We start from the raw sequence: 57671 nt of genomic DNA, 5'->3' as shown, positions 1-57671 counted from the left end.
ATTATTGCATTTTTCAATCTCTTTACGGATATGGGAATATCGCCTGCTATCGTACAACATAAATCATTGACTAAAGAAGAACTATCGGACATCTTCTCATTCACCGTATGGACAGGCATCGGAATCAGCATACTCTTTTTTGCCGCTTCCTGGCTGATCGCCGATTACTACGAAAGTGGGATCTTACGGACGTTGTGCCAGCTCCTGTCCGTCAACCTGTTCTTCGCCTCTGCCAACATCGTGCCGGGAGCCTTGTTCTACCGCAACAAAGAGTTCAAGTTCATTGCTATCCGAAGCTTTATCATCCAGATAGCCGGAGGTGCCGGAGCAATAACTGCCGCGCTTTGCGGAGCCGGTTTATATGCGCTGATCATCAATCCTATACTTTCCAGCATACTGATATTCGTTATTTCCTATCAACGCTATCCGCAACGGCTGCGTTTCACGTTAGGACTGAAAGTACTCCGAAAGATATTCTCCTATTCGGCCTATCAATTCTTGTTTAACGTGATTAACTACTTCAGCCGCAATCTGGATAAACTGCTGATTGGTAAATATATGAGCTTGTCAGCACTAGGATACTATGAAAAGTCCTACCGCTTGATGATGCTCCCTCTGCAGAATATTACGCAAGTCATCACACCGGTAATGCACCCCATCTTCAGCGATTTCCAGAATGACAAGGAAAAGCTGGCAACATCCTACGAACGCATTGTCCGTTTTCTGTCATTCATCGGTCTGCCACTCAGCGTACTGCTTTTCTTTACGGCAGAAGAAGTGACATTGATTATTTTTGGTGATCAATGGCTGCCTTCGGTTCCTGTATTCCGGATACTGTCACTTTCGGTCGGTATTCAGATCATACTCTCCTCTTCAGGCTCTATTTTTCAGGCAGCAGGTGATACAAGGAGCCTTTTTGTCTGCGGACTCTTTTCGTCCATACTTAATGTGACCGGAATGCTGGCAGGGATATTCTATTTCGGCACACTGACAGCTGTAGCAATATGTATCGTGATAACTTTTACTATCAATTTCGTACAATGCTATTGGATGATGTATCGAGTTACTTTTCAAAGAAACGCATGGATATTTATCAGACAACTTCTTTCTCCACTCCTTGTCAGCCTACTAATAACGGCATTCCTCACGCCTATATATTATATGATGGAAAATATGAATATTTTCGTAACACTTATTGCAAAAAGTTTCGTAAGTTTTATTATCTTTGGAACATATATGCAAGTAACACACACCTATGATATCACAGGCAAAGTGAAGACTCTTGTAAGAAAATAGAAAGTTGGTACAAAAGAACAAACAATGAAAGGATTATTCCTCATATTCCATGGTTTCGAAGCATTCAACGGAATCAGTAAAAAGATACGTTATCAAGTAAAAGCCCTCAAAGAATGCGGACTAGAAATGCATACGTGTTGGCTAGACGATACGGACAACCATAAACGCCGTATGGTAGATGAATCGATAATTGCCGACTATGGTTTCGGGATCAAAGGAAAAATCCTAAAAAGAATCGAATTTGACAGTATCGTACATTATGTACAGAAAGAAAACATAGACTTTATCTATGTACGCTATGTCCATAATGCCAGCCCTTTCAGCATACGGCTGATGAAACTACTAAAAAAGACCGGAGCACGTATAGTGATGGAAATCCCGACATATCCATACGACCAAGAATATAAGGGACTCCCATTCGTATACCAACGAATCCTATTTATAGACAAATGTTTCCGACAGCATCTGGCACGCTATGTTGACAAGATCGTCACTTTTTCGGACTATGACATTATTTGGAATCGCCCCACCATCCGCATCTCAAATGGAATTGATTTCAGCGAAATCCCTTTAAGAGGTCCAAAGAATGATACCGCACATTCTCTACAACTGATTGCCGTAGCGACAATGCACCCATGGCATGGTTTCGACAGAGTTATAGCCGGCATGGCAAATTACTATCGTACACATACCGACACTCATGATTATAAAGTATATCTCAATATCGTAGGCTTCGGGGTTCCCGAACTGGTGGACAGCTATAAAAAAGATGTAGCCAAACATCAGTTAGAGAAATATATCATCTTTCATAGTGCCTTATACGGCAAAGAACTGGATGCCGTGTTCGAGCAGTCGGACATGGGAATAGGCAGTCTGGCTCGCCATCGTAGCGGTATTGACAAAATTAAGACCTTAAAAAACCGTGAATATGCAGCAAGAGGCATTCCTTTTGTTTATTCAGAAACGGATGATGACTTTGAGCATCAACCATACATACTTAAGGCAGCACCGGACGATTCGCCCCTTGACATCGAAAAAGTAATTCGCTTTTATCAATCATTGAAAACAACGCCGCTCCAAATACGGATGTCTATAGAGCAATCACTTTCATGGAAAGCCCAGATGCAAATTGTTATTAATGAAACCTTTGAATAAAACTATATCACTATGAATATACAGCCACTGATCAATGCTATCCGCTATAAATTGCGTTATGGCATTACTGTAGAATGGTACAATTTCTGGTACATGGCTCTCAGATGCCATCAGAAAATAACTCCGCAGGTAGCTTCCATTGATGAGACCATTCGGATAATCGTAGAAGACCAATGTTCCGTGAGCCGTTTCGGCGATGGTGAGATGCTGCTTACCAACCCGGACAAGGAAATAGGATTCCAAAAAGGAAATGTACTCTTGGCTCAGCGTCTCAAGGAAGTATTGACAAGCCATGAAGAAGGACATTTGGTTTGTATCTCCGATACTTTCGAAAACATTTATCGCTATAACCGCAAAGCACGCCGATTCTGGAGAACTCACTTCTTTCTGTATGGCAGTTGGTGGGACCGCTTGCTGTTGCCCGACAGGCTATACTACAATACATTCATCACCCGTCCCTACATGGACTTCGCTTCCAAAGAAGACTGCCCACGGTGGTTTCACCAGATGAAAGCTATCTGGAAAGACAGGGATGTCGTATTCATTGAAGGCGAAAAAAGCCGTTTGGGGGTAGGCAACGACCTCTTTGACAATGTAAAAAGCATCAGACGTATTCTTTGTCCGCCCCGTGACGCATTTGACCGCTACGAAGAAATACTGAATGAAGCGCAAAAACTCGAGAAAACCGCTCTCTTCCTGATTGCTTTAGGACCTACGGCTACTGTACTGGCTTACGATTTATTCAAGTCCGGTTATCAGGCAATTGACGCAGGGCACGTGGACGTAGAATATGAATGGTGGCGAATGGGAGCCAAACGGAAAGTAAAGCTGGAACGAAAATATGTAAACGAAGCCGCCAACGGAAAACAAGTGTCCGACGCCGGAGAATTTTATCGGAAACAAATCATTGCTAAAATCTATTAAATCATGAAGATAGCCTATTACCTGCCCTCACTACAGGCACCTGGCGGAATAGAACGGATAGTTACATTCAAAGCCAATTATTTTGCAGAACATTTTGAAGGATACGACATCACCATCATTACATCCGAACAAATGGGTAAAGCACCACACTTTCCATTATCCCCCAAAGTAAAGCATATCGACTTAGGAGTATCTTTCGACCTGCCCTACTCTCAATCCATAGTAAGTAAAGTGCTGAAGTATCCGTTCCGCTACTATCGGTTTAAACAACGACTATCGAATCTATTGAACGAACTGAAACCGGACATTACTATCTCAACCATGCGCCGGGAACTGAACTTTATCACTAAATTGAAAGACGGTAGCCTGAAAATCGGAGAGTTTCACGTCAGCCGCTACGCCTATGGCGCAGAAGCACTGAAACGTAAAAGCCCGATTGTCAACATGATAAAGAAAAGATGGGCAAACAGATTTGTCAAAAACCTGTCTAAACTGTCCAGAGTGATTATACTTACAAGTGAAGGAGCTAAAGACTGGCCGGAACTGACTAATATCAGCATCATCCCTAATCCTATTTCTACTCCTGTAGAAGGAAAACAAACAGATATTCTGTCACATAATGCTATTGCTGTAGGGCGATATGCGCCCCAAAAAGGATTTGATATGCTAATCCCCGCCTGGAGCATTGTCGCCCAAAGACATCCGGACTGGAAACTACATATTTATGGAGAAGGCGACCTGAAAGAGAAGTTCACCAAACTAATAGATGAACTACAACTAAATAATAATTGTCTGCTTCATCACACTGTATCGAATATAGCCGAAAAATACTGTATGAGTTCGATATTTGTCTTATCAAGCCGATACGAAGGTTTTGGACTCGTTTTGGCAGAAGCAATGTCATGTGGTATACCCTGTGTCTCATTTGACTGTCCGCATGGTCCTTCGGATATTATAAAAGACCATGAAGACGGTCTACTAGTGGAGAAAGAAAATATCAAGGAACTTGCAGACAAAATCTGCTATCTGATTGAGAATGAAAATGTACGCATCAAGATGGGACACAAAGCCAGGGAAAACGTAAAACGCTTTCTGCCGGAAAATGTGATGCCACAATGGAAAAACTTATTCGAATCATTAACTTATTCTTCTAAATAACAGAACAACATATGGTAAAGTGGTATAAAACTTATCTGGAAGTATACGGGAAATCTTTTGATGAGATTTCTGACGATAGTATCCGCAAAGTCAAAAGACAACTCAAAGAACGTCAAAACGATTCTCCACTGGTATCGGTTGTACTCATTGCACACAATGAGGAACGTCATCTGATAAGTTGTATCTGGTCACTCTCCGAGAATCATTGCCATTTCCCCATTGAAATAATAGCCGTTAACAACAATTCAACGGATAAAACGGAAGAAGTATTAAAATCATTGGGAGTTACCTATTATAACGAAACGAAGAAAGGTCCGGGATACGCCCGCCAATGCGGATTGGACCATGCAAAAGGAAAATATCATATTTGTATTGATGCAGATACTTTATATCCACCGCATTACATTGAAACGCATGTAAAATATCTAATGAATCCGAAGGTTGCATGTACATTCAGTTTATGGAGTTTTATGGTTGACGAAAGACATTCCCGATTCGGACTATGGTGCTACGAAGGCCTGCGCGATATATACCTCCGCTTACAAGCCATCCAGCGTCCTGAACTCTGTGTGCGAGGTATGGCTTTCAGTTTTAATACGGAAATAGGACGTCGGTTTGGATTTCGTACAGATATTATCCGCGGAGAAGACGGTTCGTTAGCATTAGCTATGAAACCGTATGGAAAAATCGTATTTATTACAAGTCGCAAAGCACGAGTGCTTACAAGTAATGGAACCCTAAATTCTGAAGGATCACTGATTGATAATATATGGATACGGGTAATCAAAGCACTGAAAGAAATCACCGGACTCTTTATCAAAAAGACGGCATACAAAGATAAAGACTCTAATCTCATCAAATAAGGTCTCATCAAAATCATTATGGATATGGCAAAATATATAGTAAATATCATCTTAGTAACAGCTTGTCTTTTCACCTATACTTCCTGTGTAAGAAAAATGAATCTATATGATGAGAATAGAAATACAGGCCAAGACAATAACGAAAAAGATACAGATTCTACTCCCATCTATACGTATCCTTTCGACAAAGAAACAACAAACGTTACAGCAGAAATCATTATTCACACAAAAAAAGAAATACAGACCAAAGATATTAATGTCGAAATCCCTCATTTAAAATACAATAAGACATGGATGTTGATGCTAACACAAGACGACTGCATGCAGGCTGCTTTTTGCCGTACATGGGCTGCAATAAACGGTAAACCGATCTCAAGTTCAATACCTTATCCTACTCCAACTCCCACTGATCAGAATATGAAACATCAATTATATTTTGACATCAAACATTTGCAAAAAGGGGATCTTCCCCCTACTATTATTTCCGCCAACCAATCTTTGGGATGTACAGACGGAGCAGGAAATGAAGTTCGGTTTGCTATTACTACCACTCTTGCCCCTGAAGAAAAATGGATGGATGCTGAAACAAACGTACTGCCGGGGTTTACTGCAAACTATTATCGTTTTTATATGAAATCCGGACTTATATGGGATAACATACGAGAGATGTTGAACTATGGAACAGGCATTGCCCTCCATGATGTAATGACAAAAGATGCTAATGATCCAATACAAATATTGGAACATTTTGATATTGCCCAAAACATTATTGTAGAGAAACTCACAGGAAGGGGATGTAAATTTCTTGCTGAACCCAATGGAAATAAAACATACGTAACTGCTGCTCTTCAATGTCCGGAAATTCAAACGATGACCGCACAAGCAGGAGCAATTACCCTATATCCGTATCAAGTGTCTGAAACTTTACAAAAATCTCTGATAGAACGGGAGTTTAACGATTCACCAGCATATTTTAAACAACAGATTACTGACCTGCTAAAATTACCCAAAGAAGAACGTAAAGCAATCTGCATAGGTGTTCATGGTACGGACAACAATTGGATCGACTTTTTATTATGGTTAAATAGTAATTATGGTAAAGATGGGGATGATTCGTTATGGTTTCCAAGCCAGGAAGAATATTATGAATATAACTATTATCGTTTAAACAGCCATATTAGTATAGCACAAATAGACGCAAGTTCTTTCAAATTAACAGTAAATTTACCGGGAGAAAAGTTCTTCTACTATCCTTCTACCACTATCAATTTGCCGGGAATTAGCATGTATGACATTGTTTCTATCGAAGGAAATGATGCATTGACCGGACTATCTTATGCTGACTACAAAGACGGTATCATGCTCAATATCGACTGTCGGAAATACCTGTTTGAACACGCCGAGAATTTCGTAAAACGATACGAGGCCAATCCTTCCGATGCTTCCAACAAAGCAGACGCCCTCTACTTTGTAAACATGCTGAAAGAATCGGCTAAAAAAGAGGCACTGAAAAAACGACTTCAATAAGTAAATCAACAAACATCTATTAAACGAGAATACAGCTATGAACGAAACTCTCATCCTCGAAATCATCTTCTGGTTCGCCCTGTTCATGGTGTTCTACACCTATCTGGGCTACGGCATCGTCCTCTACGCCCTCGTCAAGCTGAAAGAGCTTTTCGTGAAACCCGTGAAACGGGTGCTGCCACCGGACAGTGATCTGCCGGAAGTAACCCTCTTCATCACCGCCTTCAACGAAGAAGACGTGGTGGACGAAAAGATGGAGAACAGCCTCGCCCTGGACTACCCTGCGGACAAACTCCGCATCGTCTGGGTGACGGACGGAAGCGATGACGGCACAAACGACCGTCTCCAAACCCACTGGAACGGAAAAGTAACCGTCTACTTCCAGCCGAAACGGCAGGGAAAGACAGCCGCCATGACACGAGGAATGACACTCGTCCGGACCCCGCTTGTCGTCTTTACGGACGCCAACACGATGGTCAACAGCGAGGCAATCCGTGAAATCGTACTGGCTTTTCAAAACCCGAAAGTAGGCTGCGTGGCAGGAGAAAAACGCATAGCCGTACAGACGAAAAACGGAGCAGCCGCCGGAGGCGAAGGCATCTACTGGAAATACGAATCGACACTGAAAGCGCTCGACTTCCGCCTCTACTCGGCTGTAGGCGCTGCCGGAGAACTGTTTGCCGTCCGCCGCGAACTCTTCGAACCGATGGAACCGGATACGCTGCTCGACGACTTCATCCTCTCTCTCCGCATCGCCATGAAAGGATACACCATCGCCTACTGCACCAATGCCTACGCCATCGAAAGCGGATCGGCAGATATGGGTGAAGAGGAAAAACGAAAAGTGCGCATCGCTGCCGGAGGATTACAGTCGATCTGGCGTCTGCTCCCGTTGCTGAATCCTTTCCGTTACGGAATCCTGAGTTTTCAGTACACGTCGCACCGGGTATTGCGCTGGTCTGTCACTCCATTCCTGCTGTTTGCGCTGTTGCCACTGAATATAGTCGTTTTGCTATTGGGCGAATCTCCCCTGTTTTATGGCACCCTGCTGGGGTTACAGATTCTTTTCTACGGAATGGGATACTGGGGATATTACCTCTCTACCAGACAAATAAAGAATAAAGTACTGTTTATTCCCTATTATTTCTTATTCATGAACGTGAATGTGCTCAAAGGAATCGGCTATCTGAAAAGAAAAAAAGGAAGCGGTGCCTGGGAAAAAGCAAAACGTGCCGAAAAATAAGAACAGAGAATCAAATCTTTTTGTATCTTTGCATGAAACAGAATCTTATAAATCTAATCGGACAAGCATGAACAGAACATTACATGAGGCAGATAATGCGCAGAGAATACTGAAGTTGACCGCCGACACCATGCTATTAGTCGATAGAAATGGCATTTGCATTGATATTGATATTCATAGCAATTTATGGTTTTTACAAGAAGAGAGGCTCTTAGGAAAAAATATATTCGAACGGATGCCCGAGCACACCCGTGAGAAGGTTTACAGCACCTTCCAGACCGTGCTTCGGGAACAGCGAAGCATCAGCAAGAACTACAAGCTGGAACTGGAGGATAATACCTATTATTTCAAGTGTATCATGTATCCTTACGATGACATGGTGCTCTGCCAATATCGGGACATCACCCAGCGAAGCAACGTGAAACGCCAGCTGGAACAGGTGAACCGAAATCTGAGGGAGATACAGAAAGTGGCTCAGATCGGACAGTGGATGTACAACACCCGCGACAATGTCTTCTATTACATGGGCTACACCGGAGTATTGTGCGAGGAATCTTCCAGAAGCATCTCTCTGGAGAAATATCAGGAATTTATCGTCGAAGAAGACCGCATGAGTTTCACCAACTGGTGCCGGAAAAATGAGGAAGGACTCAACGAAGAAAGTATCAGCTATCGGGTCCGTGTCGCCGGAGAGATTTACTATATGCGCCTTCAGGCTTATCTGCGAGACGAACTACCGAACGGCAGCTGCAACATCGAAGGTTACATCCAGAACATCACCGACATACAGCGTCGCAGAAACGACATCAACACGCTGACGCACGCCATCAACAACGCAAAGGAGAGCATCTTCGCCGCCAAAGAGGACGGTACGCTGATCTTCGCCAACCGCCAGTTCCTCCACAACCACGGCATCCCGGAAAGTGAGGAGATCGGCAAACTGAAAATCTATGAAATCGCCGGCGATATGAACACGCAGAAAGACTGGCATGAACGCTGCAAGGATATCCTGCACGGAGGAAGCAGAAGTTTCGTCGCCCATCATCCTTCGAAGGTCAGCAAGAATATATTGGCTTACGAGGGAATCATGTACAACGTCACCAATGACTCCGGTGAAGAAAGTTACTGGTCATTCTCCCACGACATATCCGAACGACTGCACTACGAAGCGCAAATCAAACGGCTCAATCTGATCATGGATACTACCATCGACAACCTCCCCGCCGGAATTGTCGTCAAGGAGATCAACAACGATTTCCGATATATCTACCGCAACCGGGAATCGTACAACCGGAATCTGTGCATCGGCGAATCTATCGGCAAGAATGACTTCGACTACTATCCTCCCGAAGTGGCAGAAAAGAAAAGGGAGGAAGATACACTAGTTGCCACCACCGGACAGGGACTGCACTGGACAACCGAAGGGAAAGACAAAAACGGAAACGAGATCATCCTCGACAAACGGAAAATACGGGTGGACGGAGACGAACTTTCCTCCCCCATCATCGTCAGCATCGAATGGGACATCACGGAGCTGGAAAAAATCAAACGGGAACTTCAGACATCCAAAGAGAAAGCCGAAATGTCGGACAAACTGAAGTCTGCTTTCCTCGCCAACATGAGTCATGAAATACGCACACCTCTGAATGCCATCGTCGGCTTCTCACATCTGATAGCCGAAAGTGAAAATAAGGAAGAACGTAAAACATTTTATGAGATCGTCGAAGCCAACAACGAACGTCTGCTGCAACTGATCAACGAAATTCTTGATCTTTCGAAGATCGAATCGGGCATTATCGAGTTCACCAGCGCACCGGTAAATATCCATAGCCTGTGTAAAGAGGTGCATGACGCCCACGTATTCCGCACGCCGCAAGGGGTACAACTGATCTATGAGCCATCCGAAAACGGACTGGTGATAGAGACTGACAAGAACCGGGTGTTCCAGGTGTTCTCGAATCTGATAGGTAACGCATTCAAATTCACGAAGGCAGGCAGCATCAGTTACGGATATAAACTGGTGGGCAATCAGATCGTTTTCCACGTGACTGATACCGGTACGGGCATCGAACCGGAGAAGATAGGACGTGTGTTCGAACGTTTCGCCAAGTTGAACAACTATGCGCAGGGGACGGGACTCGGACTGTCTATCTGTAAAACAATTGTCGAACGATTGGGAGGTGAAATCTCCGTTTCTTCGGTGGTAGGTCAAGGGACGACTTTCACGTTCACCCTGCCTTACGAGTCGGAACAATCGACCGGCACGGGTTCTATAAAGATTGACATGGCTTCTACGGAGACGTCAGTAGAAACGTCTGTCAAGGAGGATTCTGAAAAGACTTCCGGAAATACGGACGATAATAGTTCCGATAGTATTTCCGCCAATGCCTCTCCAAGCCAGCGGACTATTCTGATAGCGGAAGATGAGGACAGTAACTTCGATTTGCTGAAAGCTATTCTTGGAAGAAAGTACAGGCTTATACGTGCACGGGACGGTATGGAGGCCGTTACCTCATACGATGAAGCGAAGCCGGACCTTATTCTGATGGATATCAAAATGCCTAATCTCGACGGTCTGGAGGCTACGAAGATCATTCGTGAGCTCTCTCCTACTGTGCCCATTATCGCACAAAGTGCTTATGCTTATCAACAGGATCAGATCGCTGCAACGGATGCCGGATGCAGCGACTTCATCGCCAAACCGATCTCGCAAGCGAAGCTCAAGGATATGATTAATAAATGGTTACCATAAAATGAAAGCCTTATATAGATTACTTTACTACCTGTCTATCCTGCTGACGAGTATTCTGGCAGGTTTCACATTAGCCGGAGCCTTCGCCGGAGATGCTTCGCCGGACGGCTTTAAGCTGATGCCCTTTATCGGATTGGTTCTGCCGATACTTTTGCTAGCTAATGTCGTCTCTGCCATCTATTGGATGGTTCGCTGGCGATGCTGGGTTTTCATTCCTTTAATCGCCATACTGGGAAATTGGGGGTATCTGACCCGTGTCCTCCAGTTCCCGCTTTTTGATTCGGCTTCCCAACCGAATACTGAATCTTCGTTTCTGAAGAAAAACGAAAGGGACACCGAATCAGCACTGACTATTGCCACCTATAACGTTAACAGCTTTAATCACGAGCACACAGGTTTCTCATGCAAGCAAATCGCTGCTTGCATGAAGGAGCTCGGTGTAGATATCTTCTGTTTTCAAGAGTTTGGGATCAATCATGAATTTGGTATTGACAGTCTTCGCACCGTTCTTTCCGAATGGCCGTATTACTATGTACCTTCTTCTACTGCCGGGGAGAGTCTTTTGCAACTGGCTGTGTTCAGCCGTTATCCCATCAAGGAGAAGCAGCTCGTCACCTACCCAAATTCCAACAACTGCAGCCTGTGGTGTGATATCGACATTAACGACCAAACAATCCGTCTGTTCAACAATCATCTGCAGACTACGGAAGTCAGCCGCAACAAGCGCAAACTGGAAAAAGAACTTCGTGCGGATGATACCGACCGTGCGGAACGTGCCGCTCTCACCCTTGCCGATGGTCTGCACGAGAACTTCAAGAAACGTGCCGCACAAGCTGAACATATCAATCAATTGATTTCCGCTTCTCCCTATCCCACCCTGGTATGTGGTGACTTCAACTCTCTCCCTTCTTCATATGTATATCAAACGGTAAAAGGAGAAAAACTGAATGATGGTTTTCAGACCTGCGGACATGGGTATATGTACACTTTCCGATATTTCAAGCATCTGCTGAGAATCGACTATATCCTCCATTCGTCTGAGTTTCAAGGGGTAGATTACTTCTCTCCGGATTTGGAGTATAGTGATCATAATCCGGTGGTGATGAGAATGAGGTTATAAACCTTACGCTGTATATCACTATATAGAAAGGCTACAAAAAAGCCAGTTAACTCATTATGAATTAACTGGCTTCCCATTAAAATAAAATCCTTCTTTTTAACTTTAAAACTTGTATTAGAAAGTAACTTTTACTCCTAATTGCATAGACCATGCACTACCAATGGTATTGGTATATTGCCATGATGATCTTTCTTTAAAAGCTTCACGTGAATTAGCATTTATCTGGTAAGTCAAGGGTTCACCAACTTTGCTAGCAGTTTTTAATAACTGTACATTGTCATAACTCTTGAGACCACAAGATTGATATGCTCCCCATTTTGAATTAATCATATTTCCTACATTCAGCATATCAAGGCTAACCTGTATTCCATATTTACGCCCACCTAAAGTTGCATAAAAATCCTGAGCAATTTTAAAATCAAAGCGATTAATCCAAGGTGTTAAAGATCCATTACGTTCCACATATTTTCCCTTACGATCTTTAAGATAAGAATCATTGTTCACAAAATCCCAAAAATCTTTAGCTTGATCTACAGCAGAATAAGTAATAGCACCACTTTTATCTGTAATATCAACAAAGGTCATTTCATCCTGAGAGTTAGGCACGTATATTAAATCCGAATAATTGCCATCACCATTCATATCATTATAATATGTATAGGAATAACGTCCTGTATGATATCCTGAATAAAATAACGAGAACGTTGTCTTTAAGCATTTAGCATAATTAATTTCATAAGAAGCATTAGCAATAATACGATGGGGCGTAGAAAATAAAGAATAAGATACTCCAGGATCATTCAATGAATTTACTGCCACATTATTTTGCCATGCTGAATTAGGTGCTGACCCAGGATTTGCAGTCAGATCTTTAGCCATTGTATAAGTATAGCCGATAGACCCTGTAAAACCAAAATCGTATTTCTTTGTCAAAATAGCATTAAAAGAATATTGATATCCTTTATCTTCTCCATTAGAAAGTTTTACTACTACATTCTTACCATTAGTATAATCATTATACTCGTATTTTTTTGAAGCCCAATAAATACGATCCGGTTGTTCATTATACACACCCGTAGGCTCAGCCTCATTCATATTGATCTGCGCAACATTATAAATATCTCTTGTATACATTGCTCCAACAGATAACATAAAATCATACGGCAGTTGAATATCCACATTCAAATTACTACGCCAAACTTGCGGCATCTTAAACTTAGGATCTACATATGCTATAACATCAGGTGCTTGCTCTGAAGGTGTAGAAGGAAATAAACTGGGATATTTCTGCAGAGTTTCTCTATAATTAGGATTAAAACCAAAGTCAGCAGGTAAAGAGCCCGGATTTTTTTGTGTATTATACTCTACCATATTTTGGTATAAGCCCGAATTACTTGGTTGATTAGTGAACCATACAAAAGGTAACAATCCAGTAAAGATTCCTGTACCTCCTGATACAATTACGGAGCGATCACCTTTTACATCCCAATTAAAACCGACTCTTGGCGAAAACAAGACTTGCGTCTTCGGCCACTTAGAAATATCGACATGAGTATTATTTACAAAAGCTAATTCCTCTATTGACTTGTTAGAATCCAATGAATTCATATATATTGGCATATCCAGACGTAAGCCATAAGTCAAACGAAAATTAGGAGTAAGAGACCATACGTCTTGGGCATACACACCAGCCATTCCGAATGTCAACTCAGAACCTGGAGCATCATTACCATTATACCCATATGTAATACCATAAATGGTAGGTACTTTTCCCTGCATAAAATCATCCATTGAATCATAACGATAATATCCGTAAGGGCCTCTCAAATAAGAATTTTTAAAATATTGGCGCTCAAAAGAAACGCCAGCAAGCAATTCATGTTTTCCTAATGATATACTCACATTATCAACAAGACTAAATACATTATTGATAACCTGATTATTAGGAGTAAACACTTCTGTACCTAAAGTTATATATTGCTTTCCGTCCTTATATATATCGACAAAAGGAAAATCAGAGCCTTTCTGCTCGCGTGTATCACTAATATGAGTATATGTGGCTAACAGTTTATTCTGAACATTATTCGAGAAACGACTATTTAACTCGCCTGTTATCGATGTTACTACGTTTTTCATCTTATAGTTTGAATTACCAAAAGAAAAGGCATCCAAACCATAACGATTAGAATTAGTACTAGTTATAATAGTGGACTTAGCGCTTACTTCTCTGTCATCTTCTGAGGAAACAGAATTAAAACGCACTGTCAACTTATGGTTCTGATGTATATTCCAATCAATACGAGCCATTAACTTCCAATTATCACTTTGGAAATTATTGAAGTTCTCATACTGTCCGGGGTCATAATCATATTTAGTTTTAACAAAGTCACTGATAGTACGCATATCACCCACCCAAGTACGTGAGATACGTTTTCCGCTATCCCCTGTTCCATTTTGATCTTGATTAGGAAGCCAAGTTACCCCCGGAGTTTCCTTATTTTCAATTTCAGCATTCAAGAAGAAGAAAAGCTTATTCTTAATGATTGGACCTCCAAAAGTTACACCATATGAATGAGAGTTGTATTCTTTTGCTTTAAGAATATCCTCACCGTCAATAGAGCTCCCTGCAAATCCTCTTGGTTTATGATAGGTATATGCAGTACCCGAAAATGAGTTTGTTCCACTTTTTGTTACAGCATTAATAGAAGCACCTGTGAAGTTGGAATATTTAACATCGTAAGGAGAGACATTTACAGTAATCTCATCGATTGCATCTAAAGATATGGGTTGAGAATCTCCTCCAGGTAAATTATTAGAACTTAATCCGAAACTATTATTAAACGAAGCACCATCAATCGTTATATTGTTATAACGTCCATCACGCCCCGCAAAAGAACTGCTTCCACCTGCATAAGGAGAGAGCTTTGTGAAATCTGTTATACTTCTGTTAATAGTAGGTAAAGTGTTCATCTGACGTTCACTTACATTAGTAACAGTACCTATTTTTTCGATAGTTTTTGGTGCTGTTACTACTACTTCATCCAACAACTCTGAACTTTCTTTCAAAGAAACATTCAATACGTAGTTTTCTCCTAATGACAACTGGATGCCCTTGTAAATGGCTGACTGATAGCCGACATAGGTGATTTCGACTTTGTAAGGACCGCCTGTACGCATACCTTGCAGATTGAATTGCCCACTGACATTGGTCACTGTACCATAGCGGGTACCGGAGGGCTCGTGAATAGCAACGATCGTTGCTCCAATAATAGGTTCATCTTGTGCTGTTACTTTACCACTCATACTTGCTGTGGTAACTTGCGCACTCATCGTAGCAGTAATCAGTAACATTACGACCACTAAAAAAGACCGCATTCTCTTCAACATAATGTAATTTATTAGTTAATACTAATTGTTTGTTTCATTGAAACTGTGCACAAAGATAATTAATATTATTTAGACTTAGATGACAATTATGCTACATTCTTTTAAGAGAGATAAACATTTTATTGCTTTCGAAAACAATAAAGGCCCTGCAATGTTTGCAGAGCCTTTCACTTTCGTATATTAAGTGAGATTTAACTTGTAATCTGTCAGCAAATACTAGTCAGTCATTAGGTTTCTATAACGAACACGCTTCGGCTCTTCATTGCCTAGACGCTTCAATTTGTTTTCCTCATATTCTGAATAGGAACCTTCAAAGTAGAATACATTAGAGTCTCCTTCAAAAGCGAGGATATGCGTACAGATACGATCAAGGAACCAACGGTCGTGAGAGATGACTACCGCACACCCTGCAAAGTCTTCCAAACCTTCCTCCAAAGCACGAAGGGTGTTCACGTCAATGTCATTGGTCGGCTCATCGAGCAGCAGAACGTTACCTTCTTCTTTCAGAGCGATCGCCAGATGCAGACGGTTTCTTTCACCACCGGAAAGAACACCACAAAGTTTTTCCTGATCGGCACCGGCAAAGTTGAAACGGGACAGGTACGCACGTGCATTGATATCACGTCCACCCATACGGATCAAATCATTACCACCGGAGATTACCTGATAGACGCTCTTGTTCGGGTCAATGTCTTTATGCTGCTGGTCTACATAGGATACCTTTACGGTCTCTCCTACTTCAAACTCACCTTTATCTACCGTTTCCAATCCCATAATCAGACGGAAAAGAGTTGTTTTTCCTGCACCGTTAGGACCGATGACACCGACAATACCGTTAGGAGGAAGCATAAAGTTCAGATCATCGAACAGCAGTTTGTCGCCGTATGCCTTCGCTACGTGTTTTGCCTCGATTACCTTATTACCCAGACGGGGACCATTCGGGATAAAGATTTCCAGCTTCTCTTCTTTCTCCTTCAAGTCTTCATTCAGCAACTTGTCGTATGAATTAAGACGGGCTTTTCCTTTCGCCTGACGAGCTTTCGGAGCCATGCGCACCCATTCCAACTCACGTTCCAGTGTTTTACGACGCTTGCTGGCGGTCTTTTCTTCCATTTCCATCCGTTTGGTCTTCTGTTCCAGCCAGGATGAGTAGTTTCCCTTCCAAGGGATACCTTCGCCACGGTCGAGTTCGAGAATCCATCCGGCAACGTGATCAAGGAAGTAACGGTCGTGAGTTACGGCGATAACTGTACCTTCGTATTGCTGCAAATGTTGTTCCAGCCAGTCGATAGATTCAGCATCCAAGTGGTTGGTAGGCTCATCGAGCAACAGGATGTCCGGTTTCTGCAACAACAAACGGCAAAGAGCGACACGACGGCGTTCACCTCCGGAGAGATTCACCACCGGCTGATCTTCGGGCGGACAACGGAGCGCATCCATCGCACGTTCCAGTTTACTGTCCAGATTCCATGCATCAGTTGCGTCGATGATATCTTGCAATTCTCCCTGACGGGCGAAAAGTATATCCATCTTGTCCTGATCTTCATAATACTCGGGCAAACCGAATTTCTGATTGATTTCTTCGTATTCTGCCAGTGCGTCAACGATCGGTTGCACACCTTCCATTACTACTTCTTTTACTGTCTTTGTGTCGTCCAGATAAGGTTCTTGTGCCAAATAGCCCACAGAATATCCCGGAGAGAAGACCACTTCTCCCTGATAGGATTTCTCCAGACCCGCGATAATCTTCAATAAGGTAGATTTACCGGAACCGTTCAGACCGATAATACCAATCTTCGCTCCATAGAAGAACGACAGGTAAATGTCTTTCAGTACATTTTTATTTGGTTGGAAAGCTTTGCTCACTCCCACCATTGAGAAGATGATTTTTTTATCGTCAGCCATATATTAATGATTGTATATTGTTGATAATGGCACAAAGATAAGAAAAATGTTTGAAATGCTTTGGAGTTCTAAAAAAATGTTCTACCTTTGCACCCGCAATTCGAAAGAAAGCATAAAGGATTGATTCAGTAGCTCAGCAGGTAGAGCACAACACTTTTAATGTTGGGGTCCTGGGTTCGAGCCCCAGCTGGATCACTGAAAACAAAAGAAAAATCAAGCAAATCCCTGATAATCAAACATTATCAGGGATTTCTTTTTTCTGGCAGGTAGCAGAAAATAGCCGTTTCAAGCATATTATCGGTGGATAAATCGTGGGACTAAAATTTAGTTCTAAAAAGTCCCACGAATTTGTATATTTCTCACTGATTCATAGTATTTTGCATAGACTTACTTTGGAAGAGAATACATAGTTTTGTAACTTAAAAAAACGATGTAAAAATGGCTCGAAAATCATTTTCTGTTTTGTTCTTTATCAAAAAAGCCAAGTTATTAAAGAACGGAGAAGCACCTGTGTGCATGAGAATCACTGTAAACGGCTGTATGGTAGATATTTCTATCAAAAGAAGTTGTCCCGTAAACCTATGGAATCAAGCAAAAGAGAATTCAAAAGGAAAAGACCGTATGTCGGTGGAACTGAACCACTACTTAGAAATCACACGCTCACGCATACACCAAATTTATAGGGAACTGGAAACTTCCGGTAAGGTTATCACTGTTGATCTTGTTAGAAAACTGTATTATGGTGTGGACGAAGATAACAAAACGCTATTGCAGGTATTCAGAGAGCATAATGAACAAAGCCGTAAGCTGATTGGAAAAGACTTTGTAAGTAAGACCGTCCAGCGGTATGAAACCACTACCCGATATTTAGAAGAATTCATTAAGAAAGAATATCAATTACCGGATATTGCCCTGAATAACTTGGAAGCCAACTTCATTTCTAAGTTCGATGCTTTTTTGAAGATTGAAAAAGGTTGTGCGCAGAACTCCGCTATCACCCGATTGAAGAATTTGAAGAAGATTATCCGCATTGCTTTGGAAAACGACTGGATAAAGAAAAATCCGTTTGCTTACTATCGCTTCAAACTGGAAGAAACAGATCCTGAATTTCTGACAATGGACGAGATTAAAATCATTCTCGCTAAAGAGTTCACAATTAAACGAGTAGAACAGGTACGGGACGTTTTCATTTTTTGCGTTTTTACCGGTTTGGCGTTCAGCGATGTGAAAGACTTATCACCTGAACACTTGGTAAAAGACAATAAAGGGGAACTTTGGATAAGGAAGAACCGCCAAAAGACTAAAATCATGTGTAACATTCCTGTGCTACCTGTGGCAGCTTCCATACTTGATAAATATAAGGATGTGGCAGAGTGTACCGGAAAACTTTTACCTGTATTGTGTAATCAACGCATGAACAGTTATTTGAAGGAGATTGCCGATGTGTGCGAAATTCATAAAAATCTTAGCACACATACTGCCCGTCATAGCTATGCCACAAGCATTTGCCTTGCAAATGGCGTGAGTATGGAGAATGTTGCTAAGATGTTAGGTCATGCAGATACAAGCGTAACAAAACACTATGCAAGGGTATTGGATCAGAATATTTTCAAGGATATGCAAAAAGTAAATAGCTGCCTGTCCGAATTGGCTATATAATAAAGATAGTAGCTAATATTGAAAAAGGATTGGGAAGAATGAATTTCATTTTCTCAATCCTTTTCTTTTATAGTAAGTTTTCCAGAACTCAATATGAAGCATTGACAAAGGTAAGTTCCGTATTTAGCCTGTTCAAGTCCGAGCCTTCGGTTTAGATGAAAATCTTCCTCTCACTATGTTCGAGCGTATTTTCATCTAAAGACTTGCACAGACTAAATACTTCACTGGAAAAGTCAATGATTCAAATTAAATTCCGAAAAACAATGTTTTAGGCTTGGCAGGTTACTCTTTCCAACTTTCAAAGTAGTGCTTTTGGAGCAGTTTATCAATATCACTTTGACGGTAGATGATTTTACCTTTTATCTGGATAAAGGGGATTAGACCTGTATCTCTCCACTCTTGCAGGGTTCGCAAACTAACATTCAGTTTCTTGGAAACTTCATTGTTAGAAAGAAAGCGTTCCCCATTCAGGTGGGGTTTATAATGCTTGATTATAAATTCAATGCCGTTCAGCATCGAATCAAGCGAAGAAATAAACTCTTTAACTTGCGGGGTATCTTTATTTATTAGTTCCATGATTGAAAGATTGTTTTATTGAAATATTGATTTCAAGATGGCTAGATAGCTGGCTAGTTACGCAGATAGTCACCCAGCGATGAAATGCTAAGTACGTCTTTTGCCGAATCATAATCTACATAGAGCCGTTTGGATGCAGTGGCAATAAAATACTGGCTACCATCTTGCTGTATCTCATAAGTAGCGGGTGAAGCCTGTTTGGTAGTTTCCGATACATATATAATAGAAAGAAGGTACTCTTTATCATTCCGATAGATGATAACTGTAGGATTCAGATTAACGCTTTCCCATGTGCCGACAATGGAAAATAGGTTGAAGGACGGATAATCTTTTTTAGTTCTTTTCATAAGACGTGGGGTGTTTGGGTGATTGATTTTTCGTTTCACTGTCTGCAATAATTCTTTCAATATCGGAAGTCTTATAATAAATCTTACTACCAATTTGAGAATAAGCCAATCTTCCGCTACTTCTGTAATACTGCAAAGTTCGCTTACTAACGCCTAACAACAGGCATACTTCCTGACTATCCAGCCAGTTTTCGACTTTCTGGGTATGAGTGCTGCACAAACTTTCTATCCGTTTGGCAAACTCCGTGAACCTCTCGCAGACATACGAAAAAGTTCTCTTTTCAATAGTTACTACTTCCATACTTTCAATTTTAAAAGGTTTATAAAACGTGTCGATTTTATTTTCATCGGCAAATAAAAGAAGAATCATGAGCCGTTCTCAAAACTGTCCGAAAGTGGCGAAGTAAAGTTCTTAATGACTTAATATGTACTTATCGTGGCAACATAATACAATGATTTATAGACCAAATACTCATTGATTTAGGCAGATCATATAGAAACAAAGAAAAATAAACCGATATTTCTTTGTCAATTCAAAAATAACGCTTATGTTTGCAGTGACCAATAATAACAAAACAGTCACACGGTATGGCAAAAGCATTTGATGACAACGAAAGAAAGCTTATAAAGGATAAACTCAAAGAAGGAGCTTTGCTATTTATCCAGCAACAAGGGGTACGTAAAACTTCTGTAGATGAGCTTGTTAAATATGCCAATATTTCTAAAGGAGCATTTTATCTATTCTATACATCAAAAGAACTTCTTTTTTTCGATACAATAATAGACTATCATAAGAAATTGGAAAAAGAATTTCTTAATGCCATAAATAAGCATACCAATAATATTACGGTTGATACATTGACAGATATTATATCTGACTTGCTAATCAACAACAAACCATACTTTGTATCTATCTTCGTTAATAGTGATGTGGAATATCTAAATAGAAAGCTCCCTCAAGAAGTACTTTCAAAACACGTAGATGATGATGTCATGCTAGCAAACGAACTACTGAAATTTATTCCAGAAAGTAAATCAATTGATACAAAAGTATTTGCAGGGGCTTTAAGAGCTGCATTCTTGACTATTCTAAACGAGAAAACAATTGGAACAGATATTTACAATGAAGTTTTCAAGTTTATAGTTAGGGGAATAGTACAGCAACTATTTAAAGACTAATCCAATACAACAAGATTATATAATATCAACTGACTATGTGCAAATATGTTACATAGCGATACTTTGAATTCACAATATGACTATATAAACAATTTTAGTCATACGATATGAAATTTAAAAATTATGATTACAGTAAAAAACTTATCGTTTAGTTATTCTCAACTACCATTTATTGAGAATATGAATTTTCAAGTAAGAAGCGGAGAAATATTTGGCTTCTTAGGACCTTCTGGAGCAGGAAAAAGCACTCTCCAAAAGATATTAATAGGTATGCTCCCTAAATATAAGGGGAGTGTTTCTATTAATAATAATGAAATTAGAAATAAGTCTGACCAGTTCTATGAGAGTATTGGTGTCGATTTTGAATTTCCTAGTTTTTATGAGAAATTCACCGCATTGGAGAACTTAAAATTCTTTGGTTCTTTATATGACTGTAAGCTGATTCCTATCGAACAATTATTAGAAATGGTTGGACTATCACAACATGCCAATAAGAAAGTGGCAGGTTTTTCTAAAGGTATGAAATCCAGATTAAACTTTGCCCGGTCAATTATTCATCAGCCCAAAGTGTTATTTTTGGATGAGCCAACATCTGGTTTAGATCCTTCGAACTCCCAAGTGATGAAAAACATTATTCTTGATCTTAAAAATAAAGGAGTAACAATCATTCTGACTACTCACAATATGCACGATGCAACCGAACTTTGTGATCGTGTAGCATTTATTGTTGATGGCAACATTAAAGCTATGGACACTCCTCATAATCTTATCATGTCAAGGCGTTATAATGAAGTAACATATTCATATTTGGAGAATCAAAAAGAATTAAATACTACAATCGCACTTGACAAAATAAGTACAGATAAAAAGCTACAATCTCTGATTCAAGCTAATGCCTTATTATCAATACATAGCAATGAGCCAACATTAGACAATATATTCTCAGAAATAACAGGGAGGAAATTACTATGAAGCTTAAAGGTTTAATACTAGGTGATATTCGGCAACAATACAAATATGGTTTTTATGCCCTATATACGTTATTTACACTAGTGTATATTACAGTATTGCGCATTCTTCCTATGCCGTGGAAAGAACTATGTACAACTACCCTTATATTTTCAGATCCCGTACTGATCGGATTAATGTTTATGGGAGCAATAATATTATTCGAGAAAAGCGAAAAAGTAATGCAGGCATTAGCTGTTTCGCCCATATCGATACACGCATACATTTTGTCAAAGGTAATTTCCATTGGACTAATTTCTTTGCTAAGTGGAGTTCTCATCGCATTGTTCTCAGGCATGGAACATTCTTACATACATCTTGCTGTTGGAATTATGTTAGGTTCAGCATTATTCACACTGGTTGGAATATCACTTTCCGCTTTCATTTCAACCATGAATAACTTTATGCTGATTATGGTTCCCACTTTAATAATATCCGTAACTCCCATATCTGTTTATACAATGGGCTATAAATCGGGAGTTATGCTATTACATCCAAGTATAAGTCTGATAGAACTTATGTCTGGAAATATCAGTGTCATATCTCTAATGGCAATAAGCATTTGGTGCATTGCGATGTATATTTTTTCTTGTCTGTCAGTAAAAAAAATGATGACGATATAATTATGAATCAGAATATTATTTCTTTCAAAATGTTTATCAGAAACATATTCTCAGATGGTATGTTATCTGCAATAATATGTATTCCGCTAATATTAGCGGCAATATATAGGTTTGTTTTCCCCTTAATTGTACAGCATTATCCGATGCTAAAGGATTTCAGCCTATATTATCCGATATTGGATTTATTCCTTGCAATTATGTGTCCTTACATGATTTGCTTCGCTTCGGTCTTAGTGGTATTAGATGAAACAGACATGAAAATCAACAGGTATATCACAATCACCCCACTTGGTAAGAAGGGTTATCTTATATCAAGATTGCTTATTCCTGTTTTATTTGCAGCCATTGTTTCTTTCGTACTGCTTTCTTTTTGTTCTGTATCAGATATGTCATTATGGACTACATTTATAATATCAATATTGGCTACAATACTAAGCGTTGTGGCTGCTATGATTATTTTGGCATATGCGGGGAATAAAGTGGAAGGTATGGCACTTGCAAAAGTATCTGCTTTAGTTATGGTGGGATTAATAATACCTTTTGTTATTACAGATAGTACCCAATATGTATTTTCATTTCTCCCTTCTTTTTGGATAGCCAAGTTTCTAATAAGTAATAACTATTGGTTTATTCTACCAACTATATTTCTTTCTGGCGGACTGATTTACATATTATATAATAGGTACAGCACAAAAATATAGTTTCTCCTAAAATTGATACTATTAATACCGAAGATATAAAAAGTATAGTACCTAAATAAGCATATTGAATTTATGATTATACGAATTAATATTATTCACTATCTAAAAATTATGCTTATGAATGAGTTATTGAAAATGAAGTTTTTTGAGCTATTGTCTAAAACTTCACAAGAAGTTACTAACACAGAAATGCAAGATGCCTATGGAGAATTTGTCAAGCACATAGTCGCTATTAGCAATTCAGAAGATTATTCCTATATCTTTCGGATGCTAAATCTCACCCGTATTGAGATAGCACCCCTAGAAGAGTTATATCAATGTGGGCAGGGGGAAAAATGCGCTTAAAATTCTCTATGTCCACAAAGCATTATCGACAATTGATGCCGAGCTACAATTAATCAACTTGAAAATTAACCATCCAGAACAATTTAAGTTATCTATTCCTACAGCGTTCAAGTCCGACCTATATGTAATCCCTAAGTCAAAAGACTTGGGGATTATTGGCATTGCAGAAATCGTATTAGCTCTGTTTTTACAGGGACAAATCGTTGGCGAAGATGGAAAACCTGTCCCAGAAGTTCGTTTAGCTCGTGGCTTTGAGCAGCTTTTCAATCTAAAATTCGGAAGTATTTACGATAAGGTAGGTGAAGTATTTACCCGCAAGCCGTACAACCTTACCAAAACATTGGATGCCTTACGAAATGCTATCATTAAAGAGGATCGAAAACGTAAGAACCGATAAAGATCAAAAAAAGATATTTGTGCAAACTGTTTATTCTCAGATACTTGCAAATATCTTTTCGGGGAGTAGGTAACTACTCCTCTTTTTCTCTTACATTGTTTTACTGAATTTTGCTTCATCAATCGATTGAGAACAATAATGTTAAACGACTAAAAAATGAAGCAAAATGTATATAGACAACGAAAACTTCGATAAATGGATGGAGAAGCTATCTAAGAAACTCACTGAGATAGGACAAGACTTAAAATCCCTTATCAATACCGATCAGGTATTAGAAGAAAATGAACGATTACTTGATAATCAGGATTTAGCATTTCTGTTAAAAGTGTCTTTCAGAACTTTACAACGCTATCGACTAAAAGGTAAGCTCCCCTACTTTACTATTGGGCATAAAACCTACTATCGGGCTAGCGATATTAGAGCTTTTGTACGTGAACGAGCCGATTATCAAACTTATAAACAGTTTGAAAAAGCCAATCAATTAGAAAACAAACTCTGACAGCAAAATGCAGCAGAGGAAAGAAGCTTGTGTTTAAGCTATCACTTTGTGTAACCACCCCGATTTAGTAGAAACCGCTTCACCTATCGGTTCAGCCCATTTCACTAAATCGAGCAAGAGGGAACTGGACAAGTCCTGTTCTTCCCTCTTGCCCTGCGGGGCAAAGCCTTCGGCTTTAGCGTGTTACAAGAACACGCTGTAATGACACCTGTAATAAGCATTTTCTTTGTAATGCTTGTTATCAGGTATTTATCTATTCATATTTCTATAAAAAAGTAATTATCATGCCAAATAACAGTCGAAAAACTATATTCACCACCATTTCCGTAGACAAGGAAGCGGCAGCTTTGGTAGAGAAAATATGCAAACGCTATTCACTGAAAAAGAGCGAAGTTGTAAAGTTGGCGTTCGGGTATATAGATAAGGCACATATCAACCCATCCGAAGCACCGGAATCTGTAAAATCAGAACTGGCGAAAATAAATAAGAGACAGGATGATATTATCCGCTTTATCCGTCACTACGAGGAAGAACAACTGAATCCTATGATACGAGCAACAAATTCTATAGCTTTGCGCTTTGATGCTATCGGCAAAACTTTGGAAACTCTGATCCTCTCTCAACTGGAAGCCAGTCAGGAAAGACAAATATCCGTGCTTAAAAAGTTAAGTGAGCTGTTCTGTAATCATGCCGATGTTATAAACAACCAATCCAAGCAGATTAATGCCCTCTATCAGATACATCAACGGGATTATAAGAAGTTACTTCAACTGATACAACTCAATTCGGAACTTTCCGCTTGCGGTGTGATGGATAGTAAAAGGAAAGAGAATCTGAAAGCAGAAATCAACAATTTGATAAACACATAAGATTATGCACATAGACTTTGCTCCGCCTTCAAACGGAACATATAATAATGCTGGGAGTTGCCAACAGCTAGCTAATTACATGGAACACGAAGATTTAGAGCGAATAGAAAAAGGTATTTATACCGAAGGTTTTTTCAATCTGACGAATGATAACATCTATAAATCGAAGGTCATAAAAGATATAGATACCAATATCGGGCAACTCCTAAAAACGGATGCTAAGTTTTACGCTATTCATGTCAGTCCATCGGAAAAGGAACTCCGAGCAATGGGTAATACAGAGCAGGAGCAAGCCGAAGCTATGAAACGGTATATTCGGGAAGTATTTATCCCTGAATATGCTAAAAATTTCAATAAAGAGCTATCCGCTTCGGATATAAAGTTTTACGGTAAGATCCATTTTGACCGTAGTCGTTCAGATAATAAACTAAATATGCACTGTCATTTGATTGTGAGCCGAAAAGACCAAGCCAATAAAAAGAAACTATCACCATTGACTAATCATAAGAACACCAAGAACGGAGCAATAACAGGTGGCTTTGATCGTGTAAGCCTATTCCAACAGGCAGAGCGAGGATTTGATAAACTATTTAGATATAATCGCCAACAATCTGAATCATTTGACTATCACAACACAATGAAGAACAACTCCATATCAGAGCAACTTAAACAACAAGAGGCAAATATTCAATCCTGTGAAAGAAAAATGGGAGTCAACCAGAATAGCAATCAAGAAAATATGCTTTCTAACAATTCTGAAAGCAAGAAAGAAAATAGTAAGGCTTTTAATACAGATGAGAATATTGTCACCAAACAAGAATGCGAAACATCTGTCAATCAAAATAATAATCAAACATCTGATGTGGTTATTTCCTTAACAACATCAAGGATAGACTTAACATTCAACAACGAGGATCAAACACCAAAATCTAAGAAGAAAAAGAAAAAAGGACGCAGACTATAATACAATAAGTAAAGATATCCCAACTTATCACTCTAATGTTCATAAAAACCGTATAACATGTTGATATTTCAAATATTAATTAATATTTTTGCAAAAAACAATAATCATTATGGAAACACTTGAAATAATCATAGCAGGTATAGTCGTTATTGCAGTCGCAGGGGGAGCTATTTTTACATACAAAAAAAGCAAGAGCAAGAATGTTAATATCAAAAACGTAACAATTCATGGAAGTGGAAAAGTCGTAGCCGGACACGACAATTCCACTCACATTTCTGATAATACAATAAACCCAACATAGAATAATGGGGGTATCTATACGTGATGCAGAAGTCACGAATGGCGGAAAGCTTGTGGGTGGAGATGATAATTCTGTGCATATAAAAACAGAAACTCATAATCATCCAGTAACACAAACTAAGCTATCAGTTCTTTTTGACTCACTAAAAAGAAAATTTGAGCAAGAAGAGCAAACTGATTGTATATCAGAGGAATTAAAATTTTATCAAACAGATAGAGATACAATTGGGCTAGAACAAAAACTAAAGGATGGGGATTTGGAATATTTGTTTGAGGATGCTAGTTTGCTGAAGGAAGCATATGCAAGAAAACTATATAGATATCAATTATATGAACCTGCTCAAGAGATACATACTTATATATTAGGTATAATATGTAATAAATTTAGATGGTTAATATACCCATTAATTAAGAAAAGTACTCCACAAGAAGAGATAGCAAGACTTATCTCTTCTGAGATCATTGATCCTATTATGAAAATCATAATGGAACAAGGGTGTAATGACATTATGGGACTAACATACAGAGATATTGAGGGTATGATTTATTTTTTAACCGGCAGATGCCATATAAAATGGAAATTATGATCATTTATCATCAAGCTTTCGATTTATACCATACAGCATATAGAATAATACAACTTCTTACCTACTTTAAGCGTGGGGAGTCTGTAGAAATCGAGCGTTTACGCATTTGGGATTACTATTTACTATTTCCAATAGAAATGCAACGCATTAAATTTTCACTAAATGAGAAAGAGATTAAGGAGCATATTAAAACATTCATAACTAAAAACCGAAAAGAAAATTCATATGAGATAATATTTGATAGTCGTAAAATGTTTGAAAAAATAAAGCCATATCAAATGGCGGCTTTAAAAAGCTTAGCATCATATGGCATTATTAATATTGATTATATTACATCGGGGTATGTAACACCTATTTCAACGGAGATAATAGAGAAACATTCTCCCCAATTTGAACCTTTATCTATTAGTGAACAAAATGCGATTAAGTTGCTCACTTCTCATTACTATTTAATGTCTTTAAGCGTGTTGAAAGAAAAAACAAATCTTATTGAAAATAAATATGATGCACAATAATTTATTTGTCAATCGACTAATCATATATACGAAAAATAACAAAGTTGCTTATGATGAAACTTTTCATAAAGGAGTTAATATCATTCGAGGTAAAAATAGTAGTGGAAAATCGACCATAACTCACTTCTTGTTTTATGCTCTAGGTGGAGCCTTTAATGAATGGGTAAAAGAAGCAAAGCAATGCTCACGGGTAATAGTAGAAGTTGAAGTTAATGGAGCAACCCTTGTTCTGAAACGAGAACTGAATTTCAATGACGAAGGAAGAGCCAATGGAATGGAACCAATGTATATCCATTGGGGAAAGATGGAAGATGTATCTGATGATAATTGGAAAAAATATGGCTTTAATACTACTCCTAACAGTATTAGTTTCTCTAACGTGTTATTTAATACTTTAGAAATTCCAATAGTAAAAGGTGACAGCAATATCACAATGCACCAGATTCTTAGATTAATATATATAGATCAAGAATCCCCTACTAGTTCTCTTTTTTTATATGAACATTTTGACACAATGCTAACCAGAGAAACTGTAGCAGAATTATTACTAGGGATATACAATCAGGAATTGTATGATAAAAAACAAAGAAAAGAGGCTATTGATAAAGAATTAATAAACCTCAGCCAAGAAATAAAAGCTATAAAAAAATTCATAGACGCTCCTTACATGCTAATACCTAGTCATGTGAGAACTCAAATAGAAAATAAAGAAAAAGAAATTGAAAAAATCAATTTAACAATTCAAGCTCTTAAAAATGAAGAGAAATCAATACGTTTTACAAAAAAGACACAACTAGAATTTGAGGTTTTGAATCAAGAAGCAATACAACAAAGATCAATTGTAAATAAATTGAATGACCAGATTCGAGATCTCGAATTTGAAATAGAAGACTCAAAAGATTTTATAATAGAGTTAGAAAGAAAATTGAAAAGTATCAAAAACTCTGTTGCAACAAGGGATTTTATTGGGGGATTTTCTTTGGAATATTGTCCTGAGTGTTTATCCCCCTTAGAGAAGCATGATAACAAACAGACTTGTAGATTATGCAAACAAAGTGTTGATGAGAGTTACGGGATTACACAAGCAAAAAAAATAGAACAAGAGATATGTTTTCAGCTAAAAGAATCATCTAATCTCTTAATTATAAAAGAAAGAAAACTAATAGATTTAAAAGCCTATTATGAAGCGGAAAAAGTGAAGCTATTCCAAATACAAGGACAAGTAAATAACAGTCTTAAAGATGTTAAATCTATTGCAAATGAAAGAGTTGAGAGTTTATTAGTTGAAAAAGGAAAATGTGAAGGAGAAATTCTTCAATTTAAAACAATGCTGGAAAATGCAGAAATATATAATAGTTTGTTGCAGAAAGAACAATCTCTAAAAGACGAAAAAGTTCATTGCGAATATATTATTACACATTTACATAGAGAACAAGAAAAAAACAAAGAAAAAACGAATCGAGAAATAGAACAGTTTGCATTAAAGTTACTAAAAAAAGATTTAGATAGACAAGAGGAGTTTTTCAAAGCTGATACTTTTAATATAGATTATAGAAATAATATAGCATTTATTACGGATAAAAATGAAAGATATTCATCTAGTTCTAATTTCTATTTGAAAACATCTGCTAGATATGCCATCTTTTTAGCTTCATTACATATTGATCAAATGCGCTATCCTCGTTTCATTTTTTGCGATAATATGGAGGACAAAGGGATAGAGCCAGAACGTGCGCACAATTTTCAGCGTGTATTGGTTGATATGGTTGAGCAAAATGATAAATCAAGCTATCAACTAATTTATACTACATCTCATATACTCAAAGAACTTGACACTCCTGATTATTGTGTCGGAGATTTTTATACAGAAACAAATAAGAGCCTAAAATATGTATCTGAATTTGTCTAATTTAAAGTATTGCAAGGTTCAGAGAAAACCACTATCTTTGTATTCAGTATTCTCCATGAGCAAACTACCGCAAAAACACGTAGCAAATTAGTGGGATAAATCATGGGATATGCTTGAAGCAAAAAATATAAAGTTTTAAATATCAGCGTGGTAACTCTGTAAGGAGAATCCCAGGCGGATCACGGAGTAAAAAAACCTCTGATAATCATTGATTATCAGAGGTTTTTTTATTAATATACACAGAACATAAATATAAGACTCTACATAAAGCCCAAAACATATCCAATATCGAATTGATGACAAACAGACCTACACCAAACAATCGGCTCATAGAATGATAAACTTCTTTTTCCAGTTATTGTTTCCATCTTTACCTTATATATTATAAAAGCGCAGCAAAGATACAACTTTAAGAAATAGCGGAAATGAACATTTGTTAATAAAAAGATGGCTATTCCGGACAACTGTTTACTGAAAAAATAGCTTATTTTTGCAAAGAATGCAAGATTAGTCAAATGGTTGAATCAGAAATAAATAAAAGATATTGCCAAAGCTGCGGAATGCCGCTCCGCTTCGACGTGGAGGAATATTTAGGCACCAACTCCGACGGTTCGAGGAGTGATGAGTTTTGTTATTACTGCCTGAAGGATGGGAAATACATTGTCGATATATCCATGTGGGAAATGATCGACATCTGGATAAAATATACAGATAAATATAATGAATACGCAGACACGGACTATTCTCCGAAAGAGCTGAGGGAGATACTGGACAAACGCCTTCCCACACTGAACAGATGGCGGCAAAAGCAAGAGACAAGCAGCCTTCATCATAAGATGATTCAGAACATAATAGTGTACATCAACGGTCATCTGACGGAGGTACTGGATACCGACACGCTGAGTTCGATGAGCGGACTGTCCAAATTTCATTTCAGAAGAGTGTTCCGCACCGCTACCGGAGAGAATATCGGCAGTTACATACAGCGTTTGCGCATGGAACACGTTGCACATCTGCTGATCTCTACGGACTATACGCTAAAGCAAATCATAGAGCAAACGAGTTATCAGACTAAATACAGTATCGCCAAAGCTTTTAAGAAACATTTTGGTATATCAACTTCTCAATACAGAGAGAAGCACAGACCGAACGGTGAAAATCCGGCAACAAACATAAAACCGGAGATAAAAGTGATCAGCCCGATAAAGATATTCTGCATCGAAGTGGGTGAAGCGTATAAAAACAAACTAAAATACAGATTACTTTGGAATAAACTACTGCATCATGCCGAACAGTATGAAGCAGACCCACGATATGACAAGTTTATCAGCCTTAGCATGGACGATCCGTCGATTACGCCTACGGAGAAGTGCCGGTTCTATCTGGGCATCACCCTTCGCGATGATACTAAAGCGAGACCGGTACCGGGAATCATGCAAATTCCCGGAGGGCGATATGCCGTGTTCAGACATACGGGGAGCTATTCTTCTTTACACAAAGTGTACAGGAGCATTTATGAGGAATGGTTTCCGAAAAGTAAATACCATCCCCAAAGCACATTCAGCTTTGAGATGTATATGAATCATCCGTCCACCACGGAAACGTCGGAATTACTAACAGAAATATATATACCGGTCATACGGAAATAATCACCATTAAAACAGAATCTATGGCAAAGATATCAGAAATCATGCTTTTACAGCAGCCGGAACAGCCTGCTTTGGCTATTGAAGTACAAACCAACATGAAAGGTATGTCACAGGCTATCGGAGAAAATTTTGTAAGAATAGACTCTTTATTCAAGAAACAGGGAGAAGTAACCACGGATATCCCCTTCGTAGAATACCCCGACTTTGAAAGCCTGACCGAAGATCGTATAGAAATGATTATCGGACTGAAATCTTCGAAACCTTTACAGGGTGACGAAAAAATACAGTCTGTCATCCTCCCCGCCAGAAGAATAGTCGTATGTCTGCATAGAGGAAATTACAATGAACTGGCACAGCTGTACAATGAGATGACCGAATGGATAAAAACAAATGGATATAAGGCTTCGGGAACATCAATAGAATATTATTACAGCAATCCGGATGTACCCGAAGAGGAACATGTCACAAGAGTTGAAATGCCTTTACTCTAAAAGCAAGAGAATAGTTGCCGTAAACTCTTACCAAACAATAAGAAGCAGAGAAGCCGTCATACAGTATCACCTTGTCTGATAAAGTACCGGCATTCCCTGCTTCAATAGTTCTTTAGAAATTAGCCTTGCGTTTCTTCACTTCTTCTACGAGTTTCGTAAAGGATTTCTCCTTCTTACGTTTTTCATGTTCGGAAGCGGAGAAATGCCATGCTTCTCGTTTGAGTTTCAGATAACTCTCATATACCTTATGATCTAACGTACCATTATGTACCGCTTCTAAAACAGCACAACCCGGCTCGTCGATATGCTTACAATCGCTGAAACGGCATGATTCCGCATAGTCGGATATTTCAAACATTTCGGCAAGCGAATCGGGATTGTCAATCGCCAAACCAAATTCCCGAACACCCGGAGTGTCGATTAAAACACCTGAGCCATCCACCAATACCATTTCCCGACGAGTCGAAGTATGCCGTCCCTTCCCTGTAGACAGGCTTATATCGGAAGTATTCAGTACCGATTTCCCGCAAAGGGTATTCACCAGTGAACTCTTGCCGACACCCGAAGAGCCGACAAACACGACCGTTTCGCCTTTTGTTATGGATTCCCGCAACCGGAGAATCGTTTGAGGTTGACAAATACTTGTGATAAATACAGGAAACTGACGGGCAATGTGTTTGATCGCTTCATCTATTTTCTGCCTGTCACAACCTAAATCGGCTTTATTGAGCACCAATACTGGTTTGATATTTTCTTCCATTATCTGGGCTATGAAACGTTCCGCTCTGCGAACATTGAAATTATCATCAAGGCTTTGCACAATAAATGCTTTATCGACGTAAGAAGCAATGGCCTGCCGGTCGGCTACCGTTCCGTTCTTCTTGCGATACAACGCCCGTTCACGAGGCAACGTATCAACTATAATCCCTTTATTTGCATCAAATGGCTGAAAAATCACCCAATCGCCCGTACAAGGGTATTCATCAGGCATTCTGCCATAAATCATATTTCCTGTTAACTCACACAAATATACGCCATCCTCTGCAACTACTTCATAACAGGTTTTATGTGTCACGATGATTCGTCCATGAGACATATCTTTAAATTGTGAGATTTGTTTTTGCCGGAATAGATTATCACTCCAACCATATAATGACAGATTATTATTTTCGTTACTCATTATCTTAATGTATATAGCATACACGTGAAAGCACAACAATGCTTTTGCTATTGTATGCGGGTATAAAAACTAAAGTTATATAATATAGGAGAATCACTTCCGGAAAGATTATCCGAAAGTATGAAAGTTCGAATCTGTTAAAGTGAACAGATTCTTATCAGACCAAATCCGATGTAATAAATGATGAGTTAAACATCCACTAGTTTTAATGAAACATTATAATTTTAATGCGTCAAAGATATGGGAAATAAATAACAGAACCAAATGAATGATGAAATATGTGTCAAAAGCCAATGGATACACGGCCTGACGTTTCCATTTTCCATTCCCTTGAATTCTTGTCATACTGGTATTCCGCACCGACACTTACTTCCGTATTCTTTTTCACATCGACCGAGATAGAAGCTCCTACCCCTGTATGTGGAAATAACGGATTGTAAACCGGAGGGGGTGTATTTCCCCCCATAAAATATTGTCCCCAGACATTTAACCGGACATTTCTGGCTAAAGAATAATGAATTCTCGTATATATTCCTGCTATGTCTTGTCTCGCTATAGGCAAAGCCAAATAGAATTGCCGGCTTAAGGTTCCTCCCGCTTCAACGAAAAATCTTTGAGAAGGAATCCAGCGCATTCCGGCATTTACCGCTACATATTGCCCCAATCCCAGATAAGTCTTTTGTTCTGCACTCCCAATAAAAGAAAACTGTCCATTCATAGAATGCTGACGAAAATTATAAAAATCCGTCAATGCCGGATTACTTTCCAGCAATGCAGGAAAATCGTAAAAATAGGGAGATAAGCCCGATGCAGGACTTGAAGGTGTCAGACCGTATGTCTGCATGGACTTATCATCTGTTGCAAGTTTTTTAGCCTCTATATCCGGTAACTTCGGTTCTATGATTTTTGCTTCGGGCAACTGGTGTCCGCTTACTTCCGCAGAGCTATTTTTCTTTTGCACATCCATTTTATTCCCCTTTTCTATAGTTTGAGAAAAGGCAGTAGCAACACAAGCTAAAGACACAAAAACAAAGACAGCAACTGTTCTAATCATAATATTCTCCTTTCTTTTATCAGGGGCTATATTATCAATACAATTATCCGGTTAAAAGCTCAATGATCGGTAACATATTTTTTATTTTAAAGCAGAGATAGATTGATAGACAGCTTTTGCCATTACCTGCGCTCCCTTTTCGTTCGGATGAATACGGTCCGGAAAGAGTTCGGGCATTCCGTCCATCGCAGTATGGAGGTCTATAACAGACAGGTCGTTTTTCTTGGCGAGCTTCTTGATCATCGGAATGATTTCTTTAGAGATAATATCATCGTTGATGCCGTCACCTGTAAGATAAGCTTTGGAAGGATAGCAGAGATAAATCTTCGGCTGTGAAGGAAGGCCCTTGAAAGCGTTGATCATGTTCTGCGCATCTTTCATGAAGTCTGCTTTGTATTTCCAGTTGAATGATTTGCTGTCGTTTGTTCCGAGTTTGATAACGACGATGTTAGGATTAAAAGCTAACGCATTCTTATAAGCAGGTTCGTTCATATAAGGATGATCTCCTTTGTTCAACATGGTACGGGCGCTCACTCCGAAATTTTTCACCCAGTAATTGTCGCCCAACATACGGGCCAGTACGGAAGGATAGCTGTCACGGCTGCGATTCTTTATTCCTGCTCCGAACGTAATACTGTTGCCGATGCAAGCCACACGGACGGCATCTTTGCGAGGAGCCTTGAAACTACGCAACCAAGAAGTCAGTTCGTTCTGCATTTCACTCTTGTAGAGGAAATCTTCACGGATTCCCCAACCGTGTCCGCCTGTAGGATAAATATGGAGAACGGAAGGAACACCTTTCTTATTTAAAGCCAGATAATAGTTGACTCCGTTGGCAGGAGGAACTACCTTGTCATCATCGCTATAAACAATGAAAGCACGGGGAGTCTCTTTGGTCACTTGCTTCTCGTTGGAGAATTCTTTTTCCAAATCGGCAGAAGCGTCCTTACCCAACAGATTGTCATGAGAGCCCATGTGGGTGAAAGATTTGTCCATCGTGATCACCGGATAAAAGAGAATCTGGAAGTTGGGACGAAGTGCTTCAGGCGCATGTGTAGCGATGGTCGAAGCCAGATGGCCTCCGGCAGAAGATCCCATGATACCAATATCATTCGGATTCAGATTCCATACGTCAGCGCTGTCACGTACCATTTTCATGGCTGCTTCGGCATCGGAGATCGGGAGGGTGCGGTCGCCTTTCGGCATCCGGTATTTGAGAACAATCAATGCAATTCCTTGTTTGTTGAAATACGGCGCCCAATCATACCCTTCGTGATTGACCGCCAGACCGGAGTATCCTCCACCCGGACAGGCTACCACAGCACGACCTGTCGCCAGTTCCGGTGCCGGCAGGAAAACACGAAGAGAAGGCTGTTCAATATCAAATGGTTTTGGCGTACTTTGTGCCGAGACTTGCAGACCTGTCAATAGCAGGACCAGCAATACAAAAAGAGAAGAGAATTTCTGTTTCATAGTATCTGTATACTTTGATTAATGAATATTTGATGTGCGAAGATAGTAATTTTATGTATCTTTGCGCCTCCTTTTAAATAGAAAAAATGATATGCAAGGAATTAAGAATCTGACACACGGCCCTATCAACCGCCAACTTTTCAATCTGGCGATGCCTATCATGGCAACGTCGTTTATACAGATGGCATACAGCCTTACAGACATGGCATGGGTAGGACGATTGGGCAGTGAGGCTGTAGCCGCCATCGGTTCGGTAGGAATCCTGACGTGGATGTCCGGTTCTATCTCCTTATTAAATAAGGTAGGGTCCGAAGTCAGCGTAGGCCAATCCATCGGTGCGCAGAATCAGGAAGATGCCCGCCAGTTCGCTTCACACAATATCACGATTGCTCTGATCATTTCGATCTGCTGGGGCGGACTGCTTTTCATGTTCGCAAGCCCCATCATCCGCATCTATGAACTAGAAGAGCACATCACAGCCAATGCCATCGAATACCTGCGGATTATTTCCACCGCATTGCCGTTCATATTCCTGTCTGCTGCCTTCACAGGTATCTATAATGCAGCGGGACGAAGCAAAATTCCATTTTACATCAGTGGGACGGGACTGATTATGAATATCATTCTCGACCCTCTGTTTATCTTCGGCTTCGGACTGGGAACAAACGGTGCCGCCTACGCTACATGGCTCTCGCAGGCAACGGTTTTCGCCATCTTCATCTATCAGCTGCGTTTCCGCAAAGACGCCCTGCTCGGCGGTTTCCCCTTCTTCTCCCGACTGAAGAAGAAGTACACACGGCGTATTCTGAAACTAGGTCTGCCTGTAGCTACCCTAAACACCCTGTTCGCCTTCGTCAATATGTTCCTCTGCCGTACCGCATCCGAACAGGGCGGACACATCGGACTGATGACTTTCACCACCGGCGGTCAGATAGAAGCCATCACCTGGAATACCTCCCAAGGTTTCTCCACCGCACTTAGCGCCTTTATTGCCCAGAACTTCGCCGCCGGACGAATAGAACGGGTACTGAAAGCCTGGCACACCACCCTATGGATGACGGGAATCTTCGGAACTTTCTGCACGCTGCTGTTTGTCTTTTACGGCAATGAGGTCTTTTCGATCTTTGTCCCCGAACAGGCAGCTTACGAAGCCGGAGGTGTATTTCTGCGTATCGACGGATATTCGCAGCTGTTTATGATGCTCGAAATCACGATGCAGGGAGTGTTCTACGGCATCGGGCGTACCGTGCCTCCTGCCATTGTCAGCATTGTATGCAACTATATGCGCATTCCGCTTGCCATCCTGTTTGTACGGATGGGCATGGGAGTAGAAGGTATCTGGTGGGCAGTATGCGTCACAACGATTGCCAAAGGACTGATTCTCTTGGGATGGTTCACCATGATCAGGAAAAAATGCTTAAATCTGCCTTCCGTGTCAACAAGGTAGTCGTGTCGTTTGTTATTTTACATATACAAAGATCGTCCGGAGTTATTTTAACTTAAAAAGTATGACCTTGGCAAATAATATGTATCTTTGCGTTGTTAATTTATTAAAGTATTATTTTATAAACCTATTTAAAAAACATTGCATTATGAACAAGATGAAATGGATGGTTCTCTTCATGAGTATAACCATGATATTCAGTGGCTGCGCAAGCATGAACAATACGGGCAAAGGTGCCGCAATCGGCGGTGGTTCGGGTGCTGCATTGGGTGCTATCCTCGGCGGTGTTATCGGTAAAGGCAAGGGTGCTGCCATCGGTGCGGCTATCGGTACTGCAGTAGGTGCAGGAACAGGTGCCCTTATCGGAAAGAAGATGGATAAAGCGGCAGCAGAAGCAAAACAAATTGAAGGCGCACAAGTAGAGCAGATAACTGACAACAACGGATTGCAGGCAGTAAAAGTTACATTCGATTCAGGTATTCTTTTCACTACCGGTAATGCAACTCTGAGTGCTGCTGCCAAGTCTGCATTGAGCAAGTTCGCCAACAACGTACTCAACCAGAACAGAGACATGGACGTATCCATCTACGGATATACCGACAATCAGGGCTGGAGAAACAGTACTGCCGAACAAAGCCGTCAGAAAAATCTGAACTTGTCACAGGAACGTGCACAGAGTGTAGCCAGCTACCTGTTAAACTGCGGCGTTTCTTCCAACCAGATTAAAGGTGTGCAGGGAATGGGCGAAAGCGATCCTATCGCCAGCAACGACACAGCTGCCGGAAGAGAACAGAATCGTCGTGTAGAAGTTTACATGTACGCAAGTGAGCAGATGATTAAAGATGCACAGGCCGCTTCCAATTAAAAAAATATTGCGTTATGCGCGCAACCTGCTGATTTTCTTCTTTGCATCTACCATTCTGGCTGTGATCGTCTACCGCTTTATGCCGGTGTATGTCACTCCGCTGATGGTCATCCGAAGTGTACAGCAGCTTGCGTCAGGAGATAAACCCACGTGGAAACACACGTGGGTTTCTTTTGATAAAATATCTCCTCACCTGCCGATGGCGGTCATCGCCTCCGAAGACAACCGCTTTGCCGAACACAACGGATTCGACTTCATCGAGATAGAGAAAGCGATGAAGGAGAACGAAAAACGGAAACGGAAGCGCGGAGCAAGTACCATCAGTCAGCAGACAGCCAAGAATGTGTTCCTATGGCCGCAATCATCTTGGATACGCAAAGGTTTCGAAGTTTATTTCACCTTTCTGATAGAGTTGTTCTGGTCGAAAGAACGGATTATGGAGGTATATCTCAACTCCATCGAAATGGGAAAAGGGATTTATGGCGCACAGGCTGCCGCAAAGTATAAATTCAACACAACAGCTGCCAAGTTGAGCTCAGGACAGTGCGCACTGATTGCCGCTACGCTCCCTAACCCAATACGGTTTAACTCAGCGAAGCCTTCGGCTTACCTATTGAAACGACAAAAACAGATATTGCGATTAATGAATCTGGTTCCTAAGTTTCCGCCTGTAGAGAAAAAGGCGGTCGATAAGAAAGACACCAGGAAGAAGAAAAAGAAATAAAGCAATCCCTTTATCACAGTCTATTTCATCAAGAAACAAGACAAGGATAAAGGGATTACTTTTTTCTGTTATTATTTGAGATACAGACTATGCCGGTTCCTCACACCTCTCGATATACGCCAATGGTTCGCCTTTATCTACCAATGCTCCCTGCTTGGCACATACCTCGATCACACGACCGCTAAAATTCGCCAACACCTTATCATATGTATGCCAAGGAGTAGCAATATAACAAAACACATCGTCCGGACCATATTTATGTCCCACTTCGGGCGGCATAGAAGGCGATTCCACATCGATCTCCCAAATGATCTGCCCTTTCTCCATTGCCGTCACCGGTTCGGCTTTGGCACGTTTCATCCGTTTCACTTCTTCTTCGGAGAATCCCTGTTTTGCCAATGCGGCATCTTTGGCACGCTGCAAATCATCTTCGAAACGTTTCTTGGCAATACCCGATTTATAATCCCGATATTGGCGGTCGTGCATTGCCAGTTCGAAAAGTTCTTCATCATCCTGTCCGAAATCCCAGCTTTTTTCTGTCATTTCCTTACGATACTCGTCCAGTTGATCCGGATAGTTCTTCTGCGGGTCTTCGTCCGTAAATTCGTATCCTTTTTCTTTTGCCAATGCGATAATCTCCGGAGCAAGTGCACCGGGCAAACGACCACTCTTACCTAGAATCATATCCCAGGTATGGTTGTCGATCATCGTCCAACGCTCCTCTCCCTTGATCAGAGACATCACATTCATCAATGCCACATTCTTCACATATTGGCTGAACGGAGTCACTAATGGAGGATAGCCGAGTTTCGGCCACACATATTCCACTTCGTCAAACAGCATCACGAGCAAATCGTCGATGCTCAGTTCCGGTTCGTTCTTACCTCTCAATATCAGATTGATGCCGGAATGCACTCCTTTCAGATCGGCCATCATAGAACCCATCATACCTCCGGGAAGTCCGCATTTCAAGAGCAAAGAAGACATATGCTTGTTGGTAGGGTCCATAAAATAACCCAGAAAATCGTCAATGAACTCCTGTGTCATGGCACGGGCTTTCATGTAGGCTTTCATATTAATCTCCGGTACCTGAAATCCCGCGTCTTTCAGCATAGCCTGCACAGAGATAACGTCCGGATGAACTTTCCCCCACGAAATCGGCTCCATTGCAACATCAATAATATCCGCGCCATTCTCACAAACTTCGAGGATAGAAGCCATCGAAAGTCCCGGTCCGCTATGTCCGTGATACTGGATGATGATTTCGGGATGCCGTTCCTTGATTGCTTTCGTCAGACGTCCCAGCATTTCGGGGCGACCGACACCTGCCATATCTTTCAGACAGATTTCCGGTGCTCCGGCCTCTATCAGACGCTCGGCGATAGCGGTATAATATTCTACGGTATGTACGGGCGAGAACGTAATACATAACGTTGCCTGCGGAATCATCCCCGCTTCAAGGGCATAATGAATGGAAGGAATAATATTTCTGACTTCATTCAAGCCGCAAAAGATACGGGTGATGTCCACTCCCTGCGCATGTTTTACTTTATACATTAACCGGCGCACATCTGCCGGAACGGGATACATTCGAAGACCATTCAGACCACGGTCGAGCATATGAGTTTGTATGCCGGCTTCGTGGAAAGGTTTCGTGAAAGCCCGGACGGCTTTGTTCGGGTTCTCGCCATACAGTAGGTTGACTTGTTCGAACGCGCCTCCGTTGGTTTCTACACGGGAGAAACAACCCATTTCGATAATTAACGGAGCAATTCTTACTAACTGATCGGCACGCGGTTGATACTTGCCGGACGACTGCCACATATCCCGATAAACGAGACTGAATTTGATTTCCTTTTTCATTGCCGTAAATAGATGAGATTTATATTACTTAGGTTAACTAGTTGATACAAATATACTGAGTTCTCTGACATAATAACAAATACAGAGAGAATAAGTTGGGGTATAAAGACATGTTTAATATCATATTGTCACAAAATCAAAGGAGCAAGCGAGTTTTTACCCGTTGCTCCTTACCAGAATTAATTGTTTGACTAATGTGCTATCCCTATTTATACAAAATCTTTCAACTCTTGTTGCAAACGTTGGCGTGTGAAGAATATGCGGCTCTTCACCGTTCCGAGGGGTAGGTCCAGCTTCTCAGCGATCTCACGGTATTTAAAACCGGATACGTGCATTGAAAATGGTACTTTATATTCCTTCGGCAGCGCGTTGACGATGCGGTGCATCTCTTTTAAGTCATAAGCGCCTTCCGTACTTTCAAATCCTGAGTCTTGGGGGAGATTCAAATGATACAGATTGTCGGTCTGATCTACGAATGTCTGGTCACGTACGATTTTACGGTAGTTATTAATAAAGATGTTACGCATGATTGTGTACATCCATCCTTTAAAATTTGTATCGGGAACATATTTTTCCTCGTTATCCAAGGCCTTTAATGATGTTTCTTGCAATAAATCATTTGCTTCTTCACGATTGGCAGTTAATTTATAAGCAAAACGAAGCAACTCTTCCTGAACTCCAATTAAATCTTTTCTGAAACTTAAACTTTTCATACTTTAAGGGTTTTACGGTTAATATTTCGTTTCTTTCTTGACGTTTGCAAGTTTAAAGGTATTTTATGAGTCAAACAGGGGGAAATTCGTCATTTCTTAGGGGGTGAAACTGTCAAATGATAGATTTTAGGTGCTTTTTGATAGTTTTTAGGTGGTTTAGGACGTTTTTTATTCTCTTCTTCTTGCTTGGCAATACAAAATAACTTACTTTTGGGTAGTATTATTAACTTAAAGTAAAGGACATGACTATACTTATTATCGTAGGAATAATCGTACTGTTGGGAATCATTTTTGCTTCCATGTACAACTCATTGGTGAGACTGAGAAATAACCGTGAAAATGCTTTTGCAGACATCGACGTGCAGCTGAAACAGCGCCACGACCTTATCCCGCAACTGGTGGATACCGTGAAAGGATATGCCGCACACGAAAAAGATACCCTCGAACGGGTGATTCAGGCACGTAACGGTGCAGTCAGCGCCAAGACAATCGACGAAAAGATAGCAGCAGAGAATCAATTATCTTCCGCTTTATCGGGATTGAAAATCACGTTGGAGGCTTATCCGGACCTGAAAGCAAACCAGAATTTCCTGCAACTGCAAGAAGAAGTATCCGATGTAGAGAATAAATTGGCTGCTGTACGCCGTTACTTTAACTCGGCCACGAAGGAATATAATAATGCGGTTCAGACATTCCCGTCCAATATCATAGCAGGTATGGCAGGTTTCCGCAGAGAAATCATGTTCGACCTAGGTACCAACGAACGTGCGAATCTGGAACAGGCCCCGAAGATCAGTTTCTAAAAACGAGCACGTATGCAGTACGTCGGAATCCAAACACAGCAGAGCCGGAACAATCGGCGCTCTGTTCTTCTGTTATTTCTATTTCCCTGCCTGGTAGCAGCATTGCTTTATCTGGCCTGCTATCTGCTGGCTGCTATGGGGCACGGTGAAAGCATGGAAGTAAGTATCCTGGAATTGGCTAATCCTCTTTTCATCAATGCCCTCCCCTATACGATGGGTGTCGTATTGATTTGGTTCCTGATAGCTTTCTGGGCGAATACGAGTATCATCAAAGCCGCCACAGGTGCCAAACCTCTCGACCGCAGAGAAAACAAACGTGTCTACAATCTGGTCGAGAACCTCTGCATGGCAAACGGAATGAAGGCTCCGAAAATCAATATCATCGACGACGATTCATTGAACGCTTTTGCCAGCGGTATCAACGACCGCACCTATACGGTCACTCTCTCGAAAGGGATTATTCAGAAGTTGAACGACGAAGAACTGGAAGCAGTCATCGCCCACGAACTGACTCACATCCGCAACAGGGATGTGCGCCTGCTGATCGTCTCGATTGTATTTGTCGGAATCTTCTCGATGCTGACGCAAATCACTTTCTATACTATTACGCACACGCGCATACGTAGCAACGGAAAAAACGGTGGAGGAGCTATCCTCATCATACTGATTGCCTTAGTAATAGCCGCTGTCGGTTACTTCTTTGCCAGTCTGATGCGCTTCGCCATTTCACGGAAGCGCGAATATATGGCAGATGCCGGTTCGGCGGAGATGACAAAGAATCCGTTGGCATTGGCAAGTGCCCTGCGCAAAATTTCCGATGATCCGGATATAGAAGCGGTAAAACGTGGGGATGTGGCGCAATTATTCATTCAGAATCCGGGCGACCAGTCGAAAAGTGCCCTCAGCGGACTTAGCGGCCTCTTTGCCACGCATCCCCCTATCGAGAAACGAATCTCCATTCTGGAACAGTTCTAAGGATTTCTGTTTAATTTTCATTAAAGAAAGCAGGGGGACTCCTTATTTTTAGTATATTTGAGTGTTATACATATATACACTAAACTGTAACTGATATGAAAACAAGAAAACAAATCCTTATGCTACTGCTGGTTATGCTAGCAGGAATCCCGACTCTTTCGGCACAGACCAAGAAGGAGAAGAAGGAACAGAAGAAAGAAGCTGTCAGACAGCTGATCGTATCAGAAGACTACAAGATAGACGTCAACACTGCTATGCCCATGCGCGGACGTTCTATACCTCTGACTTCACAATACTCACTGCAAATCAGAAATGATTCGGTATTCTCTTACCTCCCTTATTACGGACGTGCTTACAGCGTTCCTTACGGCGGAGGAAGCGGGCTGATATTCAACGCTCCCCTCAAAGAATACACGATGGATATGGATAAGAAGGGAAACGCCGTTATCAAATTCTCCGCCCGAAGTCCGGAAGACTTCTTTGAGTTCAGGGCGAAAGTGTTCCCCGACGGCACCACCAGCATCGATGTCACGATGCAGAACCGTCAGGCAATCAGCTACCGGGGAGAAGTGGATCTGGACAAGAAGTAAAATCTTCAAGAATTGCCGTCAGTCTCTTCACTACCTTTTAATATAGGAAGGCAAATGTGGTATTTCACGGCAAGGATGCGTGTAACAAATACCACCGATCCGCCAACGAGCTGACAGACATAAGATTCCATCCCTGCGGCATCGCACAGCCAGTAAGCGATGCCGCCTACTACACACGCCATCGCATAGATTTCTTTTCGGAAAATCAAGGGGATCTCATTGATAAAGACATCACGAATCACACCTCCTGCGGCACCTGTGATACTACCCATGATGATGGCTACCCAAAAAGGATAGCCCAAAGCGATACTTTTCCCCACACCGACCACCGTAAACAAAGCCAGTCCGATGGTATCGAATATAAAAAAGGTATTATTCAGACGGATCAGCCAGCGACCGAAACAGATCACCCAGATCAAGGCAAGTCCCGTACAGATCAAATAGATAGGGTTCGTCATCCATCCGGGCGTCACATCCAGCAGTACATCACGGATGGTACCGCCACCGATAGCGGTAGCAAGACCTACGACATAGGCTCCGAACCAGTCGAAACGCTTTGCCGAAGCCAGCCGGATACCACTAATAGCAAAGGCAAATGTGCCTATAAAATCAAGAATTTGAACGAATGTCGGCATATATTTGTTATTTTGTATGCAAAGTAACGAATAAATTCCGTAAGAAAATGTACTTTTGCTACACGAATTAGATAGAAACAATATGAAAATAACAATTGTTGCCGGGGCACGCCCCAATTTCATGAAAATAGCCCCTATCACACGCGCCATCGAAGCCGCAAGAGGGCTGGGTAAAAGCATCTCCTACCGTTTGGTGTACACAGGCAGACGGGACGATACAAGTCTGGATGCTTCCCTGTTTTCGGATCTCGACATGAAAGCTCCCGATGTCTACCTTGGAGTGGAAAGCAGTAACCCCACCAGTCTGGCAGCCGGAATCATGATCGCCTTCGAACAGGAGCTGACGGAAAATCCGGCACACGTCGTCCTGGTAGTGGATGATCTGACAGCAACCATGAGTTGCGCCATCGTAGCCAAGAAACAAGGAATCAAGGTAGCCCATCTGGTAGCCGGCACACGTTCCTTCGACATGAAGATGCCGAAGGAAGTAAACCGGATGATTACCGACGGAGTATCCGATTATCTGTTTACCGCCGGCATGGTGGCCAACCGAAATCTGAATCAGACAGGCACGGAAAGCGAAAACGTATATTACGTCGGCAACATTTTGGTAGATACCGTTCGTTTCAACCGGAACCGGCTGCTCAAACCGGTATGGTTCTCCGTGCTGGGACTTCAGGAGGGCAATTATCTCCTGCTCACCCTCAACCGACGTGTACTGCTCAACAACAAAGAGAACCTGCGGAAGTTGATGCAAACGATGATCGAAAAAGCTGCCGGTATGCCTATCGTAGCGCCCATGCACACTTACGTGCGCAATGCGATCAAAGACCTCGGCATAGAAGCCTCGAACCTTCATATCATGCCTCCGCAGAATTATCTTTTCTTCGGATATCTGATCAATAAAGCCAAAGGAATCATCACGGACTCCGGCAATGTAGCCGAAGAAGCTACGTTCCTCGGCATCCCCTGTATCACGCTCAACACGTATGCCGAACATCCGGAAACGTGGCGCGTGGGAACGAATGAACTGGTCGGCGAAGATCCGGCAGCACTCGCTCAGGCTATGGATACGCTGATGAAAGGTGAATGGAAGAAAGGCGAACTCCCCGAACGCTGGGACGGACGAACAGCCGAACGAATCGTACAAATATTAACAAGTAAATAACCGGAGTGGTTGAGCCGGACTCGATGATCAACGAGCCGGCTTAATAGCCAGACAGAAGTAGCCGACCACTATCAGGTTCGACAAGTGTTTCAGAAAGTTTCACGCCGAGGAAACCAAAGTTTCAAGGCGTAGAAACCAGAGTTTCAAGCAGTGGGAACTAGAGTTTCAAGGCATGAAACTTTTTGTTTCAACCGTTGAAACAGATTTTGGAACTACGGAAAAGAATCGGAGCATGCCGGTTCGCAAGATGTGGCATACGTTGAAAAGGGAAGTATAAAAAGACAAAAACAATCTGCCTCCTTCCATTGTTGAATGATATAAGCTTGTAAATAACAAAAAACGATGGGTAAAAAAAGTTATATACTCTATTTTACTCAGACTTATTTGTTAACTTTGCAGCCCTACTACGAACGTTATGATACAACGATATAACAAAATACTGATACTGCTCTTAGTCGTATTTGCAGTTTCAAATGCTTTTGCGCAGCAAATAAAGGGGGTTGTAACTGATTCAGTCACTCATGAACCACTAATGTATATCTCTGTCTACTACCAAGACAAGAGAGATATGGGTACTGTCACCAATATTGACGGAGAATATAAGCTCGACGCGCGGAGAAACGGAGGAACGCTCGTTTTCTCTTCCATCGGATATGTCACCAAAACCGTCAAAGTAGGCTCCGGAAATCAGACCGTCAATGTTAAACTCTCTCCGGACGATGTAATGCTCACCGAAGTAGTCGTAAAACCACAGAAAGAAAAATACTCCCGCAAGAATAATCCGGCAGTCGAATTCATGAAGAAAGTGATCGAACACAAAAAAGCACAAGTGCTCGAAGTGAACGATTACTACCAGTACGACAAGTACGAGAAAATGAAAATGTCGATCAACGACCTGACTCCGGAGAAACTGGAAAAGGGTATCTACAAGAAATACTCATTCCTCAAAGATCAGGTGGAAGTGTCGGAGACGACCAACAAACTGATTCTCCCTATCTCCGTACAGGAAACGGCCTCACAGACCATTTTCCGGAAAGACCCCGAAAGCAAAAAGACCATCATCAAAGGAAAGAACTCCAACGGTATCGAAGAGTTTTTCTCCACAGGAGACATGCTGGGGACTGTTCTGAAGGATGTTTTTGCCGATATCAACATCTATGATGATGACATCCGGCTGCTCCAACAACGCTTCGTAAGCCCTATCGGCAACAATGCCATCTCATTCTATAAATACTACCTGATGGATACGCTGATGGTGAACAAGCGCGAATGCGTACATCTGACGTTCGTACCGCAGAACTCACAGGATTTCGGATTTACAGGCCATCTTTATGTGCTGAAAGATTCGACCTATGCCGTTCAGAAGTGTACGATGAACCTGCCTAAAAAGAGTGGTGTCAACTTTGTCAACCGCATGGACATCGTGCAGCAGTACGAGCAGCTTCCCAACGGGAACTGGGTATTGGCGGATGACGACATGACGGTAGACCTTTCATGGAGTTCCAACAAAACCTCGGGAGGGTTACAGGTAGAACGAACGACTAAATACAGCAATTATAAGTTTGATCCGATAGAACAGCGGTTGTTCCGTTTGAAAGGTCCTGTGATCAAGGAGGCCGACATGCTTTCGAAGAGTGACGAATACTGGGCGAGTGTACGCCAGGTGCCGTTGACCAGAAAGGAAAGCAATATGGATGTATTCGTCAACCGTCTGGAACAGATTCCGGGATTCAAATATATCATCTTCGGTGCGAAAGCATTGATCGAGAACTTTGTGGAAACAGGCAGCAAAGAGCATAAGAGCAAAGTGGATATCGGTCCTATCAACACCATGATTTCAAGCAACTACATCGACGGAACCCGTTTCCGCCTGAGTGGTATGACTACTGCCCATTTTGACAAGCATTGGTTCCTGAGCGGATACGGAGCTTATGGTCTGAAAGACGAAAAGTGGAAATATAGCGGAACGCTGACTTATTCTTTCAACAAACGAGATTATGTAGTATGGGAGTTTCCCAAACATTTTATATCTGCAACGTACAGTTATGATGTAATGTCGCCGATGGACAAGTTCCTGTTTACGGACAAAGACAACATCTTCCTTTCGATGAAAACGACAACGGTAGACCAGATGTCATATATGCGTGATGCTACCATCAACTACGAACTCGAAACGCTGACGGGATTCGGAGTGAAAGCCATGCTCCGCCATCGAAATGACGAGCCTACCGGAAAACTGGAATATCTGCGGAATGACGCTGCACAAACCCGTGTGCATGACATCACGACTTCCGAAGCGAGTGTGACACTGCGTTATGCTCCGGGAGAATCTTTCGTCAACTCCAAGCAGCGCCGTGTTCCGGTGTCGCTGGACGCTCCTATCTTCACGCTGACTCATGCCATGGGCTTCAAAGGCGTGCTGGGCGGAGAATACAACTTCAACCGCACGGAAGCAAGCATCTGGAAACGTTTCTGGCTTCCCGCTTCGTGGGGAAAGATAGACTGTAGCGTAAAAGCAGGGGCAGAATGGAATGTCGTACCTTTCCCGCTATTGATTCTGCCGGAAGCCAACTTGTCATATATCACTCAACGTGAGACATTTTCCCTGATCAACAATATGGAATTCCTGAACGACCGTTATGCGTCCATGTCACTTTCTTATGACATGAACGGAAAGTTGTTCAACCGCATCCCGCTGATCAAGAATCTGAAATGGAGAGAAATGTTCCGTATCCGCGCATTGTGGGGGACATTGACCGACAAAAACAATCCATTCAAGAGCAGCAACCCCGACCTCTTCCGTTTCCCGACACGCGACGGTAAATTCACCAGTTTCGTGATGGACCCGAAGGTGCCGTATATCGAAGGAAGTATAGGTATCTACAACATTTTCAAGTTGCTGCACGTTGAATATGTACATCGTTTCACCTACCGTGACAATCCGGGTATCAACAAGAACGGTATTCGTTTCATGGTATTAATGGTATTCTAAGACTATGCAACCTTTAGCAGAACGGTTACGACCAAAGACATTGGATGATTATATCGGTCAGAAACATTTAGTTGGACCGGGGGCTATCCTGCGCAAGATGATTGATGCAGGACGTATTTCTTCGTTTATCCTCTGGGGACCTCCCGGAGTGGGAAAAACCACATTGGCACAGATTATCGCCAATAAACTGGAAACTCCGTTTTATACGCTGAGTGCCGTGACTTCAGGCGTCAAAGATGTGCGCGAAGTGATAGAGCGTGCCAAGAGCAACCGCTTTTTCTCGCAATCCAGTCCGATCTTGTTTATCGATGAAATCCATCGTTTCAGCAAGTCGCAACAGGATTCTTTGTTGGGAGCTGTGGAAAACGGTACGGTGACGCTGATAGGCGCAACGACCGAGAATCCATCATTCGAAGTGATCCGCCCTCTCCTCTCCCGTTGCCAGCTTTATGTGCTCAAATCTTTGGAAAAGGAAGATTTGCTCGAACTTCTGCAACGTGCCATCACCACCGACACCATACTGAAAGAACGGAAAATCGAACTCAAAGAAACGACAGCCATGCTGCGCTTCTCCGGCGGAGACGCCCGTAAACTGCTCAATATACTTGAACTTGTAGTGGAATCGGACACAGAGGAAACGGTTGTCATCACCGATGACATGGTGACCGAACGTCTGCAACAGAATCCGTTGGCTTACGACAAGGACGGGGAAATGCATTATGACATCATTTCCGCTTTTATCAAGTCTATCCGTGGCAGTGATCCGGACGGGGCTATTTACTGGCTCGCCCGCATGGTAGAAGGTGGTGAAGACCCTGCTTTCATCGCGCGGAGACTCGTTATCTCTGCCGCCGAAGATATAGGTCTGGCCAATCCGAACGCATTGCTGCTGGCGAATGCCTGCTTTGAAACTCTGATGAAAATCGGTTGGCCCGAAGGGCGCATCCCTTTGGCGGAAACAACGATCTATCTGGCAACGAGTCCTAAAAGCAATTCGGCATACAGTGCCATTAACGATGCATTAGAGCTGGTACGTTCCACCGGAAACTTGCCTGTACCTCTGCATTTACGCAATGCTCCCACCAAGCTGATGAAGCAACTGGGATATGGACAAGAATACAAGTACGCCCACAGCTACGAAGGCAACTTCGTGAAGCAACAATTCTTGCCGGACGAGCTGAAAGAAAAACGAATATGGCAACCTCAGAACAATGCCGCCGAACAGAAGCATGCAGAACGGATGCAGCAGTTATGGGGAGAAAGGTTTAAATAAGTATTAGGTATTAAGTATTAGGTATTAGCCGTAGCCGTGAAAGAAAATTTATTAAAAGAGAAGTCTACCAAATTTGCAATTCGAATAATTAATCTATATAAGTATTTAAGAGATTGCAAGAAAGAAACAATTCTATCAAAACAGATATTACGTAGTGGAACTTCTATCGGTGCTAATATTAGAGAAGCTATTTATGCAGAATCACATCTTGACTTTATACACAAATACTCTATTTCTCAAAAGGAATGTTCTGAAACAGAATATTGGCTATATTTACTTCAGCAAACAGAATATATAAGCGATGAACAATATGAATCTATTAATACTGACTGTCTGGAAATTCTTAAATTACTGACAGCCACAATTGTAAAACTAAAAAATAATGGGAATGCCCCATAATATTTATTACTTATTACTTATTACTTATTATGAAAATAGTAGTTTTAGACGGCTTTGCCGCCAATCCCGGTGATTTATCATGGGAAGGTTTGAAAGCTCTCGGAGAATGTACCATTTATGACCGTACTGTCCCCGAAGAAGTATTGGAACGCGCAGCCGGAGCTGAAGTGATTCTGACGAATAAAGTAATCATCAACGCCGATCACATGGCTGCCTTGCCCGAACTGAAGTATATCGGTGTGCTTGCTACGGGATACAACGTAGTGGATACGGCAGCAGCCAAAGAACGTGGTATTATTGTAACTAATATCCCTGCATATAGCACAGCTTCCGTTGCACAAATGGTATTTGCGCACATTCTTAATATCTGCCAGCAAGTACAACATCATTCGGAAGAAGTCCACAAAGGCCGTTGGACCAATAACAAGGATTTCTGTTTTTGGGATACTCCGTTGATAGAATTGCGGGATAAGAAAATCGGTCTTGTCGGATTGGGAAATACAGGATATACTACTGCTCGCGTTGCCATCGGTTTCGGTATGCAGGTATATGCTTTAACTTCAAAGTCTCACTTCCAGTTGCCACCGGAAATCAAGAAGATGGATTTGGATCAGTTGTTTAGCGAGTGTGATATTATCAGTCTGCACTGCCCGCTCACTCCGGAAACTCACGAATTAGTGAACGCACGCCGTCTTGCCATGATGAAGCCGAATGCTATCTTGATTAATACGGGTCGTGGCCCATTGATCAACGAACAAGACCTTGCGGATGCTTTGAATAGTGGTAAGATTTATGCTGCCGGAGTAGATGTACTTTCTTCGGAACCTCCTCGTGCAGACAATCCGTTGCTGACTGCAAAGAACTGCTACATTACTCCGCATATCGCATGGGCAAGCACAGAAGCTCGTGAACGTCTGATGAATATTGCCATTAGCAATCTACAGGCTTATATCTCCGGAACACCGGAAAATGTAGTGAATAAATAGGATTGCCAAGAGAGTAGCTAATCCTAAGAGGATATGTCGAAACCCTCATAGATTAAAGATCATCCTCGCCACAGATAGTTGTAGCGAGGATGATTTCGTTAAAAGGGGAGTTTGACACATCCTCTTCTTTTAATGTCTATCGAAATTACCTTAATAGGAATGTCCTCCTTCATCCATCTCCTTCTCCGTAATCTTATGGCGGTCGATACTACGCCATGCATAGAATATGTAAGCTATCACAAACGGAACAAGAATAGAAACATATGCCATAGTCTTCAGCGTAAATTCACTCGAACAGCTGTTAGCCAATGTCAGCGAACTTTGCAAGTCCGTATATGAAGGATAATAAGCAGTGTTATTATATCCGGCTACGAGTAACAAAGCCAGAACTGTCAGCACCGTACCTATCCCTGCAAACCAGATTCCTTTGTCGAAAGTCTTTTTCAGAACCGTCTTGCCGATTCCAAAAAGTACCAATACTACACCTATCAGGAAGATGATCAGAACTACCGGCATTTCTATAAAGTTGATAAAGTACTTATAAGGCTGCATATAAACCTCCAATGTATCCGGATTGACTGCAAATCCGTCAGAAACCAATGTACGGATTACAAATGCCAAAAAGAATACAAGGAAGAAAATAGTATTATTCAATACTGCACGGCGACACTTATCAGTCAGTTCCTTATCCGCTATACTATTAATGAAATAGAGCGAACCCAACACACGCGCCAAAAAGAATACAGCCAGTCCGAGAATAACATTCCAGATATTAGTCAACGCGTCCAGTCCGTGCCATCCATTCCCCCAATGACTGATAACCGGCATAATCGTATCCGTCATATTCGCCTTATTGATATAGAAATCAGAACCGGTGAAGAAAGTAGCAACTGCTCCACCCAGCAACAGAGGTCCTACTACCCCATTAATTACCAAGAAAGTCTGATAGGTCTTTTTACCCAGCAAATTCCCTGCCTTGCTCTGGAACTCGTAACTCACAGCCTGCAACACAAAACTGAAAAGAATAATCATCCAAAGCCAGTAAGCCCCACCGAAACTGGTACTGTAAAACAACGGGAACGAAGCAAAGAAAGCACCTCCGAACGTCACCAGCGTAGTAAACGTAAACTCCCACTTGCGTCCGGTAGAGTTCACCATCATCTTACGATGTTCCTCCGTCTTACCCAAACAGAACAACAAAGAATTTCCTCCCTGCACAAATAATAAAAATACAAGTATGGCCCCCAGCAAGGAAACGACCAGCCACCAATATTGTTGTAGAAATATATACATAATATGTAAGTATTAAGTTTTAAGTATTAAGTATTAGCTCAAGTAATAAGCAATATATAGTATCAAGTAATAAGTAATAGATAATAAGTAATAACGTCAACCATGATGACAAATCAGCCAGCAGCTACGATTAATACTTAATACTTATTACTTAATACCTATTACCTATTACTTATCTCTTCTTCCGGTCCTTTCTTAATCGCCTTCACCATAATCCCTATCTCCGCAATCAGCATTACGGTAAACAAGATCAGGAAGATAAAGAAAGTAGCCTGAACGGAGCCTACATCCAATTTAGAGATAGCCGCCGATGTAGGAAGCATATCGCGGATAGCCCAAGGCTGACGACCGCATTCGGCAACCACCCATCCTGCCTGTCCGGCAATGTAAGCCAAAGGAATGGTCAGCAGAGCGATCCAATGCATCCAGCGCATCTTACTCAAATCTTTCTTATATATAAAGAAGAGCACAACGATGAAGAAAAGGATAAAATATCCGCCCAGGATAACCATTATACGGAAAGCGTAGAAGTTCAGAGGAACATTCGGAACCAGCTGATTCACATCTTTAATATATCCGTATCCGAAGTATGGCATATTCTCCTGCAAAACCTGATAGGCAACAGCGGCATCTTCCTCGTGCCCGGCGCTCTTCGCTGCACGATAAGCAGCCAGCGCTCCGATAGCGGTCTTACCCCGCTCTATCTTTTCGGCTGCCGACAAAGCAGTCGTACCGTCTTTCAGCTGATAGCCGCCTTCGATAATATTGGTAATTCCGGGGACATACCCGTCCACATCCCGCTCGGCAAGGAACGAAAGCATACTGGGTATCTCAATCCGGAACAGGAAAGGGTCTTTCCCATCATTGTAAGTCTTCTTTTCGGGGTTCAGCATTCCTATTCCCACCAGACCTACATTGGTTCCTCCTTCATAAAGTCCCTCTACAGCCGCCAGTTTCATCGGTTGGGTCTGTGCAATCTGATAGCCGGAACCATCGCCCGTCCATACAGCCAGCAGTGAAGAGACAAGCCCGAAGATAGCACCGATCTTTATGCTTGCAAGCGCAAACTCGCGATTACGTTTCTTCAGCAGAAACCAACAACTGATTCCTACAACGAACACGCCACCAAGTACCCATCCGGACAATACCGTATGAAAGAACTTGTTGACCGCTACAGGCGAAGTTGCCACCGCCCAGAAATCAACCATCTCATTACGCACTGTATCGGGATTGAACTCCATACCTACCGGATGCTGCATCCATGCGTTTGCTACGAGAATCCACCAAGCGGAGATCGTAGCCCCCAGACCAGTCAGCCAGGTAGAAGCAAGGTGGAAGCGTTTGCTCACCTTATCCCATCCGAAGAACATGACAGCGATAAACGTGGCTTCCATAAAGAACGCCAGAATACCTTCAATAGCAAGCGGTGCACCGAAAATATCACCTACAAACCAAGAATAATTACTCCAGTTCGTACCAAACTCAAACTCCAGGATCAATCCTGTCGCTACACCAATGGCGAAGTTGATACCGAAAAGTTTCATCCAGAACTTGGCTGTCCGCTTCCAAAATTCATTGCCTGTTTTATAATACAACGTCTCCATTATTCCCATCACCACAGCCAGTCCGAGGGTGAGCGGAACGAAAATCCAGTGGTACATGGCTGTCATCGCAAATTGGGCTCTCGACCAATCGATCAGCGAGGTGTCAATACTTTCAATCATAATCTTATGTAGTTTAAGAGTTAAAAATCAGTGGTTTTCTCCGGAAGTGCACGCTGTATCAGCTCATTTCCCACATACGTACCCTTGTCGGCATCTGTAGGATGATCGCCGAGAAAGTCGGGAAAGAAGAAAATTTTGAGGATGAAGAACATAATGAATAATTTCACTAAGATAATAAGCCACAAAGTACGACCTAACGTCATACTACGGAAACCCTCCAAATAAAAGTTCCATATTGCAAGCAGTGTATTCTTCATAAGCTGACCTTAGAATTTGTAATGAGTACAAATATACAATTTTTATAATTAAAACAAACAAGTAAGGCAAAATGTTGCATGATTTGTATGGTTTTTCTCAAAAAACCTGCCTATCGACAGAAAAAAAACATTTAACGGCGAAAAAGCGCCATCTGTCTATCGCTTTTGCAGCTAATATAATATGTACGTACCTTCGTTCCAGTAAATCAATAGACATATAAAAATATGATAAATGTAAGAAGATTGACAGTGATAGCATTTCTTGGAGCGGGTCTGCTGCCCGGTATATCCGCCCAGGAATCTTCTGTGCAGACAGCCGCCCAGAGCGAGATGAATCTCCCCGCCCAATGGGATTTACAGTCGTGCATCGACTATGCGTTGCAACAGAACATTACGATTCGCAAAAACCGGGTGAATGCGGAAAGTACACAGATCGATGTGAAGACAGCCAAAGCTGCCCTGTTCCCCAGTCTGTCGTTCTCAACGAGCCAGAACATGGTGAACCGTCCGTATCAGGAATCAAGCAGAACGATCAGCGGAAGCGAGGTGATCGAGACAACCAGCAAGACCAGTTACAATGGCAATTATGGTCTGAATGCTTCGTGGACCATTTATAATGGTAGCAAGCGACTGAACACCATCAAACAGGAGAAGCTGAACAATCAGGCAGCCAATCTGGATGTAGAAACGTCCGAGAATAGTATTCAGGAATCCATTGCTCAGATTTACATTCAGATTCTCTATGCAGCGGAGTCCGTCAAGGTTAATGAAAACACGCTGCAAGTTTCCATTGCGCAACGCGACCGCGGACAGGAACTTCTGAATGCCGGAAGCATTGCCAAAAGTGATCTGGCACAACTGGAAGCTCAAGTCAGCACCGACCGTTATCAATTAGTAACAGCGCAAGCCACTCTGCAGGACTACAAATTACAACTGAAACAACTGCTCGAATTGGATGGGGAGAATGAAATGAATGTCTATCTCCCCGCCCTGTCCGACGAAAACGTACTGTTGCCATTGCCCACCAAGAAAGATGTGTATATGAGCGCGCTCACCCTCCGTCCGGAAATCGAGGCGAGCAAACTGAGCGTAGAGGCTTCGGAACTGGGTATCGATATCGCCAAAGCGGGATATCTCCCCACCATCAGTCTGAGTGCAGGTATCGGAACGAACCACACCAGCGGCAGTGACTTCACCTTCGGAGAACAGGTAAAGAACGGATGGAACAACTCCATCGGAGTTTCTGTCAGCGTTCCTATCTTCAATAACCGTCAGACCAAGAGTGCCGTGCAGAAAGCGAAGTTACAGCGCGAAACAAGTCTGCTGTCGCTGCTCGACGAACAGAAAACACTGTATAAGACCATCGAAGGACTCTGGCTGGATGCGAACAGTGCGCAGCAACGTTATGCGGCAGCGAACGAGAAGCTGAAAAGTACACAGATCAGCTACGACCTAATCAGCGAACAGTTCAATCTGGGCATGAAGAATACAGTAGAGTTGCTGACGGAAAAGAACAACTTGCTACAAGCACAGCAGGAGCAGCTTCAAGCCAAATACATGGCGATACTGAACACTCAGTTGCTGAAGTTCTATCAGGGAGACAAACTGGCATTATAAGCCTTCTTCCTTACTAAAAGCGGAATATAAATAAGTAAAACAGAATATAGAATGAAAACGAAAAAGATTATCCTGATCGCTGTAGCAGTTGCCGTAGTAGTGGGCGGAGGAATCTGGTTCTTTACAGGTTCTCCGGCAAAGCACAAGGTGATGTATGCCAGTGCGACTGTCAGTAAAGGCGATATCTCCAATTCGGTGACTGCCACCGGAACAATCGAACCGGTGATAGAAGTAGAAGTCGGTACGCAGGTATCCGGTATCATCGACAAAATTTATGTAGATTACAACTCGGTAGTAACCAAAGGACAGCTGATTGCCGAGATGGACCGTGTCACTTTACAGAGTGAACTGGCATCCCAGCAGGCAACTTACGATGGTGCCAAAGCCGAATTTGAATATCAGAAGAAGAACTACGAACGTAGCAAGGGATTGCACGATAAGTCATTGATCAGCGATACTGACTACGAGCAGGCTCTCTATAATTATCAGAAGGCCAAGAGCGCTTTCGACAGCAGCAAGGCATCTCTGGCAAAGGCAGAACGTAACCTGTCATATGCTACGATTACTTCTCCGATAGACGGAGTTGTCATCAGCCGCGATGTAGAAGCCGGACAGACCGTAGCTTCCGGGTTCGAAACTCCTACCCTCTTCACCATTGCGGCCGACCTGACACAGATGCAGGTAGTGGCAGACGTGGATGAAGCAGATATAGGCGGTATTGAAGAAGGCCAGCGCGCCAGCTTTACTGTCGATGCTTATCCAAATGATGTGTTTGACGGAGTCGTGACACAGATTCGTCTGGGAGATGCAAGCAGTAGCAGCAGCGCCAGTTCAAGTACCAGCACGGTAGTCACTTATGAAGTAGTGATCTCTGCTCCGAATCCGGACTTGAAGCTGAAACCGCGTCTGACAGCCAATGTGACTATCTTTATCCTTGATAAGAAAGATGTATTGTCTGTCCCCAACAGAGCTTTGCGTTTCACCCCCGAAGCACCGTTGATCGGTAAGAATGATATCGTGAAAGATTGCGAAGGCGAACATAAGGTATGGACGCGCGAAGGAACCACCTTTACGGCCCATCCGGTAGAAATCGGAATCAGTAACGGTATTTCCACAGAGATCATCAGTGGTGTTGCCGAAGGAACCAAAGTCGTCACGGAAGCCACTATCGGTGCTATGCCGGACGAGAATATGAATAGAGAACCGGGGCAGGGAAACGGAGAAAGAAGCCCGTTCATGCCAGGCCCTCCGGGAAACAACAAAAAGAAAAGCAACAAGTAGCCAAGTATGAAAAAAGTAATTGAACTTCAAAATATCAAACGAGACTTTCAGGTGGGAGAAGAAACCGTCCATGCGTTACGGGGCGTTTCGTTCACCATCAACGAAGGTGAGTTTGTGACCATCATGGGTACTTCCGGTTCGGGAAAGTCCACACTGCTCAACACGTTGGGCTGTCTGGACACTCCTACCAGCGGGGAGTATCTGCTCGATGACATCTCCGTGCGCACCATGAGCAAGCCTCAGCGTGCCGTACTGAGAAACCGGAAAATCGGCTTCGTCTTCCAAAGCTACAACTTGCTGCCCAAGACGACGGCTGTGGAAAACGTAGAGTTACCGCTGATGTACAACTCATCAGTGAGCGCTTCCGAACGTCGCCGGCGTGCCGTCGAAGCGTTGCAGGCGGTAGGTCTGGGC

53 protein-coding genes and 1 tRNA gene (1 of these 54 running past the window's edge) are annotated in these 57671 nt (G+C 41.8%); 40 read left to right on the top strand and 14 right to left on the bottom strand.

Annotation, left to right across the window (positions count from 1 at the left end; genetic code table 11):
* The 9 genes from DW640_RS18540 to DW640_RS18500 all read left to right on the top strand — a co-directional run.
* Window positions 1-1296 carry the 3' portion of a lipopolysaccharide biosynthesis protein gene (locus DW640_RS18540; RefSeq protein ID WP_072067054.1) on the top strand. Its footprint begins 153 nt before the window's first position, so only the last 1296 of its 1449 coding nucleotides appear in the window; its start codon lies off the left edge, out of view; the stop codon is at window positions 1294-1296.
* 24 nt (window positions 1297-1320) lie between these two features.
* The gene (locus DW640_RS18535; protein ID WP_008765892.1) at window positions 1321-2451 is read left to right on the top strand and encodes a glycosyltransferase family 4 protein; all 1131 of its coding nucleotides are present in this window, start codon (window positions 1321-1323) and stop codon (window positions 2449-2451) included.
* A gap of 12 nt (window positions 2452-2463) precedes the next feature.
* Window positions 2464-3375: an SP_1767 family glycosyltransferase gene (locus tag DW640_RS18530; protein WP_008763460.1), complete on the top strand. Its 912-nt coding sequence runs from the start codon at window positions 2464-2466 to the stop codon at window positions 3373-3375.
* Window positions 3376-3378: 3 nt separating this feature from the next.
* Window positions 3379-4533 carry a glycosyltransferase family 4 protein gene (locus DW640_RS18525; protein WP_008765894.1) on the top strand — a complete coding sequence of 385 codons (1155 nt, stop codon included), beginning with the start codon at window positions 3379-3381 and terminating at the stop codon, window positions 4531-4533.
* 11 nt (window positions 4534-4544) lie between these two features.
* The gene (locus tag DW640_RS18520; RefSeq protein ID WP_008763457.1) at window positions 4545-5396 is read left to right on the top strand and encodes a glycosyltransferase family A protein; all 852 of its coding nucleotides are present in this window, start codon (window positions 4545-4547) and stop codon (window positions 5394-5396) included.
* A gap of 24 nt (window positions 5397-5420) precedes the next feature.
* Window positions 5421-6923 carry a hypothetical protein gene (locus DW640_RS18515; RefSeq protein WP_117578812.1) on the top strand — a complete coding sequence of 501 codons (1503 nt, stop codon included), beginning with the start codon at window positions 5421-5423 and terminating at the stop codon, window positions 6921-6923.
* A 37-nt stretch (window positions 6924-6960) separates the two neighbouring features.
* Window positions 6961-8166 carry a glycosyltransferase family 2 protein gene (locus DW640_RS18510; protein ID WP_117578808.1) on the top strand — a complete coding sequence of 402 codons (1206 nt, stop codon included), beginning with the start codon at window positions 6961-6963 and terminating at the stop codon, window positions 8164-8166.
* Window positions 8167-8233: 67 nt separating this feature from the next.
* Complete coding sequence (locus tag DW640_RS18505; RefSeq protein ID WP_117578811.1) at window positions 8234-10918, top strand: ATP-binding protein; 2685 nt, start codon at window positions 8234-8236, stop codon at window positions 10916-10918.
* Window position 10919: 1 nt separating this feature from the next.
* Window positions 10920-12038 carry an endonuclease/exonuclease/phosphatase family protein gene (locus tag DW640_RS18500; protein ID WP_117578807.1) on the top strand — a complete coding sequence of 373 codons (1119 nt, stop codon included), beginning with the start codon at window positions 10920-10922 and terminating at the stop codon, window positions 12036-12038.
* A 114-nt stretch (window positions 12039-12152) separates the two neighbouring features.
* Here the strand turns inward: DW640_RS18500 and DW640_RS18495 are convergent, their stop codons facing one another.
* A complete protein-coding gene (locus tag DW640_RS18495; RefSeq protein ID WP_008765900.1) occupies window positions 12153-15425 on the bottom strand; it encodes a TonB-dependent receptor domain-containing protein in 3273 nt (1090 codons plus the stop codon).
* A gap of 216 nt (window positions 15426-15641) precedes the next feature.
* Complete coding sequence (gene ettA / locus DW640_RS18490) at window positions 15642-17330, bottom strand: energy-dependent translational throttle protein EttA (RefSeq protein WP_008763451.1); 1689 nt, start codon at window positions 17328-17330, stop codon at window positions 15642-15644.
* A gap of 122 nt (window positions 17331-17452) precedes the next feature.
* Between ettA and DW640_RS18485 the strand changes: the two genes are divergently transcribed.
* A tRNA-Lys gene (locus DW640_RS18485) sits at window positions 17453-17525 on the top strand.
* A 243-nt stretch (window positions 17526-17768) separates the two neighbouring features.
* Window positions 17769-18989, top strand: a complete 1221-nt coding sequence (locus DW640_RS18480; protein WP_117578806.1) for a site-specific integrase — start codon at window positions 17769-17771, stop codon at window positions 18987-18989.
* Between the two features lie 282 nt (window positions 18990-19271).
* Here DW640_RS18480 and DW640_RS18475 read toward each other — a convergent pair whose 3' ends face one another.
* From DW640_RS18475 to DW640_RS18465, 3 genes are read right to left on the bottom strand one after another with little or no spacing between them, the layout of a single operon-like run.
* Window positions 19272-19565, bottom strand: a complete 294-nt coding sequence (locus DW640_RS18475; RefSeq protein WP_007656990.1) for a helix-turn-helix domain-containing protein — start codon at window positions 19563-19565, stop codon at window positions 19272-19274.
* A 53-nt stretch (window positions 19566-19618) separates the two neighbouring features.
* Window positions 19619-19912, bottom strand: a complete 294-nt coding sequence (locus DW640_RS18470) for a DUF3876 domain-containing protein (RefSeq protein ID WP_007656988.1) — start codon at window positions 19910-19912, stop codon at window positions 19619-19621.
* Entirely contained in the window at window positions 19899-20213 is a 315-nt protein-coding gene (locus tag DW640_RS18465) for a helix-turn-helix domain-containing protein (RefSeq protein WP_007656987.1), read from the bottom strand. The genes DW640_RS18470 and DW640_RS18465 overlap by 14 nt, the downstream gene beginning before the upstream one ends.
* A 287-nt stretch (window positions 20214-20500) precedes the next feature.
* Here DW640_RS18465 and DW640_RS18460 point away from each other — a divergent pair, with 287 nt between their 5' ends.
* From DW640_RS18460 to DW640_RS18385, 15 genes are all read left to right on the top strand, one after another.
* Complete coding sequence (locus tag DW640_RS18460; protein WP_007656985.1) at window positions 20501-21091, top strand: TetR/AcrR family transcriptional regulator; 591 nt, start codon at window positions 20501-20503, stop codon at window positions 21089-21091.
* A gap of 123 nt (window positions 21092-21214) precedes the next feature.
* Entirely contained in the window at window positions 21215-22063 is an 849-nt protein-coding gene (locus DW640_RS18455) for an ABC transporter ATP-binding protein (RefSeq protein WP_007656984.1), read from the top strand.
* A complete protein-coding gene (locus DW640_RS18450; RefSeq protein ID WP_117578805.1) occupies window positions 22060-22722 on the top strand; it encodes an ABC transporter in 663 nt (220 codons plus the stop codon). Before DW640_RS18455 ends, DW640_RS18450 begins: the two co-directional genes overlap by 4 nt.
* Before the next feature lie 2 nt (window positions 22723-22724).
* On the top strand, window positions 22725-23423 hold the full coding sequence (locus tag DW640_RS18445) for a hypothetical protein (RefSeq protein WP_057098592.1): 699 nt from the start codon (window positions 22725-22727) through the stop codon (window positions 23421-23423).
* 111 nt (window positions 23424-23534) lie between these two features.
* On the top strand, window positions 23535-23768 hold the full coding sequence (locus DW640_RS18440) for a hypothetical protein (RefSeq protein ID WP_117578810.1): 234 nt from the start codon (window positions 23535-23537) through the stop codon (window positions 23766-23768).
* Complete coding sequence (locus DW640_RS18435) at window positions 23743-24165, top strand: hypothetical protein (protein WP_007656975.1); 423 nt, start codon at window positions 23743-23745, stop codon at window positions 24163-24165. The genes DW640_RS18440 and DW640_RS18435 overlap by 26 nt, the downstream gene beginning before the upstream one ends.
* Window positions 24166-24331: 166 nt before the next feature.
* Window positions 24332-24664: a helix-turn-helix domain-containing protein gene (locus tag DW640_RS18430; protein WP_022011056.1), complete on the top strand. Its 333-nt coding sequence runs from the start codon at window positions 24332-24334 to the stop codon at window positions 24662-24664.
* 284 nt (window positions 24665-24948) lie between these two features.
* Window positions 24949-25533, top strand: coding sequence for a BfmA/BtgA family mobilization protein (locus DW640_RS18420; RefSeq protein WP_117578804.1), 585 nt, complete (start codon window positions 24949-24951; stop codon window positions 25531-25533).
* Window positions 25534-25537: 4 nt separating this feature from the next.
* Window positions 25538-26497: a DUF5712 family protein gene (locus DW640_RS18415; RefSeq protein WP_117578803.1), complete on the top strand. Its 960-nt coding sequence runs from the start codon at window positions 25538-25540 to the stop codon at window positions 26495-26497.
* Window positions 26498-26606: 109 nt separating this feature from the next.
* Window positions 26607-26798 (top strand): hypothetical protein, encoded by a 192-nt coding sequence (locus tag DW640_RS18410; RefSeq protein ID WP_007656968.1) that lies wholly within the window; start codon window positions 26607-26609, stop codon window positions 26796-26798.
* A 4-nt stretch (window positions 26799-26802) separates the two neighbouring features.
* A complete protein-coding gene (locus DW640_RS18405) occupies window positions 26803-27384 on the top strand; it encodes an ABC-three component system protein (RefSeq protein ID WP_007656966.1) in 582 nt (193 codons plus the stop codon).
* A complete protein-coding gene (locus tag DW640_RS18400) occupies window positions 27372-27899 on the top strand; it encodes an ABC-three component system middle component 5 (RefSeq protein ID WP_117578802.1) in 528 nt (175 codons plus the stop codon). Before DW640_RS18405 ends, DW640_RS18400 begins: the two co-directional genes overlap by 13 nt.
* Entirely contained in the window at window positions 27886-29808 is a 1923-nt protein-coding gene (locus DW640_RS18395) for an AAA family ATPase (protein WP_117578801.1), read from the top strand. Before DW640_RS18400 ends, DW640_RS18395 begins: the two co-directional genes overlap by 14 nt.
* Window positions 29809-30323: 515 nt before the next feature.
* Window positions 30324-31457: a GyrI-like domain-containing protein gene (locus DW640_RS18390; RefSeq protein ID WP_022471072.1), complete on the top strand. Its 1134-nt coding sequence runs from the start codon at window positions 30324-30326 to the stop codon at window positions 31455-31457.
* Between the two features lie 20 nt (window positions 31458-31477).
* Complete coding sequence (locus tag DW640_RS18385; protein ID WP_008765902.1) at window positions 31478-31948, top strand: GyrI-like domain-containing protein; 471 nt, start codon at window positions 31478-31480, stop codon at window positions 31946-31948.
* 112 nt (window positions 31949-32060) lie between these two features.
* Here the strand turns inward: DW640_RS18385 and rsgA are convergent, their stop codons facing one another.
* From rsgA to DW640_RS18370, 3 genes are all read right to left on the bottom strand, one after another.
* Window positions 32061-33128 (bottom strand): ribosome small subunit-dependent GTPase A, encoded by a 1068-nt coding sequence (gene rsgA, locus DW640_RS18380; RefSeq protein WP_117578809.1) that lies wholly within the window; start codon window positions 33126-33128, stop codon window positions 32061-32063.
* A 283-nt stretch (window positions 33129-33411) separates the two neighbouring features.
* Window positions 33412-34182 (bottom strand): hypothetical protein, encoded by a 771-nt coding sequence (locus DW640_RS18375; RefSeq protein ID WP_117578800.1) that lies wholly within the window; start codon window positions 34180-34182, stop codon window positions 33412-33414.
* 81 nt (window positions 34183-34263) lie between these two features.
* Entirely contained in the window at window positions 34264-35655 is a 1392-nt protein-coding gene (locus DW640_RS18370) for a GDSL-type esterase/lipase family protein (RefSeq protein WP_061473823.1), read from the bottom strand.
* A gap of 91 nt (window positions 35656-35746) precedes the next feature.
* On the opposite strand from DW640_RS18370, the gene DW640_RS18365 reads away from it, so the two are divergent.
* The 3 genes from DW640_RS18365 (at window position 35747) to mtgA (ending at window position 38688) form a co-directional block, all read left to right on the top strand.
* Window positions 35747-37102, top strand: a complete 1356-nt coding sequence (locus DW640_RS18365; protein ID WP_008763445.1) for an MATE family efflux transporter — start codon at window positions 35747-35749, stop codon at window positions 37100-37102.
* 145 nt (window positions 37103-37247) lie between these two features.
* The gene (locus DW640_RS18360; protein WP_008765906.1) at window positions 37248-37964 is read left to right on the top strand and encodes an OmpA family protein; all 717 of its coding nucleotides are present in this window, start codon (window positions 37248-37250) and stop codon (window positions 37962-37964) included.
* Entirely contained in the window at window positions 37942-38688 is a 747-nt protein-coding gene (mtgA, locus tag DW640_RS18355; protein WP_008763443.1) for a monofunctional biosynthetic peptidoglycan transglycosylase, read from the top strand. Before DW640_RS18360 ends, mtgA begins: the two co-directional genes overlap by 23 nt.
* An 87-nt stretch (window positions 38689-38775) precedes the next feature.
* Here mtgA and DW640_RS18350 read toward each other — a convergent pair whose 3' ends face one another.
* Together DW640_RS18350 and DW640_RS18345 are read right to left on the bottom strand one after the other, a co-directional pair.
* Window positions 38776-40551, bottom strand: a complete 1776-nt coding sequence (locus DW640_RS18350) for an oxaloacetate decarboxylase (RefSeq protein ID WP_072067049.1) — start codon at window positions 40549-40551, stop codon at window positions 38776-38778.
* A gap of 209 nt (window positions 40552-40760) precedes the next feature.
* The gene (locus DW640_RS18345; protein WP_008763441.1) at window positions 40761-41264 is read right to left on the bottom strand and encodes an RNA polymerase sigma factor; all 504 of its coding nucleotides are present in this window, start codon (window positions 41262-41264) and stop codon (window positions 40761-40763) included.
* Window positions 41265-41506: 242 nt separating this feature from the next.
* Here DW640_RS18345 and DW640_RS18340 point away from each other — a divergent pair, with 242 nt between their 5' ends.
* The 3 genes from DW640_RS18340 (at window position 41507) to DW640_RS18330 (ending at window position 43632) form a co-directional block, all read left to right on the top strand.
* Window positions 41507-42067 (top strand): LemA family protein, encoded by a 561-nt coding sequence (locus DW640_RS18340; RefSeq protein ID WP_008763440.1) that lies wholly within the window; start codon window positions 41507-41509, stop codon window positions 42065-42067.
* 12 nt (window positions 42068-42079) lie between these two features.
* Window positions 42080-43042 (top strand): M48 family metallopeptidase, encoded by a 963-nt coding sequence (locus DW640_RS18335; protein WP_072067048.1) that lies wholly within the window; start codon window positions 42080-42082, stop codon window positions 43040-43042.
* Window positions 43043-43137: 95 nt separating this feature from the next.
* The gene (locus DW640_RS18330) at window positions 43138-43632 is read left to right on the top strand and encodes a DUF4251 domain-containing protein (RefSeq protein WP_008765910.1); all 495 of its coding nucleotides are present in this window, start codon (window positions 43138-43140) and stop codon (window positions 43630-43632) included.
* A 5-nt stretch (window positions 43633-43637) separates the two neighbouring features.
* On the opposite strand, the gene DW640_RS18325 is transcribed toward DW640_RS18330, so the two are convergent.
* The gene (locus tag DW640_RS18325) at window positions 43638-44267 is read right to left on the bottom strand and encodes a trimeric intracellular cation channel family protein (RefSeq protein ID WP_048694308.1); all 630 of its coding nucleotides are present in this window, start codon (window positions 44265-44267) and stop codon (window positions 43638-43640) included.
* An 82-nt stretch (window positions 44268-44349) separates the two neighbouring features.
* On the opposite strand from DW640_RS18325, the gene wecB reads away from it, so the two are divergent.
* From wecB to DW640_RS18300, 5 genes are all read left to right on the top strand, one after another.
* Window positions 44350-45435: a non-hydrolyzing UDP-N-acetylglucosamine 2-epimerase gene (gene wecB, locus DW640_RS18320; RefSeq protein WP_048694305.1), complete on the top strand. Its 1086-nt coding sequence runs from the start codon at window positions 44350-44352 to the stop codon at window positions 45433-45435.
* 415 nt (window positions 45436-45850) lie between these two features.
* On the top strand, window positions 45851-48427 hold the full coding sequence (locus DW640_RS18315) for a DUF5686 and carboxypeptidase-like regulatory domain-containing protein (RefSeq protein ID WP_117578799.1): 2577 nt from the start codon (window positions 45851-45853) through the stop codon (window positions 48425-48427).
* A 4-nt stretch (window positions 48428-48431) separates the two neighbouring features.
* A complete protein-coding gene (locus tag DW640_RS18310) occupies window positions 48432-49700 on the top strand; it encodes a replication-associated recombination protein A (protein ID WP_008765915.1) in 1269 nt (422 codons plus the stop codon).
* Window positions 49701-49736: 36 nt separating this feature from the next.
* On the top strand, window positions 49737-50099 hold the full coding sequence (locus tag DW640_RS18305; RefSeq protein ID WP_048694298.1) for a four helix bundle protein: 363 nt from the start codon (window positions 49737-49739) through the stop codon (window positions 50097-50099).
* Window positions 50100-50128: 29 nt separating this feature from the next.
* Window positions 50129-51085, top strand: coding sequence for a D-2-hydroxyacid dehydrogenase (locus tag DW640_RS18300; protein WP_117578798.1), 957 nt, complete (start codon window positions 50129-50131; stop codon window positions 51083-51085).
* Between the two features lie 150 nt (window positions 51086-51235).
* Here DW640_RS18300 and DW640_RS18295 read toward each other — a convergent pair whose 3' ends face one another.
* From DW640_RS18295 to DW640_RS18285, 3 genes are all read right to left on the bottom strand, one after another.
* A complete protein-coding gene (locus DW640_RS18295) occupies window positions 51236-52378 on the bottom strand; it encodes a cytochrome d ubiquinol oxidase subunit II (RefSeq protein ID WP_008763431.1) in 1143 nt (380 codons plus the stop codon).
* Between the two features lie 161 nt (window positions 52379-52539).
* Window positions 52540-54102, bottom strand: a complete 1563-nt coding sequence (locus tag DW640_RS18290) for a cytochrome ubiquinol oxidase subunit I (RefSeq protein WP_008763430.1) — start codon at window positions 54100-54102, stop codon at window positions 52540-52542.
* 20 nt (window positions 54103-54122) lie between these two features.
* Window positions 54123-54359 carry a DUF4492 domain-containing protein gene (locus DW640_RS18285; RefSeq protein ID WP_008763429.1) on the bottom strand — a complete coding sequence of 79 codons (237 nt, stop codon included), beginning with the start codon at window positions 54357-54359 and terminating at the stop codon, window positions 54123-54125.
* Between the two features lie 225 nt (window positions 54360-54584).
* On the opposite strand from DW640_RS18285, the gene DW640_RS18280 reads away from it, so the two are divergent.
* From DW640_RS18280 to DW640_RS18270, 3 genes are all read left to right on the top strand, one after another.
* The gene (locus DW640_RS18280; RefSeq protein WP_008763428.1) at window positions 54585-55976 is read left to right on the top strand and encodes a TolC family protein; all 1392 of its coding nucleotides are present in this window, start codon (window positions 54585-54587) and stop codon (window positions 55974-55976) included.
* A gap of 51 nt (window positions 55977-56027) precedes the next feature.
* Window positions 56028-57257, top strand: a complete 1230-nt coding sequence (locus tag DW640_RS18275) for an efflux RND transporter periplasmic adaptor subunit (RefSeq protein ID WP_008765921.1) — start codon at window positions 56028-56030, stop codon at window positions 57255-57257.
* A gap of 6 nt (window positions 57258-57263) precedes the next feature.
* Window positions 57264-57671: ABC transporter ATP-binding protein (locus DW640_RS18270; RefSeq protein ID WP_147326395.1), on the top strand; the 408-nt coding region annotated here is incomplete at its 3' end.

The sequence above is a fragment of the Bacteroides sp. AM23-12 genome (genome assembly GCF_003434395.1).
GTDB lineage: Bacteria > Bacteroidota > Bacteroidia > Bacteroidales > Bacteroidaceae > Bacteroides > Bacteroides thetaiotaomicron.
Note: the sequence above shows the minus strand (reverse complement) of the source record. Positions and strands in the feature narration are given on the sequence as shown.

Bases quoted from the DNA above. Each gene is read 5' to 3' on its own strand.
- DW640_RS18535 (WP_008765892.1), top strand. From the start codon at position 1,321: ATGAAAGGATTATTCCTCATATTCCATGGTTTCGAAGCATTCAACGGA.
- DW640_RS18530 (WP_008763460.1), top strand. From the start codon at position 2,464: ATGAATATACAGCCACTGATCAATGCTATCCGCTATAAATTGCGTTAT.
- DW640_RS18525 (WP_008765894.1), top strand. From the start codon at position 3,379: ATGAAGATAGCCTATTACCTGCCCTCACTACAGGCACCTGGCGGAATA.
- DW640_RS18520 (WP_008763457.1), top strand. From the start codon at position 4,545: ATGGTAAAGTGGTATAAAACTTATCTGGAAGTATACGGGAAATCTTTT.
- DW640_RS18515 (WP_117578812.1), top strand. From the start codon at position 5,421: ATGGCAAAATATATAGTAAATATCATCTTAGTAACAGCTTGTCTTTTC.
- DW640_RS18510 (WP_117578808.1), top strand. From the start codon at position 6,961: ATGAACGAAACTCTCATCCTCGAAATCATCTTCTGGTTCGCCCTGTTC.
- DW640_RS18505 (WP_117578811.1), top strand. From the start codon at position 8,234: ATGAACAGAACATTACATGAGGCAGATAATGCGCAGAGAATACTGAAG.
- DW640_RS18500 (WP_117578807.1), top strand. From the start codon at position 10,920: ATGAAAGCCTTATATAGATTACTTTACTACCTGTCTATCCTGCTGACG.
- DW640_RS18495 (WP_008765900.1), bottom strand. From the start codon at position 15,425: ATGTTGAAGAGAATGCGGTCTTTTTTAGTGGTCGTAATGTTACTGATT.
- ettA (WP_008763451.1), bottom strand. From the start codon at position 17,330: ATGGCTGACGATAAAAAAATCATCTTCTCAATGGTGGGAGTGAGCAAA.
- DW640_RS18480 (WP_117578806.1), top strand. From the start codon at position 17,769: ATGGCTCGAAAATCATTTTCTGTTTTGTTCTTTATCAAAAAAGCCAAG.
- DW640_RS18475 (WP_007656990.1), bottom strand. From the start codon at position 19,565: ATGGAACTAATAAATAAAGATACCCCGCAAGTTAAAGAGTTTATTTCT.
- DW640_RS18470 (WP_007656988.1), bottom strand. From the start codon at position 19,912: ATGAAAAGAACTAAAAAAGATTATCCGTCCTTCAACCTATTTTCCATT.
- DW640_RS18465 (WP_007656987.1), bottom strand. From the start codon at position 20,213: ATGGAAGTAGTAACTATTGAAAAGAGAACTTTTTCGTATGTCTGCGAG.
- DW640_RS18460 (WP_007656985.1), top strand. From the start codon at position 20,501: ATGGCAAAAGCATTTGATGACAACGAAAGAAAGCTTATAAAGGATAAA.
- DW640_RS18455 (WP_007656984.1), top strand. From the start codon at position 21,215: ATGATTACAGTAAAAAACTTATCGTTTAGTTATTCTCAACTACCATTT.
- DW640_RS18450 (WP_117578805.1), top strand. From the start codon at position 22,060: ATGAAGCTTAAAGGTTTAATACTAGGTGATATTCGGCAACAATACAAA.
- DW640_RS18445 (WP_057098592.1), top strand. From the start codon at position 22,725: ATGAATCAGAATATTATTTCTTTCAAAATGTTTATCAGAAACATATTC.
- DW640_RS18440 (WP_117578810.1), top strand. From the start codon at position 23,535: ATGCTTATGAATGAGTTATTGAAAATGAAGTTTTTTGAGCTATTGTCT.
- DW640_RS18430 (WP_022011056.1), top strand. From the start codon at position 24,332: ATGTATATAGACAACGAAAACTTCGATAAATGGATGGAGAAGCTATCT.
- DW640_RS18420 (WP_117578804.1), top strand. From the start codon at position 24,949: ATGCCAAATAACAGTCGAAAAACTATATTCACCACCATTTCCGTAGAC.
- DW640_RS18415 (WP_117578803.1), top strand. From the start codon at position 25,538: ATGCACATAGACTTTGCTCCGCCTTCAAACGGAACATATAATAATGCT.
- DW640_RS18410 (WP_007656968.1), top strand. From the start codon at position 26,607: ATGGAAACACTTGAAATAATCATAGCAGGTATAGTCGTTATTGCAGTC.
- DW640_RS18405 (WP_007656966.1), top strand. From the start codon at position 26,803: ATGGGGGTATCTATACGTGATGCAGAAGTCACGAATGGCGGAAAGCTT.
- DW640_RS18400 (WP_117578802.1), top strand. From the start codon at position 27,372: ATGGAAATTATGATCATTTATCATCAAGCTTTCGATTTATACCATACA.
- DW640_RS18395 (WP_117578801.1), top strand. From the start codon at position 27,886: ATGATGCACAATAATTTATTTGTCAATCGACTAATCATATATACGAAA.
- DW640_RS18390 (WP_022471072.1), top strand. From the start codon at position 30,324: ATGGTTGAATCAGAAATAAATAAAAGATATTGCCAAAGCTGCGGAATG.
- DW640_RS18385 (WP_008765902.1), top strand. From the start codon at position 31,478: ATGGCAAAGATATCAGAAATCATGCTTTTACAGCAGCCGGAACAGCCT.
- rsgA (WP_117578809.1), bottom strand. From the start codon at position 33,128: ATGAGTAACGAAAATAATAATCTGTCATTATATGGTTGGAGTGATAAT.
- DW640_RS18375 (WP_117578800.1), bottom strand. From the start codon at position 34,182: ATGATTAGAACAGTTGCTGTCTTTGTTTTTGTGTCTTTAGCTTGTGTT.
- DW640_RS18370 (WP_061473823.1), bottom strand. From the start codon at position 35,655: ATGAAACAGAAATTCTCTTCTCTTTTTGTATTGCTGGTCCTGCTATTG.
- DW640_RS18365 (WP_008763445.1), top strand. From the start codon at position 35,747: ATGCAAGGAATTAAGAATCTGACACACGGCCCTATCAACCGCCAACTT.
- DW640_RS18360 (WP_008765906.1), top strand. From the start codon at position 37,248: ATGAACAAGATGAAATGGATGGTTCTCTTCATGAGTATAACCATGATA.
- mtgA (WP_008763443.1), top strand. From the start codon at position 37,942: ATGCACAGGCCGCTTCCAATTAAAAAAATATTGCGTTATGCGCGCAAC.
- DW640_RS18350 (WP_072067049.1), bottom strand. From the start codon at position 40,551: ATGAAAAAGGAAATCAAATTCAGTCTCGTTTATCGGGATATGTGGCAG.
- DW640_RS18345 (WP_008763441.1), bottom strand. From the start codon at position 41,264: ATGAAAAGTTTAAGTTTCAGAAAAGATTTAATTGGAGTTCAGGAAGAG.
- DW640_RS18340 (WP_008763440.1), top strand. From the start codon at position 41,507: ATGACTATACTTATTATCGTAGGAATAATCGTACTGTTGGGAATCATT.
- DW640_RS18335 (WP_072067048.1), top strand. From the start codon at position 42,080: ATGCAGTACGTCGGAATCCAAACACAGCAGAGCCGGAACAATCGGCGC.
- DW640_RS18330 (WP_008765910.1), top strand. From the start codon at position 43,138: ATGAAAACAAGAAAACAAATCCTTATGCTACTGCTGGTTATGCTAGCA.
- DW640_RS18325 (WP_048694308.1), bottom strand. From the start codon at position 44,267: ATGCCGACATTCGTTCAAATTCTTGATTTTATAGGCACATTTGCCTTT.
- wecB (WP_048694305.1), top strand. From the start codon at position 44,350: ATGAAAATAACAATTGTTGCCGGGGCACGCCCCAATTTCATGAAAATA.
- DW640_RS18315 (WP_117578799.1), top strand. From the start codon at position 45,851: ATGATACAACGATATAACAAAATACTGATACTGCTCTTAGTCGTATTT.
- DW640_RS18310 (WP_008765915.1), top strand. From the start codon at position 48,432: ATGCAACCTTTAGCAGAACGGTTACGACCAAAGACATTGGATGATTAT.
- DW640_RS18300 (WP_117578798.1), top strand. From the start codon at position 50,129: ATGAAAATAGTAGTTTTAGACGGCTTTGCCGCCAATCCCGGTGATTTA.
- DW640_RS18295 (WP_008763431.1), bottom strand. From the start codon at position 52,378: ATGTATATATTTCTACAACAATATTGGTGGCTGGTCGTTTCCTTGCTG.
- DW640_RS18290 (WP_008763430.1), bottom strand. From the start codon at position 54,102: ATGATTGAAAGTATTGACACCTCGCTGATCGATTGGTCGAGAGCCCAA.
- DW640_RS18285 (WP_008763429.1), bottom strand. From the start codon at position 54,359: ATGAAGAATACACTGCTTGCAATATGGAACTTTTATTTGGAGGGTTTC.
- DW640_RS18280 (WP_008763428.1), top strand. From the start codon at position 54,585: ATGATAAATGTAAGAAGATTGACAGTGATAGCATTTCTTGGAGCGGGT.
- DW640_RS18275 (WP_008765921.1), top strand. From the start codon at position 56,028: ATGAAAACGAAAAAGATTATCCTGATCGCTGTAGCAGTTGCCGTAGTA.